The organism is Pseudomonas sp. B14-6 (assembly GCF_013260315.1).
GTDB lineage: Bacteria > Pseudomonadota > Gammaproteobacteria > Pseudomonadales > Pseudomonadaceae > Aquipseudomonas > Aquipseudomonas mandelii.
The window spans coordinates 6671776-6729446 of record NZ_CP053929.1; the positions used below are offsets into that span (position 1 = coordinate 6671776).

Annotated in this window: 27 protein-coding genes and 2 pseudogenes (2 of these 29 only partly in view); 15 read left to right on the forward strand and 14 right to left on the reverse strand. The window is 62.2% G+C overall.

The annotated features are described in order from the left end of the window. The 3 genes from HP062_RS30465 to HP062_RS30475 all read left to right on the forward strand — a co-directional run. A protein-coding gene (locus tag HP062_RS30465; RefSeq protein ID WP_172792488.1) for a non-ribosomal peptide synthetase crosses the window boundary here: on the forward strand, positions 1-6137 show its 3' portion. The gene continues 4831 nt to the left of window position 1, outside the view; the window shows 6137 of its 10968 coding nt (coding positions 4832-10968); its start codon lies off the left edge, out of view; it ends in the stop codon at positions 6135-6137. Further along, positions 6137-17899 (forward strand): non-ribosomal peptide synthase/polyketide synthase, encoded by an 11763-nt coding sequence (locus tag HP062_RS30470; protein WP_172792489.1) that lies wholly within the window; start codon positions 6137-6139, stop codon positions 17897-17899. Before HP062_RS30465 ends, HP062_RS30470 begins: the two co-directional genes overlap by 1 nt. A gap of 128 nt (positions 17900-18027) precedes the next feature. Further along, complete coding sequence (locus tag HP062_RS30475; RefSeq protein ID WP_172792490.1) at positions 18028-18984, forward strand: alpha/beta hydrolase; 957 nt, start codon at positions 18028-18030, stop codon at positions 18982-18984. Between the two features lie 256 nt (positions 18985-19240). Here the strand turns inward: HP062_RS30475 and HP062_RS30480 are convergent, their stop codons facing one another. The 5 genes from HP062_RS30480 to pvdM form a co-directional block, all read right to left on the reverse strand. Beyond that, positions 19241-21706, reverse strand: coding sequence for a TonB-dependent siderophore receptor (locus HP062_RS30480; protein ID WP_172792491.1), 2466 nt, complete (start codon positions 21704-21706; stop codon positions 19241-19243). A gap of 260 nt (positions 21707-21966) precedes the next feature. Further along, entirely contained in the window at positions 21967-23616 is a 1650-nt protein-coding gene (locus tag HP062_RS30485) for a cyclic peptide export ABC transporter (protein ID WP_172792492.1), read from the reverse strand. A 234-nt stretch (positions 23617-23850) separates the two neighbouring features. Continuing rightward, a complete protein-coding gene (locus HP062_RS30490) occupies positions 23851-24729 on the reverse strand; it encodes a formylglycine-generating enzyme family protein (protein ID WP_145308907.1) in 879 nt (292 codons plus the stop codon). A gap of 136 nt (positions 24730-24865) precedes the next feature. Next, entirely contained in the window at positions 24866-26146 is a 1281-nt protein-coding gene (locus HP062_RS30495) for an aminotransferase class V-fold PLP-dependent enzyme (protein WP_172792493.1), read from the reverse strand. Positions 26147-26176: 30 nt separating this feature from the next. Then, positions 26177-27526: a pyoverdine-tailoring dipeptidase-like protein PvdM gene (gene pvdM, locus HP062_RS30500; RefSeq protein ID WP_172792494.1), complete on the reverse strand. Its 1350-nt coding sequence runs from the start codon at positions 27524-27526 to the stop codon at positions 26177-26179. A 242-nt stretch (positions 27527-27768) separates the two neighbouring features. Here pvdM and HP062_RS30505 point away from each other — a divergent pair, with 242 nt between their 5' ends. Continuing rightward, on the forward strand, positions 27769-29397 hold the full coding sequence (locus HP062_RS30505) for a PvdJ/PvdD/PvdP-like protein (RefSeq protein WP_172792495.1): 1629 nt from the start codon (positions 27769-27771) through the stop codon (positions 29395-29397). Positions 29398-29502: 105 nt separating this feature from the next. Here the strand turns inward: HP062_RS30505 and HP062_RS30510 are convergent, their stop codons facing one another. From HP062_RS30510 to HP062_RS30520, 3 genes are read right to left on the reverse strand one after another with little or no spacing between them, the layout of a single operon-like run. After that, the gene (locus tag HP062_RS30510) at positions 29503-30897 is read right to left on the reverse strand and encodes an efflux transporter outer membrane subunit (protein ID WP_172792496.1); all 1395 of its coding nucleotides are present in this window, start codon (positions 30895-30897) and stop codon (positions 29503-29505) included. Between the two features lie 7 nt (positions 30898-30904). Beyond that, a complete protein-coding gene (locus HP062_RS30515; protein WP_169857413.1) occupies positions 30905-32878 on the reverse strand; it encodes a MacB family efflux pump subunit in 1974 nt (657 codons plus the stop codon). Further along, positions 32879-34051 (reverse strand): efflux RND transporter periplasmic adaptor subunit, encoded by a 1173-nt coding sequence (locus HP062_RS30520; protein WP_172792497.1) that lies wholly within the window; start codon positions 34049-34051, stop codon positions 32879-32881. A 320-nt stretch (positions 34052-34371) separates the two neighbouring features. On the opposite strand from HP062_RS30520, the gene HP062_RS30525 reads away from it, so the two are divergent. The 6 genes and pseudogenes from HP062_RS30525 to HP062_RS30550 all read left to right on the forward strand — a co-directional run bounded on the left by HP062_RS30525 (position 34372) and on the right by HP062_RS30550 (position 41524). Then, positions 34372-34854: a sigma-70 family RNA polymerase sigma factor gene (locus tag HP062_RS30525; RefSeq protein ID WP_042932216.1), complete on the forward strand. Its 483-nt coding sequence runs from the start codon at positions 34372-34374 to the stop codon at positions 34852-34854. A 122-nt stretch (positions 34855-34976) separates the two neighbouring features. Beyond that, positions 34977-36314 carry a lysine N(6)-hydroxylase/L-ornithine N(5)-oxygenase family protein gene (locus tag HP062_RS30530; RefSeq protein WP_077748894.1) on the forward strand — a complete coding sequence of 446 codons (1338 nt, stop codon included), beginning with the start codon at positions 34977-34979 and terminating at the stop codon, positions 36312-36314. A 378-nt stretch (positions 36315-36692) separates the two neighbouring features. Further along, positions 36693-37028, forward strand: a pseudogene (locus tag HP062_RS30535) (cation transporting ATPase C-terminal domain-containing protein); the annotation flags it as partial. Between the two features lie 103 nt (positions 37029-37131). Then, the gene (locus tag HP062_RS30540) at positions 37132-37542 is read left to right on the forward strand and encodes a response regulator (protein WP_172792498.1); all 411 of its coding nucleotides are present in this window, start codon (positions 37132-37134) and stop codon (positions 37540-37542) included. Between the two features lie 142 nt (positions 37543-37684). Beyond that, complete coding sequence (locus HP062_RS30545) at positions 37685-38305, forward strand: response regulator transcription factor (protein ID WP_042932214.1); 621 nt, start codon at positions 37685-37687, stop codon at positions 38303-38305. 36 nt (positions 38306-38341) lie between these two features. Continuing rightward, a complete protein-coding gene (locus HP062_RS30550; protein ID WP_256666051.1) occupies positions 38342-41524 on the forward strand; it encodes a transporter substrate-binding domain-containing protein in 3183 nt (1060 codons plus the stop codon). A 3-nt stretch (positions 41525-41527) separates the two neighbouring features. On the opposite strand, the gene dkgB is transcribed toward HP062_RS30550, so the two are convergent. Both dkgB and HP062_RS30560 read right to left on the reverse strand, forming a co-directional pair. After that, a complete protein-coding gene (gene dkgB, locus HP062_RS30555) occupies positions 41528-42331 on the reverse strand; it encodes a 2,5-didehydrogluconate reductase DkgB (RefSeq protein ID WP_083374642.1) in 804 nt (267 codons plus the stop codon). A 234-nt stretch (positions 42332-42565) separates the two neighbouring features. Then, positions 42566-43105, reverse strand: a complete 540-nt coding sequence (locus tag HP062_RS30560; protein WP_077748889.1) for a PaaI family thioesterase — start codon at positions 43103-43105, stop codon at positions 42566-42568. A gap of 262 nt (positions 43106-43367) precedes the next feature. Here HP062_RS30560 and HP062_RS30565 point away from each other — a divergent pair, with 262 nt between their 5' ends. The 3 genes from HP062_RS30565 (at position 43368) to HP062_RS30575 (ending at position 46406) form a co-directional block, all read left to right on the forward strand. Further along, complete coding sequence (locus HP062_RS30565; protein WP_010458472.1) at positions 43368-44234, forward strand: pirin family protein; 867 nt, start codon at positions 43368-43370, stop codon at positions 44232-44234. A gap of 115 nt (positions 44235-44349) precedes the next feature. Continuing rightward, entirely contained in the window at positions 44350-45792 is a 1443-nt protein-coding gene (locus HP062_RS30570; RefSeq protein WP_172792500.1) for a mechanosensitive ion channel domain-containing protein, read from the forward strand. A gap of 173 nt (positions 45793-45965) precedes the next feature. Continuing rightward, positions 45966-46406, forward strand: coding sequence for a carboxymuconolactone decarboxylase family protein (locus HP062_RS30575; RefSeq protein WP_077748887.1), 441 nt, complete (start codon positions 45966-45968; stop codon positions 46404-46406). Here the strand turns inward: HP062_RS30575 and HP062_RS30580 are convergent. Together HP062_RS30580 and HP062_RS30585 are read right to left on the reverse strand one after the other, a co-directional pair. Beyond that, positions 46407-47998 (reverse strand): annotated as a pseudogene (locus HP062_RS30580) (DHA2 family efflux MFS transporter permease subunit). Continuing rightward, the gene (locus tag HP062_RS30585; RefSeq protein WP_172792501.1) at positions 47995-49116 is read right to left on the reverse strand and encodes an HlyD family secretion protein; all 1122 of its coding nucleotides are present in this window, start codon (positions 49114-49116) and stop codon (positions 47995-47997) included. Before HP062_RS30585 ends, HP062_RS30580 begins: the two are co-directional and overlap by 4 nt. Before the next feature lie 252 nt (positions 49117-49368). On the opposite strand from HP062_RS30585, the gene HP062_RS30590 reads away from it, so the two are divergent. Both HP062_RS30590 and HP062_RS30595 read left to right on the forward strand, forming a co-directional pair. Continuing rightward, complete coding sequence (locus HP062_RS30590) at positions 49369-51096, forward strand: ShlB/FhaC/HecB family hemolysin secretion/activation protein (RefSeq protein WP_172792502.1); 1728 nt, start codon at positions 49369-49371, stop codon at positions 51094-51096. Positions 51097-51201: 105 nt separating this feature from the next. Next, entirely contained in the window at positions 51202-55713 is a 4512-nt protein-coding gene (locus HP062_RS30595) for a hemagglutinin repeat-containing protein (RefSeq protein WP_172792503.1), read from the forward strand. A 125-nt stretch (positions 55714-55838) separates the two neighbouring features. Here HP062_RS30595 and HP062_RS30600 read toward each other — a convergent pair whose 3' ends face one another. Next, positions 55839-57020 (reverse strand): acetyl-CoA C-acyltransferase family protein, encoded by a 1182-nt coding sequence (locus HP062_RS30600; RefSeq protein ID WP_172792504.1) that lies wholly within the window; start codon positions 57018-57020, stop codon positions 55839-55841. Continuing rightward, positions 57017-57671, reverse strand: partial view of an enoyl-CoA hydratase gene (locus HP062_RS30605; protein ID WP_172792505.1) — the 3' portion only. The gene runs 128 nt beyond the window's last position; the window shows 655 of its 783 coding nt (coding positions 129-783); the start codon falls outside the window, past its right edge; the stop codon is at positions 57017-57019. The genes HP062_RS30600 and HP062_RS30605 overlap by 4 nt, the downstream gene beginning before the upstream one ends.

Sequence of the window (57671 nt, forward strand, 5' to 3'; positions counted from 1 at the left end):
TCCACTGGCAAGGCCTCGACACCGCGCATCAGGCGATTGTCCGCCACGTCGCGTTGCCGCTTGAAGTGCTGGACGCCACCGACACCGATACGCTGGCCGACGCCGAACGTGCCCAAGGTTTTGAATTGGGCAGTGCGCCGCTGTTTCGCTTGAAGCTGGTGCGCATGGGCGCCAATGACTGGCACCTGATCTACACCAGCCACCATATTTTGATGGACGGCTGGAGCAACGCGCAGTTGCTCGCCGAAGTGATCCAGCATTACGCCACTGGCAAGGCGCTGCCGGCACCGACCGGGCAATACCGTGATTATCTGGGCTGGTTGCAGCAGCAATCGGCTGCCGAAGGCGAGCAGTTCTGGAAAGCCGTTTTGGCACCGCTGGAAGCGCCGACGTTGCTGGCCGAAGCCTTGCGCCCGCCAGTGGGCGCCGAGGGCAGCGAGGAATACCGCGTCGCCCTTGATAGCCGCGCCACCCAGCGTCTGATCGAGTTCGCCCGCCGGCAGAAAGTCACGCTCAACACCGTGCTGCAAGGGGCGTGGAGCCTGTTGCTGCATCGTTGCACTGGCCAGGATTGCGTGGTGTTTGGGGCCACGGTTGCCGGGCGTTCGGCGCCGTTGCCGGGGATCGAAGCGCAACTCGGGTTGTTCATCAATACGTTGCCGCTGGTCTGTGCGATGAAGCCGGATTGCACGGTCAGCCAATGGCTGGGCGAGCTGCAAGGGCTGAACCTGGCCATGCGCGAGTTCGAGCACGTGCCGCTTTACGACATTCAGGGCTGGGCGGGGCAGCAGGGTTCGGCGTTGTTCGACAGCCTGCTGGTGTTCGAAAACTTCCCGGTGGCCGAAGCGTTGAAACAGGGCGCACCGGCCGGGTTGTCGTTCGGCAATTTGCACAATCACGAGCGCACCCACTATCCGCTGACGTTGGGCATCGAGCTGGGGGAAGGCCTGAGCCTGGACTTCAGCTACGACGCAGCGCGTTTCAGCGCGGCGCAAGTTGCCGGGTTGTCGGCCAATTTGCAGCACCTGCTCATGCAACTTGTCACCCAGCCGGACGCCGCACTTGGCGCGCTGGAACTGCTCGACGTCGACGGCAAAAACGCGCTGCTCGCGATCAGCCAACCGCCGACAATCGAGTTGTCCACAACACTTCTGGCCCACGAGCAGATCGCCGCGCAGGCCGCCGCGACCCCGGACGCGCTGGCGTTGCAGGTTGACGGCCAGTCCCTGAGCTACGCGCAATTGAACACCCTGGCCAACCGTCTGGCCCATCGTCTGATGGCCAACGGTGCCGGTCCGGGCAAGCGTGTCGGCCTGGCGCTGCACCGTGGTCCGCAGCTGATCGTCAGCCTGCTGGCGGTGCTCAAAAGTGGCGCCGCCTACGTGCCGCTCGATCCGAAATACCCGAACGAACGCCTGGCCTACATGATCGACGACAGCCGTCTCGACGTGCTGCTGTGCGAATCCGGTCTGCTGGAGGAGGTACCGGGCGTGCGCCGTCTCAGCCTTGAGGACGGCACCGACTACCCCGACAGCAATCCGCACAACCACGCGGTCGCCGGCGATCTGGCCTACATCATCTATACCTCCGGCTCCACCGGCCAACCCAAAGGCGTGGCCATCGCCCATGCCGCGTTGCGCGAGTTCTGCCAGAGCGCCGCCGACTATTCGGTGCTGTCGGCGTCGGATCGGGTGTTGCAATTCGCGACCTTCAGCTTCGACGGTTTCGTCGAGCAATGTTTCCCGGCGTTGTGCGTCGGCGCGGCGTTGATCATGCGCGGCGATGACGTGTGGGACGCCGGTCGCCTCGCCGCCGAAATCGTCCAGCACGGCGTGACCGTGGCGGACTTGCCGGCCGCTTACTGGTACTTGCTCGCTCGCGAATGCGCGAGCGGCGTGGTCAGCGGTCTCGGTGCTTTGCGCCAGGTCCACGTCGGTGGCGAAGCGATGTCGGTCGAAGGTTTGCGCCTGTGGCATCAGGCCGGATTGAGCCACATGCGACTGCTCAACACCTACGGCCCGACCGAAGCGACCGTGGTGTCCAGCGTGCATGAGTGCAGTCTCGACGATGCCAGCGATGCGTTTGGCATTCCGATTGGTCGTGCCATCGCCGGCCGTGCGCTGTATGTGCTGGATGCGGCGGGTCAGTTGCTGCCGTCCGGCGGTGTCGGCGAACTGTGCATCGGCGCTCCGGCCTGCCTCGCGCAAAGCTACTTCAATCGTCCGGCGCTGACCGCTGAACGTTTCCTGCCGGACCCGTTTGCCCGTGAACCGGGCGCGCGTCTATACCGCAGCGGCGATCTGGCGCGCTACAACGCCCAAGGGCAGCTGGAATACGTCGGCCGCATCGACCATCAAGTGAAGATCCGCGGTTTCCGCATCGAAATGGGCGAGATCGAAGCCTGCCTGCAAGCCCGTGAAGACGTGCGTGAAGCGGCGGTCATCGCCCAGGACGGCATGCTACTGGTGGCGTACATCGTGGCCGGCGATTCGCTGTCGTCCGAAGTTGATTATCTGGAAGGCCTGAAAGCCGCTCTGCATCAGTCGCTGCCGGAATACATGGTGCCGAATCACTTGGTCCTGCTGCCGAAGTTGCCGCTCAACAACAACGGCAAACTGGATCGCAAAGCCTTGCCACGCGCCGAGGCCAGCGATGCACAGCGTGACTTCGTGGTCCCGGTCGAAGGGCTGGAAACGCAACTCGCGCTGATCTGGCAGGACGTGTTGCAGGTCGGGCAAGTTGGCCGCAACGACAACTTCTTCGCGCTCGGCGGGCACTCGTTGCTGGTGCTTCAGGTGATCTCGCGGGTGCGGCAGCAGTTGCAGCTCGAACTGTCGGTGAGCAGCTTGTTCTCCGCTGCGAACCTGGCGGAATTTGCCGGGCGTGCCGCGCTGGCAAATATCAGCGGTCAACCTTTGCTACAACGTGCCGTGATCGATCAGCCGCAGGTTTTGTCTTATGCCCAACAGCGCCAATGGATTCTCTGGCAACTGGACCCGCAAAGCCCGGCCTACAACATTCCTGCCGCACTGCGCCTCATAGGCCCGCTGAACCGCGAAGCCCTGCGCGAAGCCTTCGCCCGGTTGCAGGACCGTCACCAAACCCTGCGCACGACCTTCGAACAAGATGGTCTGCAGGCACGTGCGGTGCTGCACGACAATCTGGCGTTGCAACTGGAGGAACGCACACTCGATCAGGTGTCGGTCGACACGGCCGTGGCCGAAGAAATCGCGCGTCCGTTCGACCTGCGCAACGGTCCGCTATGGCGCATGTTGCTGCTGCAAGTGAACACCGACGAACACGTGCTGGTCCTCATCGTCCATCACATCGCTGCCGACGGCTGGTCGATGCAGGTCATGGTCGATGAGTTCAGCTCCTTGTATCAGGCGGCCGCCAGCGGTCGCGCCGCCGGTTTGGCTGACCTGCCGGTGAACTACAGCGACTACGCCCGCTGGCAGCGCGACTGGCTGGAAGCGGGCGAGGGTGCACGTCAACTGACGTGGTGGCGTGAGCAACTGGCCGGCAGCCAGGCGCCGCTGGAATTGCCCAGCGAACTGACCCATCCGGCCCGCCGCAGCGAGCGCGGTGCCAGCCTGATGCTCAACGTGGATCGCGAGTTGCTCGCCGGTTTACGTCAACGCGCCCAGGAACAGCAAGTGACGTTGTTCATGCTGTTGCTGGCGAGTTTCCAGACCTTGCTGCATCGCCAGAGCGGGCAGTCGCGCATCAACGTTGGCGTGCCGAGCGCCGGTCGTTCGCGTCTCGAAACCGAAGGCCTGATCGGCTTCTTCATCAACACCCAGGTGCTGCGTGCCGAGATCGATGGGCAGCAGCCGTTCAGCACCTTGTTGCAACAGGTCAAACAGGTTGCATTGGGCGCGCAAGCGAATCAGGACTTGCCATTCGAGCAGCTGGTCGACGCCTTGCAACCGGACCGCAGCCTCAATCACAGCCCGCTGTTCCAGGTGCTCTACAACCATCAGCAGCCGTTGGGCGCGAGTGTCGAACGCACGGTTGCCGACCTGAACGTCGAGCGTCTGCACTGGCAGCAACACACCACGCAGTTCGATCTGGTCCTCGATACTCAGGAGCAGGGCGAAGCACTGGATGCCAGCCTGACCTACGCCACGGATGTGTATGACGAAGCGTCGATGCAGCGCCTTGGCGAGCAGTGGCTGAACCTGCTGCGTGCGGTGGTCAGCGATCCGCAGCAACGCGTCGCCGAACTGCCCCTGATTGACGGGTCGCAGCAAGAGGCTTTGGTGCAGCACTGGAACCCCGCATTCCAGGCGCAACCGACGTCGCCGACCTTGCATCAGTTGTTCGAAGCGCAAGTCGCACAACGGCCGAATGCCGTCGCGCTGGTCTACGAAGGCGAGCACCTGACCTACGCCGCACTCAACGCCCAGGCCAACCGCTTGGCGCGCACACTGCGCGAGCAGGGCGTCGGGCCTGAAGTGCGCGTGGGCATCGCCACCGAGCGGGCCATGCCATTGGTGATCGGCTTGCTGGCGATTCTCAAGGCCGGCGGCGCCTACGTGCCCCTCGACCCGCATTACCCGGCCGAACGCCTGAGCTACATGATCGAAGACAGCGGCATCACGCTGCTACTGACCCAGCAACACTTGATCGACAGTCTGCCGGCCCGAGACGGCGTGCAGGTGCTGAGCCTGGAATCGTTGCAGCTGGATGGGGTCAGTGACGCCAACCTGCCAGCGCTGGCGACCCCGGACAACCTCGCCTACGTGATCTACACCTCCGGTTCCACCGGTCGTCCTAAAGGCGCATTGCTCAGCCATGGCAACGTCGGGCGTCTGCTCACGGCCACGGCTGGCGAGTTTGGCTTCGGTCCGGACGATGTCTGGACGCTGTTCCATTCCTACGCCTTCGACTTCTCGGTGTGGGAGCTGTTTGGTTCGCTGTGCACCGGCGGGCGTCTGGTGATCGTGCCGTATGACATCAGCCGCGAGCCGCAGCAATTCCATCGCTTGCTCTGTGATGAGGGCGTGACGGTGTTGAACCAGACGCCGAGCGCGTTCCGCCAGTTGTTGCCGATTGCCTGTGCCAGCCCACGAAGCATGGCGTTGCGTCAGGTGATTTTCGGTGGCGAAGCCCTTGAAGTCGCGAGCCTGCGTCCGTGGTTCGAACGCTTCGGCGACCAACAGCCAACCCTGGTCAACATGTACGGCATCACCGAAACCACGGTGCACGTGACCTACCGTGCGATCCGCCTGGCCGACCTCGACGGCAAGGCCCAAAGCCCGATTGGCCTGCCGATCCGCGACCTGCGCTGGTACTTGCTCGACAGTCAGCTGCATCCGGTGCCGGTGGGTGTGGCGGGCGAGTTATACATCGCCGGCGCCGGTCTGGCGCGGGGTTATCACGGCCGTTTCGGCCTGACCGCCGAGCGTTTTGTGCCGAGCCCGTTCGAGGCTTCGCAGCGTCTTTATCGCAGCGGCGACCTGGCGCGTCAGCGTGCCGATGGCAGCATCGACTACCTCGGCCGGATCGACCAGCAAGTAAAAATCCGCGGTTTCCGCATCGAATTGGGCGAAATCGAAGCCGCGCTGCTGGCCCAACCGGGCGTGCGCCAAGCGGTGTTGAGCGTGCATGCCGGCGACGGCGGGCCGCAGCTGTGCGCCTACGTCGTGGCCGAGCAAACCCCGCATGACCCGATCGCCTGGCGCGACAACCTGCGCACCGCGCTCAAGGTGGATCTGCCGGACTACATGGTGCCGAGCCACTGGTTGCTGCTGGATGCCTTGCCATTGACCGGCAACGGCAAGCTCGACCGCAAGGCGCTGCCGGTGCCCGATGCCCAGGAATGGCAACGGCCGTTCGAAGCCCCCGAGGGCGACCTCGAACAGCAACTGGCCGCGATCTGGGCCGACGTGCTGGGCGTGGTGCAGATAGGCCGACGCGACAACTTCTTTGAATTGGGCGGGCATTCATTGCTCGCGGCCCAGGCCAGTGCCCGCGTGGAACTGGAACTGGGCATCGAGCTGCCGCTGCGCGCGCTGTTCGAATCCACCGACCTTCAGGCTTATGCCGCCATGGCCGGGCAACACGCCCCGGCTGACAACGATGCACGTCTTGATGCGCTTGAGTCGCTTCTCGACGAGATGGAGATCAACTGATGGAACACACCACTGCCCAGCGCATCGCCAGCCGCTTCGCCGGCCTGCCGGCTGATAAGCGCCGCGAGTTTCTGCAACGCATGCAAGAGCAGGGCGTGAGCTTCGGCCAGCTGCCGATTCCGCCGGCTGCCGAGCCGCAAGCAACGTTTGAATTGTCATACGCGCAGCAGCGCCAATGGTTCCTCTGGCAACTTGATCCACACAGTTCGGCGTACAACATTCCGGCCGCGCTGCGTTTGCACGGGCCGCTGAACGTTGCTGCGTTGCAGCAGAGTTTCGATGGGCTGCTGGAGCGGCATCAGAGTTTGCGCAGCCGGTTCGTCGAGGATGACGGGCAAGTGGTGCAGACGCTGGCCGAGTTCACCTCGCTGCCCATCGAGCAGATCGACCTGCGTGGCGAACCCCAGGATCAGCGCTTCGATCAGGCGATGAACAGCGTCGAACAGGACATCGCCCGGCCGTTCGATCTGCAACACGGCCCGCTGTTGCGGGTCAGCCTGTTGCAACTCGATGCCGAAGACCACGTGCTGTTGCTGACCCTGCACCACATCGTCACCGATGGCTGGTCGATGGGCGTGCTGGTGGAAGAGTTTTCCCGGCTCTACGCCGCGCATTGCCAAGGTCAGAACACGGTGCTGGAGGCACTGCCGATCCAGTATTCAGACTATGCGATGTGGCAACGCCGCTGGATGGAGGCGGGCGAGCTGGAACGTCAACTCAACTGGTGGCGCGACCGCCTGGGCAGCGAACAACCGCTGCTCGAATTACCGACCGACCGTCCGCGCCCGGCGCAACCGAGCCAGCGCGGTGCGCGTCTGGATTTCGCCCTCGATACCACGTTGGCCAGCGGTCTGATGAGCCTGGCCAAACAGCGCGGTGTCACGCCGTTCATGCTGTTACTGGCGAGCTTCCAGGCCTTGCTCTATCGCTACAGCGGCCAGGCCGACGTGCGTGTCGGTGTGCCGATTGCCAACCGTAATCGCGCGGAAATTCGTGGCTTGATTGGGTTCTTCGTCAACACCCAGGTGATGCGCGCGGAACTGGACGGACGTCTACCGTTCAGCCAATTGCTCGACCAGACCCGCGCCGCCTCGCTGGACGCCCAGGATTATCAGGACTTGCCGTTCGAGCGTCTGGTGCAGGCGCTGCAAGGTGAACGCAGTCTCAGTCACAGCCCGCTATTCCAGGTGATGTTCAACCACCAGCAAGCCACACCGGCGGCGGTCAGCGGCTTGCTCGCCGGCCTGCGCGTCGAGGCATTGAACGCCACGGCGCACACCACCCAGTTCGACCTGCAACTGGACACCCAGGAGGAGGGCGACAAGCTGTTCGCCAGCCTGACTTACGCCACCGATCTGTTCGACGCTGAACGTATCGAGCACCTCGCGCGGCACTGGCGCAATTTGTTGGCCGGTGTTCTGGCCAACCCGCAATGCCCGCTCGCCGAATTGCCGTTGCTGGACGCCGATGAGCGTCTGCGCATCCTCAATGAGCTCAATGACACCGCTCAGGCCTATCCGGGCGAAGTCTGCGTGCAGCGCCATTTCGAAGAACGCGTAGTTGAACACCCAGAGGCGACGGCGCTGGTGTTCCAGGAGCAGTCCCTGAGTTACGCCGAGCTGAACCGGCGCGCCAACCGTTTGGCCCACCACTTGCGTGCCCAGGGTGTCGGCCCGGACGTGCTGGTGGGGATTGCCTGCGACCGTTCGTTTGAAATGGTTGTCGGCCTGCTGGCGATTCTCAAGGCGGGCGGTGCGTACGTGCCGCTGGACCCGGAATACCCGGTTGATCGCTTGAGCTACATGATCGAAGACAGCGGCATTGCGTTGTTGCTGACCCAGGAATATCTGCTGGCGCAACTGCCGACCCCGGACAACGTGCGCACCTTGTGCCTGCACGCCGACGCCGATTGGCTGAACGACTTGCCGGGCACTGACCTGCCCAACCTTGCGGTCGCGGAAAACCTCGCTTATGTGATTTACACCTCCGGCTCCACCGGCAAACCCAAGGGCGCCGGTAACCGCCATGTGGCGCTGCATAACCGTCTGGCTTGGATGCAGCAAGCCTACAACTTGCAGCCGAGCGACCGCGTGCTGCAAAAGACGCCGTTCAGTTTCGACGTGTCGGTGTGGGAGTTTTTCTGGCCGCTGATGAAGGGCGCCACCCTGGTGCTCGCCGCGCCGGGCGAGCACCGTGATCCGCAACGCCTGGCCGCGTTGATCGTCGAGCAGGCGATCACCACGCTGCACTTCGTGCCGTCGATGCTCTCGGCGTTCATCGCTGCCGACGAAGCGCTGGCCTGCACCTCGTTGCAGCGGATCATTTGCAGCGGTGAAGCGCTGCCGATGGAACTGCAACGCCAGACCTTGCGCAGCCTGCCGCAAGCCAATCTCTACAACCTCTATGGTCCGACCGAAGCGGCCATCGACGTGACCCACTGGACCTGCGTGGAAGAAGGGCGTGACAGCGTGCCGATTGGCCGGCCGATTGCCAACTTGCGCACCTGCATCCTCGACAGCGAACTGCAACCGTTGCCACTGGGCGCGGTGGGCGAGTTGTACCTGGGCGGCGTCGGCCTGGCGCGCGGTTACCACCGTCGTGGCGCGCTGACCGCCGAGCGTTTCGTGGTCGACCCATTTGGCAGCGGCGAGCGTCTGTACCGCACCGGTGACCTGGCGCGCTATCGCGCTGACGGTGCCATCGACTACTGCGGGCGCATCGACCACCAAGTGAAGATTCGCGGTTTGCGCATCGAGCTCGGCGAAATCGAGGCGCGCCTGCAAGAACATGCGGACGTGCAGGAAGCCGTAGTGTTGGCCCTCGATGGCCCGGGCGGCAAGCAGTTGGTCGCGTACATCGTGCCGCAGGATCGAGCCTTGGTCAGCGCCGATGCCGAGCAACAAGGCGCGTGGCGTGAAACCCTGAAAAGCCATTTGCTGGCGAGCCTGCCGGATTACATGGTGCCGGCGCAGACCGTGCTGATCGAGCAAATGCCCCTGAGCCCCAACGGCAAACTCGAGCGCAAACGCCTGCCCGCGCCGACCGCACAGGTCAGCCAACGCGCCTTCGAAGCGCCACGCAACGAACATGAACAGGTGCTGGCGCAGATCTGGCAGGACGTGCTGGGCGTGGAGCAGGTCGGGCGTCAGGACAATTTCTTTGAACTGGGCGGCGACTCGATCATTTCGATCCAGGTGGTCAGCCGTGCGCGCCGCGCCGGCCTGAGCCTGCAACCCCGCGACCTGTTCCAGCAGCAAACCTTGCAAGCCCTGGCCGCCGTGGTCAAGGAACAGGCCGCCCCGCTGGCGCAGCAAGGGCCGGTGGAAGGTGTGCAAACCCTCACGCCGATCCAGCGCTGGTTCTTCGACGAGCCGATCCCGCAACGCGCGCACTGGAACCAGGCGGTGCTGCTGACGCCACGCGAAACCCTTGAATTGCCACGCCTGCAAGCCGCGCTGCAACGTTTGCTCAAGCAGCATGATGCCCTGCGTCTGCGCTTCAGTCAGGTCGATGGCCAATGGTCGGCGCGTTATGTCGGGGCTGACAGCTGCGATGTGATCGACATGCTCTGGACCGCCCGCGTGGCCAACGATGCTTCGCTGGAATCGGTGTGCAACGAGGCGCAGCGCAGCCTCAGTCTGCAAGACGGTCCGCTGCTGCGCATCGCGTTGATCGCTCAGGCGGATGGTTCGCAACGGTTGCTGTTGGTGATCCATCACCTGGCGGTGGACGGGGTGTCGTGGCGGGTGTTGCTGGAAGATTTGCAAGCCGCTTATCAAGGGCAAGACCTGCCACCGAAGACCAGCGCTTTCCAGGCCTGGGCCGACAAACTTGACGCCTACGCCCGCTCCGAAGCCGCTGCCAGCGAACTGGACTGGTGGCAAGCGCAGCTGAGCGTCGCCAATGATTCGCTGCCCGCCGCCAATGCCCAAGCCAGTCAGGCCGGGCATCTGCGCCAAGGCGTGAGCATCGGCCTGGACCGCGATCAAACCACCAGGCTGCTGCAACAGGCGCCAGCCATTTACCGCACACAGGTCAACGACCTGCTGCTGACCGCGCTGGCCCGAACCCTCAGCCGCTGGACCGGTGACGCTTCGGCGCTGATTCAACTCGAAGGCCATGGTCGCGAAGAGCTGTTCGACGACATCGACCTGACCCGCACCGTCGGCTGGTTCTCCAGTCTGTTTCCGGTGCGCCTGACGCCGACCGCCGACCTGGGGGGCTCGATCAAGGCCATCAAGCAGCAACTGCGCGAAATCCCCGGAAAAGGCCTGGGCTACGGCCTGCTGCGCTACCTGGGCGATGCCTCGACCCAAGCGGCGTTGGCCGGTTTGCCGCAAGCACGCGTGACGTTCAACTACCTCGGGCAGTTCGACCAGAGCTTCGCCGAAGACGCCCTGTTCACCCCGGCCAAGGAATCCAGCGGCGCCGCGCAATCGGCGGACGCACCGTTGCCGAACTGGCTGTCGGTGGACGGCCAGGTGTATGGCGGCGAACTGAAACTCGACTGGACCTTCAGCCGCGAATGCTTCGACACACGTGAAATCGAAGCGCTGGCAGCCGATTACCAACGTGAATTGCTGGCGCTGATCGCCCATTGCCTGAGCGACGGTGCGGGTGGCGTGACCCCGGCGGACTTCCCGCTGGCGCGCCTGACCCAGGCGCAACTCGATGGCTTGCCGGTGCCGCCGGCGCAGATCGAAGACCTGTATCCGCTGTCGCCGATGCAGGCCGGTCTGTTGTTCCACAGCCTCTATGAATCGGCGTCTGGCGCCTACGTCAATCAGCTCAGCGTCCAAGCCCGTGGCCTCGACGCCGAGCGTCTTGGCCGCGCCTGGCAAGCGGTGCTCGACACCCATCCGATCCTGCGCAGCAGCTTCCACTTCCCCGACGGTTTCGAAGCGCCGGTGCAAGTGGTCCATCGTCATTTGCAACTGCCGATGACGTGTCTGGACTGGCGTGGCCGCAGCGATCAGGCCGACGCATTGATTGAACTGATCGACAACGAGCGCCTGCAACTCGATTCGACCCGGGCGCCATTGATGCGCCTGACCCTGGTGCGGCTGGACGATGAGCGTCAGCAACTGATCTACACCCACCATCACCTGTTGCTGGATGGCTGGAGTAATTCGCTGCTGCTGAGCGAAGTCTTGCAGCGTTATGCCGGGCAGGATGTGCAGGCGCCGACTGGGCGTTTCGCCGATTACATCGGCTGGCTGCAACGTCAGGATGCCCACGCCGACGAGGTCTTCTGGCGCGAGCAGCTGGCGACCCTCGACAACCCGACGTTACTGGCGCAGAGCCTGGCCCATGGCGACGGTAAAAATCAGTTGGCCGTAGAATTTGCCGACCATCGCCAGACCTTCGATGTCGCCACCAGCCAGCGTTTCAGCGAGTTTGCCCGCCAGCAAAAAGTCACCCTCAACACCTTGGTGCAAGGCGCCTGGGCACTGTTGCTGCAACGCTACAGCGGCCAGCGCAGTGTCGCGTTCGGCGCGACTGTGGCGGGGCGGCCGTTGGATTTGCCGGGTGCCGAAAGCCAGCTGGGCCTGTTCATTAACACGTTGCCGGTGATCAGCAGCCCGGACGCGGTGGAAAGCGTCGGCCAGTGGCTGACCCGTTTGCAGGCACAAAACCTCGAACTGCGTGAGCATGAATTCACCGCATTGGGGGACATTCAGCGCTGGGCCGGGCGTGCCGGTGAGCCGCTGTTCGACAGCCTGCTGGTGTTCGAAAACTTCCCGGTGGCCGAAGCGCTGCAACAAGGCGCGCCGGCCGGTTTGAGCTTCTCGGTTCCGCAGAACCATGAACGCACTAACTTCCCGCTGACCCTGGCGGCCACCGCCGAAAGCCAATTGAGCCTGAACTGGAGTTACCAGTGCGCCCATTTCAGCGGCGAAGCGATTGTTCGGATGAGCGAGCATCTGGCCGCGCTGCTGGCGGCGATGGTCGCCGCGCCAAACGCGGCATTGAGTGAACTGGACCTGCTGACCGCGCCGGAACGCGCGCAACAGTTGGTCGAATGGAACCCGGCATTCACGGCCGCGCAAAACCCGCTCTGTGTGCATCAGTTGATCGAGGCCCAAGCGGTCATTCGCCCGGACGCCACCGCGCTGATCTTCAACGATCTGCAATTGAGCTTCGATCAGCTCAACCGTCGCGCCAACCAATTGGCCCATCGTCTTCGCGCACTGGGCATTGGTCCGGAAGTGCGGGTTGGCCTGGCGATGCAGCGCTCACCGGAAATGATCGTCGGTCTGCTGGCGATCCTCAAGGCCGGCGGCGCCTACGTGCCGCTGGACCCGGCTTACCCGACGGAACGCCTGCGTTACCTGATGGAAGACAGCGGCATTTCGCTGATGATCAGCCAGTCGTGGCTGCGGGAAAAACTGCCGTTGCCCGAAGGCCTGCCGGTGCTGGAAATCGACCGCGAGCCGCTGGCGTCCATGGCGGACACCAACCCGGTCAACCTGACCTGCGGCGAAAATCTCGCGTACCTGATCTACACCTCAGGCTCCACCGGGCGGCCCAAAGGCGTCAGTGTGGCCCACGGTCCGCTGGCCATGCATTGCCTGTCGATCGGCGAGTTGTACGGCATGACCCCGGACGACCGCGAGTTGCAATTCGCCTCGATCAGTTTCGACGGCGCCCACGAACGCTGGCTGACGCCGCTGGTGTTCGGTTCGGCAGTCATGCCCCGCGATGACGAGTTGTGGAGCGTGGAGCGCACCTGCGCCGAGATCGAAAAACACGGCATCACCATTGCCTGTTTTACCCCGACCTATCTGTCGCAGATCGCCGACTTCATGGGCGAAGCGGGGCGTGATTTGCCGATCCGCTCCTACACCCCGTGCGGCGAAGGCATGGCCAAGCACGCGTTCGATGAAGTCCAGCAAGTGCTGCAACCCAAGCGTTTGATCAACGGTTACGGTCCGACCGAAACGGTGATCACGCCGCTGATCTGGCTGGCGTACCCGGATACCGGGTTCGACTCGGCGTTCATGCCGATTGGCCGGCCGGTGGGCAACCGCAGCGCCTACATTCTGGATGGCGGCTTGCAACCGCTGCCGGTTGGCGTCGCGGGCGAGTTGTACCTGGGCGGCGAGGGCGTCGCCCGGGGTTACCATCAACGTCCGGACCTGACCGCTGAACGCTTCGTGCCGGATCCATTCGTGCCGGGTGCGCGTTTGTACCGCAGCGGCGACCTCGCACGGTTCCGCGCCGATGGCGTCGTTGAATACCTCGGCCGTATCGACCAGCAAGTGAAGATTCGCGGGTTCCGTATCGAACTCGGCGAAATCGAAGCCTGCCTGCTGGAACACGAAGGCGTGCGTGAATCGTTCGTGATCGACCGTGAAGGTCCGGTGAGCCGCCAGTTGGTCGGTTACGTGGTGCCCCGCGATCCGCTTGCCGATGAGCAGGCTCTGCGTGAAGCGCTGACGGCTCATCTGCGCAGCCGATTGCCGGCGCACATGTTGCCGGCACACTTGATGTGCCTGGCCGCGTTGCCGCTGACGCCGAACGGTAAGCTTGATCGCCAAGGCCTGCCGGCGCCGGAAGCCACTCGGCAGAACCACGATCACGTGGCCGCCGCAACACCGGCCGAAGTGTTGCTGGTTGAGATCTGGCAGGAACTGCTGGGGCTGGAGTCGGTGGGCGTCACCGAGAACTTCTTTGAGCTGGGCGGTGATTCGATCATTTCGCTGCAAGCGGTGAGCCGTGCCGGGCAGCGTGGGCTGGTGTTCAGTCCGAAGCAGCTGTTCGAGCAGCAGACCATTCGTGCTTTGGCCTCCGTGGCCAGCAGCCGTGAAGCAACATTGATCGAAGCGCCAAACGTCGAAGCTTTCTCACTGGTGCCGCACATCGACATCGCTGCCCGTGAAGGTCTGCAAGACTTGTATCCGCTGTCGCCGATGCAGCAAGGCATGCTGTTCCATTGCCTGGATTCACCGGAGCTCAACCCCTACGTCAACCAGTTGAGCGTGGCGGTCGACGGCTTGCAGGTGCCGCGTTTCCGCGCGGCCTGGCAGACGCTGGTCGAGCGGCATGAAGTGCTGCGCGCCGCGTTCCGCTGGCGCGATGGCTTGGCCGATCCGCTGCAAGCGGTGTTCGCCGACGTCGAGTTGCCGATCGAAGAACTCGACTGGCGCGACCGCTCCGACACCGAGCAGGCGCTGGGCGAACTGGCCGCAGCGGAACAGGCCAAGGGCTTCGACCTGAGCTGCCCGCCGTTGATGCGTTTCATCCTGGTGCGCCTGGGTGATGACCGTTACCAGATGATCTGGATCTACCATCACCTCTTGCTCGACGGCTGGAGCGCTTCGCGTCTGTTGGGCGACATGCTGCGCCTGTACCACAACGACAGCCTGCCGACCCTGACCGGGCGCTACGCCGACTACATCGCCTGGCTGCAACGCCAGGACGGCGCGCAAGCCGAAGGCTTCTGGCGTGAGCGCCTGGCGCTGCTCGAAGAACCGACCATTCTGGCCAAAGCTTCCGGTGCCGCAGGTTCCGGTCACGGCGTGATGTACAGCCACCTCGACGCCGAGGCGACGCGCAAACTGCACAGCTTCGCCAAGCGTCAACGCGTGACACTGAACACGCTGGTGCAAGGCGCGTGGCTGTTGCTGCTGCAACGCCACAGCGGCCAGCGCAGTGTCGCGTTCGGCGCCACGGTGGCGGGGCGCCCGACCGGGTTGGCCGGTGCGCAGGACATGCTCGGTCTGTTCATCAACACCTTGCCGGTGATTCAGACCCTTGATCCGCAACAGCCGGTGGGCGAGTGGCTGCGCGACTTGCAGGATTACAACCTGATGGTGCGTGACTACGAACACACGCCGTTGTCGGACATTCAGCGCTGGGCCGGGCAGGGTGGCCAGGGTTTGTTCGACAGCATCATCGTGTTCGAAAACCATCCGGTGGACCGCGCCTTGAAAGGCGGCGAGGAAGGCGAGCTGCGCTTTGCCGAAGTCGGCAGTGGCGGGGTGACCAACTTCCCGATGGACTTGATGGTCAGCGCCAACGAAGAAGGCCTGGAAGTTGAGTACCTGTTCCTGCGTGATCGCTTCAGTGACGTGGAAGTCGAGCGGATTCGTGCGCAGTTGGAAGGATTGCTGCGTGCGTTGCCGGAGGATGCTACGCGTCTGCTTGGCAATATTGGCTTGCCTGAGGCGCGTTTGAGTCTGCCGCAGGTGTCAGATGACACCGCTGATTTGCTTCACGCGTTTAATCAACACGTCAAAGCGCAACCGCAGAAAATCGCCTTGATTTGTGAAGATCGGCACGTCAGTTATGCACAGCTTGAGGCGCAGGCCAATGGGTTGGCGCAGCAACTGATCGGCTGCGGCATCGGCCCGGAAAGTCTGGTGGCGGTGGCGTTGCCGCGTTCCGAACGCACCATCGTTGCGTTCCTCGCGGTGCTTAAAGCAGGGGCGGCGTATCTGCCTTTGGACCTCGCGTACCCGGCCGAGCGGCTGGCTTATATGTTGAGCGATTCGGCGGCCAGCCTGTTGCTCTGTGACAGCAATCTGGGGGATCGACTGACCCTGGCCGACAGCCCGCCACGTCTGCTGCTCGACCAGTTGAGCGTTACAGATCACGCTGAATGCCCGGTTTCCAATCCGTTGCCGGGGCACTTGGCGTATTTGATTTACACCTCCGGTTCCACGGGCCAGCCCAAAGGCGTGGCGGTGGCACGTGGGCCGATTGCCCGGCATTGCCGCGGCATCATCGAGCTCTACGAACTGGCACCGCGCAGCCGTGAGCTGCACTTCATGTCGTTCGCCTTCGACGGTGCGCAGGAGCGTTGGCTGAGTGTGATGCTGGCCGGTGGCAGCCTGGTGATCCGCGAGGACAGTTTATGGACCCCGGAGCAAACCCTCGAAGTGATGCAGCGCCATGGCGTCACCGTCGCCTGCTTCCCGCCGGCCTACTTGCAACAGATGGCCGAAGTGGCCGAACGCCTTGGCAATCCACCGGCGGTCGAGGTGTATTGCTTTGGCGGTGATGCGGTGCCGGAGGCGAGCTTCGAGCAGGTCAAGCGCGCCTTGCGTCCGCAGCGTCTGGTCAACGGTTATGGTCCGACCGAAACCGTGGTCACGCCGCTGCTGTGGCGTGCCGAGGCCAGCGAAACCTGCGACGCGGCGTATGCGCCGATTGGGCGTGGCGTGGCCGGGCGGGGTTTGTATGTGCTGGACGCCGACCTCAATCCGTTGCCGGCCGGTGTCAGCGGCGAGTTGTACCTGGGCGGCGAATGCCTGGCGCGCGGTTACCACCAGCATCCCGGCATGAGCGCCGAGCGTTTCATCCCCGATCCGTTCGAGGCCGGTGGCCGCATGTACCGCACCGGCGACCTGGTGCGCCAGCGCGAGTGCGGGTTGATCGACTATCTGGGGCGTCTTGACCAGCAAGTGAAGATCCGTGGTTTCCGCATCGAGCCGGGCGAGATCGAAGCGCGTCTGCGCGAATGCGTTGGGGTGCAGGATGCCGCCGTGGTGGTACACGACACGCCGACCGGCAAGCAATTGGTCGGTTATGTGGTGGCGGCCGGTGCTGTAGGGCTGGATCGTCGCTTGAAATCTGAGCTGCAAGCGCAACTGCCTGACTACATGGTGCCGCCACGGATCCTGGTGCTGGAACGCTTTCCGCTGTCGGCCAACGGCAAGCTCGACCGTCGCGCACTGCCAATGCCTGAATGGGCGCTCGGTGGTTATCGCGCGCCACGCAACGATCTGGAAAAGGCGCTGACCGCGATCTGGCAAGAGGTGCTCGGCGTGCCGCAAGTGGGCATCGACGACAACTTCTTCGAACTGGGCGGCGACTCGTTGCAGGTGCTCAAAGTCATCTCGCGGGTGCGCAGTCAGCCGCAACTGGGCTTCGAGTTGAAGCTGCGGGATCTGATGCAGAAACCGTGCATTGCCGAACTCAGTGGTTATCAGGTGACCGAACCCACGTCTGCGCCGGACCCTTTGCTGGCGCTGAATGCGCGGATCCCCAATGTGCCGGCGCTGTTCTGCCTGCACGCCGGTTTCGGCACGGTGTTCGACTACGAACCGTTGGCCCGGCGTCTGGAAGGACGACGCACGGTGTACGGCGTGCAATGCCGCATGCTGCTTGACCCGCACTGGCAGGACGAATCGCTGCTCGCCATGGCGCAAGCCTATGCGCAGCGGATTCGCAGTCAACAGGCCATAGGACCGTATTACTTGCTGGGCTGGTCGTTGGGCGGCGCGTTGACGCAGTTGGTTGCGCATGAACTGGAAACGCAAGGTGAGACCGTGACGTTTGCCGGGTTGGTCGACAGCTACGTGGCCGGCACCGCCGAGGCGGGGGACTGGCGCGAGGACCTCGGTGATTTCCTGAAGTTTGTGCTCGGTTTGCCCGCCGATGAGGCTCAGGCGTTGATTGCGCGCAAAGCCGCTGGCTTGAGTGAACGCGAGGGCTCCACCGCCGTGATTGAAGCCGCCTTGCACGGTTCCAATGAACAGGCCGCATTGGGCGCGGGGGAGCTCACGCAGATCTTTGCCACCGGCTCACGCCTCAAGCAACTGGCGCTGGCGCATCGGCAACTGCCGACGATCAAGGCCTCGGCCCATCGTTGGTGGGTGGCCGGGCGCGACGACGAACGTCGGGTGTTCGAGGCCCAGGTCGGCAGTCATGGCGTTGATCGCCTGTTGGCCGGCGGGCACTACGAGCTGTTGCGTGGTGATGAGTTGCTTGATGAGCTTGAGGACTTACTGGAACGCCGTTTGGCCATTGCGTAACTCATTTTTGTAGGAGCGAGGCTTGCCCGCGAAGGCGTCCTTGAGATCGCCTTCGCGGGCAAGCCTCGCTCCTACAGATCACGGTTTTTCTCGCATTTTTGTACTTGTTTATTTAAAGGATTCGTCCCATGGCCGTATTGCCAGAACTTGAAGCATTTCTCGAACTCGCCGAGTTGGGCCGGATGACCGGCAAGAGTCGCGCGATGCATGAACAGACTCCGCAACAGGCACGGATCGATTTTGAAGCCTCCTCGGGGTTTCTCGATGTGCCGCTGGACAGCGTGGCCTGCGAGGACTTCACCATTGCCGCGCGGGATGGCCACAGTCTGTCGGCAAGGGTGTATCGCGATGGGCAAGCGGTCGACGGCTTGCAGCCGGTGTTGCTGTATTTTCATGGTGGCGGCTATGTGGTCGGCAGCCTCGATTCCCATGATGCGCTGTGCCGGCGACTGGCCTCGCAAGGCGGGTTTGCGTTGTTGACCGTGGATTACCGACTGGCGCCGCAATGGCGTTTCCCGACGCCGGTGCAGGACGCTTGCGATGCGGGCAACTGGCTGGTGCGCGAGGGCGCTGCGCGTGGGCTGGATGCGAACCGGGTGGCGCTGGTCGGTGACAGCGTGGGTGCAACATTGGCCACGGTGTTGTCGATCATGGCAGTGCGTGAACCTGAGGAACTGGCGTTGAAACCCAAGGCCCAGGTGTTGCTGTATCCGGTGACGGATGCGACGACGAAACGCGCCTCGCACCGGGATTTTGCCGAGGGCTATTTGCTGGAGACGCCGACGCTGGACTGGTTCTACGCGCATTACGGGCGCACGCCGGACGACCTGGCGGATTGGCGTTGCTCGCCGTTGCTGGCGGCGGATTTATCAGGCTTGGCACCGGCGCTGGTGTACTTGGCCGGGCACGATCCGCTGCATGATGAAGGGCTGGCGTATGCCGAGCGGTTGCGTGCGGCGGGGAATGAAGTGACATTGCTGGAACAGCCGGGGATGACCCATGACTTCATGCGCATGGCGGGGTTGCTGGGGGAAGTGGAAGGGATTCACTCGGAAGTGGCGGGGTGGGTGCGTTCGCGGATCTGAATTGCCATGAAAAAAACCGCCATGCCTGGATCAGGGATGGCGGTTTTTTTGTGTCCGGTCCAGGGGATTTCTGGTGGGCGACAATTGCCTTCGCGGGCAAGCCTCGCTCCTACAGGTTGGCGTCGAGTTGTGGCATGGTGCCAACCTGTAGGAGCGAGGCTTGCCCGCGAAGGCGGACTCCCATTCACCACAAAATCCCTGGCCAAAAAAATGCCCGCATCTGACGACACGGGCATTTTTCATTTCAGCTCACGACTCAGAAATCATACTTCGCGGTGACCTGCACGTTACGCGGCTCGCCGTAGAACGTGGTGTCGAAGTTGCCCAGGCCCGTCAGGTAGTTCTTGTCGAATACGTTGTTGGCATTGACGGTGAAGCTCAGATGGTCGTCGTACTGGTAACGGGTCATCAGGTCCACGAGGGTGTAGCCACCTTGCTTGATCTGGGTGTAGTCGCCCGCGCTGGCGCTGTAGATCTTGCCGTAGAACGCGCTCTGCCAGCTCACGCCGCCACCGACGGTGAACTGGTTCATCACGCCCGGCAGACGGTAGGTGGTGAAGGTACGAACGACGTGTTCAGGGCGCGTGGTGGACAGCGGGTAGCCGAAGATCCGTTGCTCGTCCTGGTCACGGGTCCGGGCGTAGGTGTAGCCCGCGGACAGGTTCCAGCCCTCGGCCAGTTCACCGGCCAGTTCCAGTTCCACACCTTTGGTGGTCGCGCCGTCGATGGCTTTGTAAATACCTTCGTTGGTGACCGGGTTGGTGCCGATCGATTCAGCGACGTTGTCCTGTTCGATGCGGAAGAAGGCCAGGCTGGCGTTCAGCTTGCCTTCGAAGTAGGCCGCTTTCAGACCGGTCTCGTAGGCGTTGCCTTCAACCGGCTGCAGGGTCGAGCCGTTGGCGTCCTTGTAGATTTGCGGCTGGTAGATATTGGTGTAGCTGGCGTACGCGGAGTACGTGTCGTTGAGGTCGTAAACCACACCGGCATACGGGGTGACGACGCCGTGTTCCTTGTAGCTGGCGTGGGTGTCGGTCTGGTTGGCGCCCGGGTTGTAGTTGTAGTCTTCGTTGTACTTGAAGGTGCTCAGGCGGGTGCCGAGGATGAACGACAGGTCATCGGTCGGGCGCAGGCGCGTGGCCAGGTAAACGCCGTTCTGGCTCTGGGTACGTTCGTATTTGCCGTTTTTCGGGAATTCCTGTTTCGGCAGTTCGCCGTTCCAGTCATAGATGCTGCCGGGCACTTGGGAGAACGCACTGGTGTCGTAAGTCGAACCGGTCTGGCGCGAGTGGGACGCCATGACACCGGCGACCAGTTCGTGCTCGCGACCGCCCAGGCTGAAGGGGCCGGAGACGTTCACGTCAGCGGTGTTCTGCACGCGATGACCTTCCCAGCGACCCCAGTAAAGGAACATGCCTTCACCGGTGGCGCGGTCCGGGTTGCCGCCGCTGGCCGAGGCCAGTTGGGTGTCATGATCGGTGGTTTTCTGGTCCAGGCTGACTTTGAGTTTCCAGTCATTGGCCAGCGCTTGCTCCAGCGATGCAAAGTAGGTGGTGCTGTCGAAATCACGACGGCTCCAGTCGGCCGCCGGGTTGAAGTGACGCGGGAACTCGGTACGGCCGCCATCGGCGAAATATGTCGGGTTACCGGTCCACGACGAACCGCGCGGGGTGGCGCTGGATTTGTCGATGCCGAAGGTCAGCAGGGTGTCGTCGGTCAGGTCGGCTTCGAGTACGCCGTAAAACAGGTCTTTCTTCTGGCTGTAGTGATCCAGGTAGGAGTTGGCGTCCTGGTATGTGGTGACGAAGCGACCGCGGACGTTGCCGGAATCAGTCAGCGAACCGGAAATATCACCTTCAGCACGGTACTTGTCCCAGCGGCCGGCGGTGGCGCTGACTGAGGCTTTGAATTCCTTGGTCGGCTTCTTGCGGATCAGGTTGACCGTGGCGGACGGATCGCCGGTGCCGGTCATCAGGCCGGTAGCGCCTTTGATGACTTCGATGTGGTCGAGGCTGGCCGAGTCGTCGCTGTTGTTCGGGTTTTCACCGTACACACCGTCGTAGATGGTGTTGACGCCATCGTACTGGAAGTTGGTGATGGCCTGGCCACGGGCGGAAAACTCGGTACGGTCACTGTCGTACTTCTGCGACGTGATGCCGGGGGTGTTGCGCAGTGCGTCGGCAACGCTGGTGACGCCGCGATCGTCCATCTGCTGGCGGGTGACCACGGTTACCGATTGCGGTGTTTCGCGAAGGGTCAGCGGCAGCTTGGTCGCGGTGGTGGTGGCGCCGGTGGTATAGGAGTCGGTGTCTTCAGTGGTCAGGCCCAGGGCCTGGCCGGAAATCGTGGTCGCGCCCAGTTGCAGGCCCGAACCGCCGCCGGAGACCAGCGTGACGCTGTTGCCGTTGATCTGGAACGAAATGCCGGTGCCTTTGAGCAGGGCGCTCAGGGCTTCGGAGGGCTCCAGCGAACCTGACACTGCACGGGACTTGATACCCGCCACCTGATCCGGGCTGTAGAGGATCTGCAGGTTGGTTTGCATGCCCAGCTCGGTCAGCGCGTTGGAAAGCGGCTGGACGGCAATGTTCACTTTTACAGGTGCAGCATTGGCCATCGAGCTCCCCAGCAAGGTGGCGGTCAGCAGCACGCTGGTAAACAGGGTGCGATGCAATGTCGGGCGCTGTACGGCCTGCGCGAGAGGTGTGCGGCGTGGTAGAGGTCGCATTACTTACCTGAGCTCCTGAAAAGTGGGGTGCAGAGTTTTTGTTAATAAGAATGATTATTAGACGCGGCGCGAAGCAAAAACCGGAAAGAAAGACGTCAATTAATTTTCAGAAAGAAGAAACCGTGGCGAGGGGTTCGCCCAAATGTCGGCCCGTTAAGAGAAACAACGGTGGGGGCGAGCCTGCTCGCGATAGCGGTATTTCATTCACCATTGAAGGTGACTGATCCACCGCTATCGCGAGCAGCCCCGCTCCCACAGGCTCAGGCCGGTGCCAGCTCGGTGACGACCCGACCGCTCTCCATGCGCACCAACTGGTCGGCCACGTCGAAGTAACGGTCATCGTGGGAGATCACGATGATGGTTTTGCCCAGGCGCTTGAGGTCCGGCAGCAGCTCGGTGTAGAAAATCCGGCGGAAGGTCGGGTCCTGGTCGGCCGCCCATTCATCGAACACCAGCACCGGGCGTTCTTCGAGCCAGGCATTGACCAGCGCCAGGCGCTTGCGCTGGCCGGTGGAAAGGTCGGTGGTGGTGAAATTGCCGTCCTTGACGCTGACCTTGTGCGCGATTTCCAGGCGTTGCAGGTATTTGTTGGCGTCTTCGGGGATGTGCGTGTCGCCCTGGACCACGTCATCGAACAGGTAATAATCAGCGAAGATCGTGGTGAACAACTGGCGATAGTCATCACGATTTTGCGCATCAATCGCCTCGCCGTTGACCCGGATCTCGCCCTGTTGCGGCGTGTACAAACCCAGCAGTAACTTGATCAGCGTGGTCTTGCCGCAACCGTTCTCACCGACAATAAACGTGATGTCGCCTTGCTTGATCGTCAGGTTGACCGGGCCCAACTGGAAGGGTGCAGCGCCTTCGACAGCCGGAAAGGCGAAACGCACATCGGCCAGTTTCAGTTCGTGCACGGCTTGCTTGACGTTGCCCTGATCGCTGAGCAGCAAGTGCGGCTCAGGGGTGGAAAACTGCTCGGACAACTCGGCGATCCGGCGGAAGGCGATCTGCGCACGGCTGACAATCGGTAACGTGCTGATCAAATGCTCCAGCGGGCCTTTCATATACAACAGCACCAGCACGAAGCCGCTCATCACGGTCTTGTCGGCGCTTGGCCAGAAGGATTGCAGCGCCAGCACCAGGCCGATGACCACGAAGAACAGCATCGAGCCGAAGGTCTTGGCGATCACGAAGGTGTTGACCGAGCGCACCTGGGTCTTGCAGATGAAATCGGCTGTCGCCTTGATCCCCGACACGAACATGCGTTGGCGACGCGGGCGGTGGATTCGCAGTTCCTTGGCGCCATCGGCAATCGCGTTGTAGTGCTTTTGCAGCTCGTCTTCAGCGTCACGGGCGGCCATGAAACCCTGCACACCCTTGCTCTGGGCGTAAGCCTGGATCGCGGTGCTGATCAGGATCGCGGCGACCATGATCAGGAACATCGGCCACGACAGGATGGCCAGGTAACCCATGCAACCGAGGGTCACGGTGAGGGAAATCGCCAGGGGGGCGAAGGCGAAGGCGAAGTCGCTGATGGTATCGACGTCGTGGGTCAGGACCGGAATCAAGCGGTGGCTGCGATAGCGTTCGATCTGCTCGATGGGGGCCGACAGGACTTTTTCACCGAGCTGTTTGCGCAGCCTGGCAATGATGTGCTGGCCGACGTAGTTGGTGCCGATGTCCGAGCAGATCGAGCTCAGCAGCGCCAGCAGGCACAGGCCGGCAAACAAGGCGACTACGCCTTGGGTCAGGCCGGTGTCCGAATGCAGGGCGTTGTTGATGGTTGCCAGCAGTACCGTGACGCTCAAGCCGCCGACCATGCCCAGGAAAATGGACGCGGCGACGATGAGTCGAAACGGTTTCAACAGGGCGAACAACTCGCCGATGGCGCCACGGGGAGGCTGGGTCATGGAAGACAGTTCCTTGGGTATAAAGGCAGATACCCAGTAGAACGTCTGATCGAAGGGTTAATTTACAGGGTCGCCGACTGGCGGCGTTCGCCGGGCATAGCGAAAATACCTGACACCACACTAAACCTTGTGGGAGCGAGCCTGCTCGCGAAAGCGGTGAGTCAGCCGACATCCATGTCGACTGTTAAACAGCCTTCGCGAGCAGGCTCGCTCCCACAGGATCGGGATTATGGTTTAGAGATCACGCACGATACGGAAACCTATCCAGTCGCCACGCTCTTGCGGGTACTGGCTGTTGCGGTTGCCGGAGCGGGAGAACACTGGCGCTTCACCCCAGTCGTTGCCGCGAATGCGCACCGCTTCGCAGTTGGGTTCTACCCAGGCACTGCCATCGGTGGGCGCGCCGACGTAGTTGGGGTGTTCGCAGTCTTCGACCCATTCGTAGACATTGCCGTGCATGTCGTACAGGCCGAACGCATTCGGTGCATAGCTGCCGACCGGCGAGCTGTAGCTGTAACCGTCCGCCGGGCCGTAGGTGTTGGCGTGTTGGCTGATGCTGTATTCCTTGCCTTCATCGAACGGGAAGGGGAACGGACCCTTGGTGCCGCCGCGCGCGGCGTATTCGCGTTGAGCTTCGCTGACCATGTGGTACTTCTGCCCGGTCTTCTTCGAGAGCCAGGTGATGTAGTTCTTCACGTCATCGAAATTCATGCACACCGCCGGCTGACGCGGGCCTTGCGGGTAACGCGGTTTGCTGGCGACGCACTCGCGACCCGGCCGGGTATCGCCATTGGCGATGGTCACGCCACTCTCGCGCACGTAGCTGTCCCATTCACCGGCGGTGACCTGGAAGCGGCTCATGGCGAAGGGTTTGGCGAAGGTCACCTCGTGCATCGGGCTTTCGTCGGGCTCGCGACCGACTTCATCGTCCGGCGTACCCATGGTGAACGTACCGGCGGGCAGCACGACCATTTCCGGGCAATCGCGGCAGTCCTTGAATACTTTGCCGGGTTGCGGGGTGGTTGCCGCCTGGGCGGTGGTTGGCAGCAGACCGGCGAGGAGGGCGGACAAGGCGAGGGCCTTGAGAGGCACGGTTAATAGATCTCGGTTCATTTGTCGTCTCGATTCAAAGAAAACTGGCGTCTCTGTGGCGAGGGAGCTTGCTCCCGCTGGGCAGCGAAGTGGCCCCAAAGAAAGGGACTGCTGCGCAGTCCAGCGCGAGCAAGCTCCTTCGCCACAAGGGGCCGCATCAGACGGTTTTGCTCAGCAAGGCCATGACGCGGTCGATATGGTTTTCGGTGTTGAGCAGGCCGGGCGCGATGCGGATGACCGGGCCGACGTCGCGGTCCACCGAGTCGCAAACCACGCGGTTTTTCATCAACTGGACGGCGATTTTTTCGCAGTCGCGGTCCTTGACCCGGAAGAAGGTGAACCCGGCCGACAGGTCCGGGCTCCTGGGTGTGACCAATTCAATCTGCGGGTGTTCCAACAGCCGGTTTTTCGCATAGGTATTGAGGGCGTGAATGCGCGCCTGGACCTCGGCCTTGCCCAGTTCCAGGTGCAGCTTGAACGCCTCGTCCAGGGCCCAGCGATGTTCGAAGCTGTGATAACCGCCGGGGGTCATGATGGTCGAGAACGTGGTCGCTTCGGAGAAGGTCGGAATCGTCGGCGTCACATCCTTGAGCTCGGCTGAACGGGCGCAGATGATCCCGGTGCCGCGCGGGCCGAACATCCATTTGTGGGTGCCGGCGATGAAAAAGTCGCAGTGCATGTCTGGGAAGTCGAGCTCTTCGACGCCGAAACCGTGCACGCCATCGACCACATACAGGATGCGGTCCTTTTCCTCACGATTGCGATTGCGTTCCGCCACCAGCTTGCCGATCTCACCAATCGGCAGCTTCACGCCGCTGCCGGACTGCACCCAGGTCATTCCCAGCACGCGGGTCTCAGGGCGAATGCCTTTGGCGATCGAATCCAGCACCTCATCCGCCGACACGGTTTGGCTGTTCTCGAACAGCTTGAGCTTGCGCACCTTGACCCCGTCCTTTTGCTGGCGATAACCCAGGGCGTAGTGGGTGGCGTAGTGTTCGTGCTCGCTGGTGAGGATTTCCTGATCCGGGCGCACATGGATGCCGCCGTAGATCAGCGACAGGCCTTGCGTGGTGCTGCCGGTCAGTGCGATTTGCTCAGGCTTGGCCTTGAGGTAATGACCGGCCCAGACGCGCACCGCGTGCTCGCGTTTTTCGGTTTCGCCCAGGTCCCAATCCATTGCCAGCCCCGGGTTGCGGTCGAGGTTGGCGCGGTGGCGTTCAATCGCCTCACGCACCGGACGTGGGTGGGACGTCACCAGGAAATTGGCGAAGTGCAGGTAGTCCGGATCCTGGTCGAACAATGAACGCAATTGCGCCCATTTGTCCTTGGGCAGCGGCGGTGGATTGGCAGCCAGTGCCGGCAGATTCACGGCAGCACTCAGGGGCAGGCCAGCCGCGAGAATACCGGCCTGCTTGAGGAATGAACGGCGGTTAGTCATGAGCTCGGTTCGCTTTTGCAAAAGAAGACATCAGTTTTTTGCCACCGGTCTGGACGACTTCTGCACCTGGTCCCAGACCCGCAGGAAATTCCCGCCCCAAAGCTTGGCGATATCGGCCTCGCTGTAGCCGCGACTGATCAGCTCGGCCGTCACGTTGCGAGCTTCGCTGACATCCTTCCAGCCTTCCAGACCGCCGCCGTCGTTGAAATCGGAACTGATGCCGACGTGGTCGATACCGATTTTTTTCACCGCGTAATCAATCGCGTCGCCGTAGTCCTTTAGGGTGGCTTTCGGTTCTTCGTCGACGATGGCGTAGAGCTGGCTGGCGTACTCGCCGAAACGTTGTTCGGACCAGACGGTGATCACCGGGTCGCCCGGCATCAGCGCCATCTCCAGGCCTTGCAGCGGTTGCAGGTCGAAGCGAGCGCGCAGGGCGTTGAGTTTGTCTCGGGTGGCCTGGCTCAGCGGACGGATGTAGGTCGGGAAGCCGACAATCTGCACCACGCCGCCGCTGTTCTTGATCAGCTGCATTTCCTGGTCGCTGAGGTTGCGCGGGATGTCCACCAGGGCGCGCGGTGCCGAGTGCGAGGCGACCATCGGCGTGCGGCTCAACTGGGCGACTTGCTCCAGGGCTTTGGTCGACATCTGCGACACGTCGATGATCACGCCCAGATCGTTGAGACGATGCACCGCTTGTTTGCCGATCTCCGACAGGCCCCCAAGGGCGTCGCGCGAATCATTGAAGAACGGCAGCGGTCGGGACGAATCCGCCCAGGCGTTGTTGCCCACGTAACTGAAACCGAACATGCGCATGCCACGAGCGGCCCACGTGTCCAGCGCGGTCGGGTCGTTGCCCAGCGGGTAGGCGTTGAGCATGCTCATGAAGATCGCGAACTTGCCTTCGCCGTGCAGGCGACGGAAATCGTCCGGGGTGTAGGCAATGGCAACCTGGTTGGGGAAGTCGCGAACCATCGTGCTGATGATTTTGTAGCGGGTTTCCTGCTCGAACCGGGCTTCGTCGACGAAGCCGGCGGTGGGGCGATGCGGGGCGTTGGCGCCGTTCCAGATTTCCGGCCAGCCGAAAATCGTCAGGGCCGCGCCGGACAAGCGACCGCGGCCGGTCTTGACCAGGTCGAATTGCCCGGTGCCGTCCTTGTCCGCTTCATTGCCGGCGGTGCCGAAGTCCAGCGGTACGGTGACGTGGCTGTCGAACGAGAGGATGCGCTCTTGCAACTCATCGGCTTGTTTCATCACCTTGGCCGGGTAGCCTGGATTGTCCTTGAACCAGTAATCCCAGGCCGCATAGCCTGCCCCGGCACTGATCGCCAGGGCCAGCGGCAGGCCGATGTAGAGAGCCTTTTTCGAACGTGGTTTTGTCATTGCCATCTCAGTCAGGTTCGTCGCCCCGGTGCGGGCGCAGGGGCCTTTGCTATCTGGGAAGAACGAGTGGTCCGGTTGGAAATTTAGTGGGACTGATGGCCTCTTCGCGGGCAAGCCTCGCTCCTACGGGTTAATGCAGGACCTGTAGGAGCGAGGCTCGCCCGCGAAGCTTTTAAATTTTTGCAGGCAACAAACGTTCTAGCTTGGATAAAGCCTGCTTCATGGCTGACACAGGTAGGGCAATGACGATTTCTCGACGATGGTTCATGGCAGGCCTGGCGCTCACCGGCGCCGCCGTGCCTGCGGCTTTTTATGGGCATCGCGAATGGACGAAACCGGATCCGACGATCACCCCCGGCGAAGCTTCATTCGATGTGGCGGATGTCGCCGGCCAGCAATTGGCGAACACCTTGCGTGGCGTCTGGCAGATTCGTTTCGAAGGGCGTGACGCCGGTATCGAAGGCTTGCCACGGGATGGGCTGGAAGTGTTTCTCGACGTCGGCCACAAAGGTCGCGGCCTGATCGGATTCCTCGACACCGCCCAGCGTTTACGCTCCAGCGATGAGCCGCGCTACCGGGTGCTGGGCGATCTGGCAGAAGCCAAACCGGCCGAGCTGAGCTGGCGGCTGGTCAGTGCCACCGCCGCCAGTGGCACGCCAGATTACGAATTCAGCATGTCGCTGGACGAAGTCTGGGCCGGTTTCGGCAACGCAGGCAGCGGCACCCTCAGTGGCCGGGTGTTGAACCTCGATCGCCCGTTGATGATGACCGCACAAGACAATCGCTTCATCGCGGTCAAGCGGGTGTTTCCCGAAGCTCGCGAGCGAACCGGTCTCAACGCGCCGCTGCTGGCGTGGCTGGTGTCCGCCGAACATCGGCTGTTTCACCAGCTCTGGCATGCCTCCCGGGACAAGTGGCACACCCTCTCCGAAGACAAGCGCAACGCCCTGCGCGGTATCGGCTGGCAGCCCGGCCCGCGGGACAAGGAGCGTGATGCCCGTGGCGCGCGAAAGGATCGCAACGGTTCAGGCGTGGACTTTTTCTTCATGCACCGGCACATGCTGGGCACGGCGCGTTCGATGCAGGATTTGCCGTCATGGCAGCATTTTCCACTGCCGCAGCCGGAACTGGCCCGGGATCGCATCGGTTTCGCCAATTACTGCGACAACCATGACGGCACCGCGTTGCCACCGACCTGGCAGGCCGACGACGATGCCGAATATTCGCAATGGGTCAGCGACATCAAGACCGCTGAGACGTATCACAGCAACTTCCAGGTCTGGGAGTCGCGCTATCGGGATCCGCGTTATCTGTCGAAACTCACCCTTGGGCAGTTCGGTTCAGAGGTCGAGCTGGGGCTGCACGACTGGCTGCACATGCGCTGGGCGTCGGTGCCGCGTGATCCGTCCAATGGCCAGCCGGTGCCGTTCGCGAGGGATCCGGCGGACTTTTCCGCGCGCTGGTATGCGCCGGAAAACGACTTCCTCGGCGACCCGTTTTCATCCCACGTGAACCCGGTGTTCTGGCATTTTCACGGCTGGATCGACGATCGCCTGGAAGACTGGTTTCGCGCCCACGAGCGTTTTCATCCGGGGGAGGTGAGTCGGCTGGAGGTCAACGGTGTGGCGTGGTTTGCGCCGGGGCGCTGGGTCGAGGTGGCTGATCCGTGGCTGGGGCCGAGCACCCATGGTTGCAGCACGACGCCGGGGTTGCAGGTGGGCAAGTCGGTCGAGATGGACCCGGAAACCATGAAACTGGCGTTGCGCATCACCTTTGGTGAAGACGATAAAAAGCTGGCGGACCTGTTCCGCAAAGTGCCGCAGCGGCCTTGGTATGCGCGGCATTTGAAGGCCAGGCCGATTACCAGCTAAACCGATAGACCGGGTTATCGTTCTTCGCGGGCAAGCCTCGCTCCTACAAGGGCATCATGTAGGAGCGAGGCTTGCCCGCGAAGAGGCCCTCACTGGCAACTCAAATCACAGAACCTGCCACCCGCCACCCAACGCCTTGTACAGCGCAATACTCGCCTGCAACCGCGACAACCGCAGCTGCACATTCAGATCCTGCGCCGCATACAGCGTGCGCTGGGTCTCCAGCACGGTCAGCAAATCCTCGGCCCCGGCCTGATAACGGCTTTGCGCGATATTGAAGGCGGTCTGCGCCTGGCTCAGTTCCTCGCTTTGCCACTGTCGCTGTGCATCCAGTCCGCGAATGCTGTTGAGGGCTTTTTCCACGTCGGCGAAGCCGTTGATGATCGCCCCGCGATAAGTTTCCAGCAGTTCTTCCTGGCGGGCCGTGGCTTTGTCGCGCTCGGCGTCCAAGCGACCATTGTTGAAGATCGGCGCAAGTAATCCGGCGGTGAGGTTGTAGAAAGGACTGCGCAGAATATCTGTCGCCCGGTTCGCCCCCGACCCCAGTTCGGCACTCAACGTCACCTTCGGCAGCATCGCCGCGCGGGCGACGGTGACGTCGGCTTGTGCGGCGGCCAGTTGCGCTTCGGCGCGGGCGATGTCCGGGCGGCGGGTGAGCAATTCGCTGGGGGCGCCGGCCGCGATGGTCGGCCATGACAGCTGATCAAAGCGCTCCTGACCCAGCGCCAGTTGCTGAACCGGCCGGCCGAGCAGGGCGGCCAGACCGATCAGCGCGTCTTGAGCCTGTTGCTGCACCAGCGGCAACTGCCGTTGTTGCGCGGCCACCAGGCTCTTCTGCTGCGCCAGCTCAAGTGCCGTTGCGGACCCTGAATCGAATCGCGTCTGCACCAGTTTCAATACGTTCTGCGCGTTGGCCAGGTTCAGCTCGGCGATGCGGCTTTGCTCGCGCAGCGACAAGGCCTGCGCGTAGGTGTTGGCGACGCCGCTGAGCAGCGTCAATTCCACGGTGGCCTGATCAAACTCGCTGGCCTGCAAAGCGAATTGCGCGCTGTCACGGGAGGCCCGTTGACCGCCCCAGAAATCGATTTCGTAAGTGGCGCTGAGGCTGGCGTTGAAGTAATCGACGGCCTTGTTTTCGCTGTCGGCGTCGAGCTGGCTGTAACCGTTGCCGCGCAGCAGTTTTTGCCGATTGGCGTTGAGGCCAGCCTTGACCTCCGGCAGCAGCGAGCCACCGGCAACCACCGTCTCGGCCTGCGCCTGGCGCACCCGCGCGATGGCCGCGGCCAGGTCGTAACTGCCGACCCGCGCCTGTTCGATCAGTTGATCCAGCTGCGGGCTGCCAAACTGCGTCCACCATTGCAGGTTGTTGCGGGTGGCGTCTTGCGTGTGCGGCGATTGCCAGGCGTCGGGCGGCTGGAGGCCGCTGTCCGGGCGCTGGGCGGGCGTGCCGCAGGCGCCGAGCAACAGGCAGAGGGTCAGTAAACTCAGTTGCGGCTTCATGGAGAGATCATTCACTGGTAAGGGCCGTGACCGGGTCGAGTCGGGCAGCTTTGCGGGCCGGCATGAAGCCGAAGACAACACCGGTGACCAGGGCGCAGGCGAAGGCGCCGAGCACCGCTATCAAAGAGAACGCGACCGCGACTTCGCTGAGGATCAGCACGCCGCCGACGATCAGCGCCAGGGCAATCCCGGCGAGACCGCCGACCACCGAAAGCATCACCGCTTCCGTCAGGAACTGGCGCAGGATGTCGCGCTGACGGGCGCCGGTGGCCATGCGGATACCGATCTCCCGCGTGCGCTCGCGCACGGTCATCAGCATGATGTTCATCACCCCGATGCCGCCGACCAGCAGCGAGATGGCGGCAATCGAGCCCAGCATCAATGACAAGGTGTTTTGCGTGCGCGCTTCGGCCTGGATCATCGCGGCGTTGTTGGTCAGTTCGAAATCCTTCTTGCCGTTGTGCAGGCGCAGCATCAATTGCTCGATGGCGATTTCGGTCTCCTTGACCTTGCGTGCGTCGGCAGCGGCGATAGCCACGTATTCGGGATTATGCGTGCCGAACAGCCGCACACTGGCGGCGGAGTAGGGGATGGCGATGCGGTCGTCGCTGTCGGAGTCGCCGGAGCTGGCGCCTTTTTCGGCGAGCACGCCGACCACCTGGAACGGCACGTTTTCGATCAGGATGTACTGGCCGATCGGGTTGGCCACGTCCTTGAGCAACTTGGTCCGCACCTTGTGGCCAATCACTGCCACCGCGGCGGCGTTACGTTCATCGTCCTGGGTGAAATAGCTGCCTTGCACCACCGGCCAGTTGAAGATGGCCGGGAAATTGGTGTCGTTGCCGCCGACGTAGCTCAAGTGGTCGAGGTTGCCGAAACGCACCCCGGCTTCCTGGCCATTGACCGGCATGATCCGCGTCACCTGCGGCAGGCTTCCCACCGCCGCGACGTCATCCAGGGTGACGATGCCTCGCGGTGTTCGCGGGTTGGGTGATGAGCCACTGAGGTAAATGATGTTTGAGCCGAAGGCGCCCATTTGCGCCATGACCTGGCGTTTGCTGCCTTCGCCGACGGCCAGCATGACCACCACCGACGCCACGCCGATGATGATGCCGAGCAGCGTCAGCGCGGTGCGAAAGCGGTTGATCCACATCACCCGCCACGCCGCTTGTACGGCGTCGATCAGTTCGCCTTTCCAGGCCCCGGTCGCTTCGGCGCCTTCGGTCAGGCGCTTGCGCAGATCCACCGCTTGCAGCGCACCGGGGTTGGCCGAGGTTTGTGCTTGAGGGTTGTCCACCGCGCTGTCGCTGATGATCAGCCCGTCGCGGATTTCGATGATGCGCTTGGCCCGGGCCGCGACTTCACGGTCGTGGGTGATGAGGATGACCACGTGGCCCTGGCTCGCCAGTTCGTCGAGCAGGGTCATGACCTCGGCGCCGCTGTGGCTGTCGAGGGCGCCGGTGGGTTCGTCGGCGAGGATGATGTGGCCGCCGTTCATCAAGGCGCGGGCAATCGACACCCGTTGTTGCTGGCCGCCGGAGAGCTGGTGCGGGCGGTTGCCGGTGCGCGACGCCAGGCCGAGGCGGTCGAGCAGGGCGGCGGCGCGGGCATGGCGTTCGGCGGCGGGCAGGCCTGCGTAGATGGCCGGCATCTCGACGTTTTCCTGGGCCGAGCCGGACGGGATCAGGTGATAACCCTGGAACACAAAGCCAAAGGCTTCGCGGCGCAGCCAGGCCAGCTCGTCGCTGTCGAGGGCGGCGACGTTTTGCCCGGCGAACCGGTATTCGCCCGAGGTCGGGCGGTCGAGGCAACCGAGGATGTTCATCAGCGTCGATTTGCCGGAGCCGGACGCGCCGACAATCGCCACGAATTCCCCGGCATGAATCGACAGGTCGATGCCGCGCAACACGTGAACTTGCGGTGAATCGCCGCCGCCGTAGGCTTTGCGGATGTCCTGCAGGTCGATCAGAGGCGTCTGCATTCAGCCGCCACTCCCGTCGGCCGTGCCGATCAGCAGGTGATCGCCTTCCTGCAAACCGTCGAGGATCTGCACCCGAAGACGATCGCTGATGCCGGTGCGCACGTCGCGCTGCTGGATACTGCCGTTTTCAGCGACGACCTGGGCAATTTGCCTATTCGCTTCGGTGCCGGCCTGCAGCGCCGCGACCGGCGCGGTCAGGGTGTTTTTTGCCTGATCCGAAACGAAGAACACCTGGGTGGTCATTTCCGCCATCAGCGCGTTGTCGGCGTTATCGACGTCCAGCAACACCGTATACAGCACCACGCGCGCGCTGCCGCTTTTGCTCGAACTGGCCGGGCTGCCGCCGCCCTGGCTAGTCTGGTCCAGTGGCTTGGGCGGCACCGGCAGAATCTGCCGCACGGTGCTGCTCCAACGCCGGTTGCCGCTGCTGAGGGTGGTGAACCAGGCGATCATGCCGGGTTTGACGTGGCCGATGTCGGCTTCCGAAACTTCGGCCCACACCGTCATGGGCGACAACTTGGCGATGCGCAGAATCAAGGGTGTTTGCTGCTGGGCGTTGAGGGTCTGGCCGACCCGGGCGTCGAGGGCGACCACGGTGCCGGCCATCGGTGCGTAAATCCGCGTGTAACCGAGTTCGGCCTGATCGCTGCGCAGGCTGGCTTGGGCCTGACGGATCTGCGCCTGGAACATGTCGATGCGCGCCTGGGTGGCACGCAGTTCGGCCTGGGCGGTTTGCACGTCTTCCTCGCGGGTCGCGCCGCCGGCCTTGAGGTTCTGCTGGCGCTGGAATTTCTGCCGGGCCAGTTCATGCTGGGCTCGTTGTTCCTGGAGCTGCGCCTTGAGGTTCTCGATGGAGAACCGGCCGGCGTCGAGCTTGGCCTGCTGGGTGGACGGATCGATCTCCACCAGCAGCTGGCCTTCCTTGACCACGTCGCCGACCTCCACATGAATCTTCTGGATCTGCCCGGACGCCTGCGCACCCACGTCGACATAACGCCGGGGCTGCAGGGTGCCCAACGCGGTGACGCTGCTTTCAATGTCGCCACGACTGACTTGCACGGTGGCGAATTTATCCCGGCCCGGTGGGATCACTTGCCAGGCGGCGATGGCAATAACGGGGATCAGACAAAGTGCTACAAGCAGGGCGCGTCGGGTCTGTCGGGGACGTTTCATGCAGGGTTCCGGCCAATGGGTATCGGCCCGTCGTTCATCCTGCGCACGAAAAGCGGCGGCAGGCGAACGCTGTCGGGGGCCGACAGACACGGGGAGCTGTCCTGTAAACGAGGAATGTCGCGGGGAATTTAGGTGCTGACACATACCGTTACAGGTGTAGCGCATGACTATTTATCAGGTAAGTCAAAGCAACACTTTAAATCTATATGAGAATTACTATAAATTACGCGACTCGAACTGCCACCATCTTGCCATTGCCCATTTGTGCGGTCGCGGAAGTGGCTCAAGGATAGAAACCGCACCCTGTGCGGCCGGGAGTCATGTTGGAAAACTACTATCGCGAGCTGGTGTGTTTCCTGAACGCCAGGCTAGGCAACCGTCAGGTGGCCGAAGATGTGGTGCATGACGCTTATCTGCGGGTGCTGGAGCGTTCCAGTGACACACCGATCGAGCAGCCCCGGGCCTTCCTTTATCGCACCGCGCTGAACCTGGTGATCGACGATCATCGCCGCAACGCCTTGCGCCAGGTTGAATCACTGGACGTGCTCGACAACGAAGAGCGCTACTTCACCCCATCCCCGCACAACTGCCTCGATCATGGCCAGCGCCTGGAAATGCTCCAGCGTGCCCTGGCGGAATTGCCGCGGCTGTGTCGCGAAAGTTTTCTGCTGCGCAAGATCGACGGCCTGTCGCACCCGGAAATTGCAGAGCACCTCGGTATCTCGCGCGCGCTGGTGGAGAAGCACATCGTCAATGCCATGAAGCATTGCCGCGTGCGGATGCGACAGTGGGACGCCCATTGATCCCTTCTCTCTAAATTTTTTTTCATTGTCCTCGTTCCTACTCAACAGACGACCTGCTGTCCTGCATCAGGTCACTTAGGCTTATTCCCCTTGTTGAGGGGTTCATCCAGAGGACACTGGAAATGACACAGGCAATTGCATCGCCCATCGTTCACGACCTGATCGGCGTCGGTTTCGGCCCTTCGAACCTGGCGCTGGCCATCGCTCTGCAAGAGCGCGGGCCGAGCCAGGGCGAGCTGGATGTTCTGTTTCTCGACAAGCAGGCGGACTATCGCTGGCACGGCAACACCCTGGTGACCCAGAGCGAGTTGCAGATCTCCTTCCTCAAGGACCTGGTGACCCTGCGCAACCCGACCAGCCCGTATTCGTTCGTTAACTACCTTAAGCATCACGGACGTCTGGTGGACTTCATCAACCTCGGCACCTTCTACCCGTGCCGCATGGAGTACAACGACTACCTGCGCTGGGTCGCCGGCCAGTTTGAAGCCCAGAGCCGCTATGGCGAAGAAGTGCTGACCATCGAGCCGGTGCTGCACAACCAGCAGGTCGAGGCGCTGCGGGTGATCTCTCGCGATACCCAAGGGCAGCAACACGTGCGCACCACCCGTTCGGTGGTGGTCAGTGCCGGCGGTACGCCGCGCATTCCCGAAGCGTTCAAGGCGCTCAAGGATGACGGCCGCGTGTTCCACCACTCGCAGTACCTGGCGCAGATGGCCAAACAGCCTTGCGTGAACAATCAGCCGATGAGCATCGCAATCATCGGCGGCGGCCAGAGCGCGGCGGAAGCCTTCATCGATTTGAACGACAGCTTCCCGTCGGTGCAGGTCGACATGATCCTGCGTGGCTCGGCGCTGAAGCCGGCGGATGACAGCCCGTTCGTCAACGAAGTGTTCTCGCCGGAGTTCACCGACCTGGTGTTCCAGCAGGCGAGCAGCGAGCGTGAGCGACTGGTCAACGAGTACCACAACACCAACTATTCGGTGGTGGACATTGACCTGATCGAACGCATCTACGGCATCTTCTATCGCCAGAAAGTCTCGGGTATCGCGCGTCATACCTTCCGTACGCTGACCACCATCGAAAAAGCCACCGCCACCGAGCGCGGCATCGAGCTGGCGGTGCGCAACAATGCCACCGGTGAAGTCTCGGTTCGTCTGTACGATGCCGTGGTATTGGCCACCGGTTACGAGCGCCAGATGCACCGCAAACTGCTGGCGCCGCTGGAGCAATACCTGGGTGATTTCGAGGTGGATCGCAACTACAAGCTGATCACCGACGAGCGCTGCAAGGCCGGCATCTATATGCAGGGCTTCTGCCAGGCGAGCCACGGTTTGAGCGACACGCTGTTGTCGATCCTGCCGATACGCGCGGATGAGATTGCCGGGTCGTTGTATGACCATGGCAAGCATCGTGGGCATAGCCGGTCGGTGGTGGATTTGTTGTTGGCCACTGCCAGTTAAATTTTCTGTGTCTGTTGACCCGTCATCGCGAGCAGGCTCGCTCCCACAATGGACCTGTGTCTGCAGGCCTGATGCGGGAGCGAGCCTGCTCGCGATGGGCCCTGAAGAACACCACAAATACTGAAAGCTGAACCCTTCCTGAAGAACCCCGCAATTCCCCCACCCGCCGCCGTTCCTTCGTTTACTCTCCAGAAATCGGGGCGTAAGCTTCGCGCGTTTTCATCAATAGCGGAGACCCTCAGTGGGTACTTGTTCGAGTGACAGTAGTCGGCCGGTTTCGATAACCGGCACCTTCCCGGCAAGATAACGCGCAGCCTGTTGCCGCTGTCTCGCCGATAAGCGAGCAGCGGAAATCCCGATCGCGGCCAGCCCTGGACCTGGTACGTGCTCGACGCCAATACCCCGGACCATCAAACGCTCTTCCAGTCCGGCTGGTTCGTGGTCGGGCTGCTGACTCAGACCTTGATCGTGCACATGATCCGCACGCCGAAAATCCCGTTCCTGCAAAGCCGCGCAGCCATGCCGTTGATGGTCATGACCGGGATCATCATGGCCGTGGGGATATTCCTGCCGATGGGGCCGTTGGCGCACTACTTCAAACTTCAGGCGTTGCCGTCGCTGTATTTCGTGTTCCTGCCGCTGATTCTGCTGGCGTACATGGGGCTGACTCAGGCGGTGAAGGGGTTCTACATTCGGCGGTTTGGATGGCAGTAATGGCCGGAAACTGCGGTTTTTTAGGAAAAGTCCTACAGAAACATCTGTGCGCCTCCCGTAGCCTCGCCGCTTCAAAAATCAGCTATTCACACATGAGGCTACGATGCCGAATAAAGCCTTGCGCATCTTGATCGCCGACGAGCAACACTTTCACCGGATGCTGATCGAGCGGCTGTTCAATCAGCTCGATTATTACCGCGTGGCGCCGGTGCAGGACCTTGCTTCAATGCTGACCCTGGTCGAGTACGGTTGCGAGCCGTTCGACCTGGTGATCGTCAATGCCGCGCTGGCGGCAGGCGAACTGGATTTGCTCAGCTATTTTCTCGATAACCGGCAGGTTCGCCACGCACTGATTTTCGACGGCCAACGGGCACAGTTACCGACGATCCCGGCCCACTCGCAACCCAGGGTTCAGGTGAGTCACGCGGCGCTGCCTGATCTGCGCTGTATTCAGACGTTGCTGGCGATCATTGATCCATCGTCGCAGGAGCGTAATCAGCGGTACGCCGGGTGATTGCCGCATACCGTTCGTCGGTACTGTCATTTCTGACAGGTAGATTCTGCCTTTCTCCCATGCAACAGTCCTGGCGCAGCCGTTGCGTCTGCCCCGGCGTCATCCGACGGGCATTCGTTGAGTTTTTGCACAGGGAGTTGCCATGAAGAGAGCGATGATTGTGGACGATCATCCGGTGGTTCGCGCCGCAGTGAAACTTGTACTTGGGCGGGAAGGCTTCAAGCAGATTCATGAGGCGGCCAGCGTTGGGGAAGCGTTGACCACACTCCGTGAGCAACAAGTGGATCTGCTGATCCTGGATCTGGTGATGCCCGGCGGCAACGGCCTGGACCTGCTGGAGCGAATCAAGGCCTGCGACTGGAAATGCGTAGTGCTGGTGTTCACCTCCCTCGATCCACTGTTTTTCCAGGAGCGATGCATGCGCGGCGGCGCGTTGGCGTATGTCTCAAAAAACAACAGCCTGGAGCAATTGCAAAAGGCTGTGCACGCGTTGATGGCGGGCTACACCTACTTTTCGCAGTTGCTGTCCAGACCGATGAACCCGCTGCAACACAGCGAAAAAAAGTTGATCGATACACTGTCCAACCGCGAGTTGACCATCTTGCAATACCTTGCCCGAGGCTTTTCCAACAAAGCGATCGCCGAAGCCATGAACCTGAGCCACAAAACCGTGAGCACCTACAAAACGCGCTTGGTCATAAAACTGGGGGTTGTGGCGGCAGTGCATCTGCGGGACTTCGCCATACGCAATAACCTGATCTGAGTGCGCCTGACCGTGCGTGTATGGCTGCTGCGCCTCATGTTATGTCTCGTGCCGGCGGTATCGGCTATCGCCGGCGAGCCTGAGCGCTTGCAGTTGCTGGGGCGTTCCACGGTGGAGGGCTACGCGGTCGATCTGGATGAACAAGACCGGCAATGGCTGCGCAACAAGCGTGTGTTGCGCCTCGGGGTGAGCGGACCGGACTACCCGCCGTTCGAAGTGACGCGCAATCACGACGAGCTGGAAGGCATCACCGCCGATTACGCCATACTCGTTGCGCAACTGCTGAACGTACAGATCGAAGTGCTGCGTTATGTCACCCGAGAAGCGGCCATGGAGGCGCTTAGATTCGGTGAACTGGATCTGCTGGGCACTTCGAACAACTTTGAACTGGCCGACCCCGAGCTGATCCTGTCCAGCGCTTATGCTGAAGACCAGCCGATGCTGGTCACCCGACGGGACGAGCACATGCCCGTGGATCTGGCGGGTAAGCGCATTGCCATGGCCGATGATTACCTGCCGGCGCAGACCGTTGAATCGTTCTATCCCCAGGCCAGCCTGCAACGTTATCCTTCGACGCTCGATGCGCTCGGGGCGGTGGCGTATGGGCAGGTTGACGTATCCCTCGTAGACATCTTCAGCGCCAATTACCTGATCAACAATAACTACCTCAATGACGTTCAACTGATGGGGCCGGCCAGCCTCGACGCTAACCCGTTCGGCTTCGCGCTGGCTCGGGACAACCTGGCGCTGAAGGACCTCATCGACAAGGCGCTGGTGGCGATCCCCATGGAGCAGCGCTCTATCATCGAGCAGCGCTGGAGCGCCGGCAGGGCGAAAGTGGCGGGACAGCAACGCGTGGATCTGAGTGAGAGTGAACAGCGCTGGCTGGATCAGCATCCGACGGTCAATGTGGGGGTTGTGGAGAATTTTGCGCCGTTGACGTTCTACGATCCCGAGGGCCGATTCAGCGGGTTGGCGGCGCAAATGCTGACGCTCATCAGCCAGCGCAGCGGTTTGAATTTCAACGTGTTGCGAGGCCAATCCCTGGACCAGCAGATCCAGCGACTCAAGGCCGGCGAGATTGACATCTTGCCCGCCATCATTCCCACGACCGAAGGCGTATCCGGGCTGCACTTTACCCGGTCCTATGCAGTCAATCCCTACACGCTGGTCAGTGCGACCACCTCCGGTAGTCCACAGACGCTGGGCGATCTGGCCGGTAAACGCCTGGCGATTTATCCCCGTCACCCCATGCGCGCGTTCATTCAGGCGCGGTCACCGCAGGTGCAGATGGTGGACGTACAAAACCCGGCCGAAGGTCTGGAGTCGGTGGCGAAGGGACAGGCCGATGCCGCGCTCAGTTCATTGTTCATGACCCGTTACCTGATTGCCCGGTATTACCAGGGACGTTTACGCATCAGCAGTACCGTGGGCGATGAACCGGCGCGCATCTCGATGGCAACCGGCCGTGATGAATCGGTGTTGAACTCGATTTTGAACAAGGCCTTGCTGAGCATTTCGCCCGAGGAAATGGACGATCTGGTCGCCCGCTGGAGCAGTGATGCGGTGGTCGATGACAGTTATTGGCTGCGCCATCGGCAAGCTATTTTGCAGGGGTTTGCGGCGGCCGGGGCGTTGTTGTTGCTGGCCTTGGGATGGATCGCCTGGCAGCGTCGGCAAATTCGCCAACGCCAGCAGTGGCTGCAGCAGTTGCAGCAGGCCAAGGACGTTGCGGACGATGCCAACCGTGCCAAAACCACTTTTTTGGCAACCATGAGCCATGAAATCCGCACACCGATGAGTGCCCTGATCGGGTTTCTGGAAATGGCCTGGAAGCGGGCTGAAGAGGGCGTTGCCGATCGCCGATCCCTTGAGGTCGCCGCTACGGCTGCTCAGCAGTTGCTGGCGTTGATCGGCGACATTCTGGATATCGCGCGCATTGAGTCAGGGCGTTTATCGCTGACGCCCGAACGTGCCAATCTGCGTGATCTGGTGGCGTCGATCTGTCGGGTCTTTGAAGGACTTGCCCGGGAAAGGCACTTGGCGTGGCGCGTCGATCTGGACCCGCGCAGCGACCGTGAGGTGCTGATCGACCCCACGCGCTTCAAGCAGGTGCTGTCCAACCTGTTGAGCAACGCGATCAAGTTCACCCGTGAGGGTGAGGTGAGTTTGACGTTAAGTGTGGTGTCCGGACTGTCAGGGCATCTGGCGATCAATGTGCGCATTGAAGACACCGGCATCGGCATCAGCGCAGCTGACCAGAAACGCTTGTTCAGTCCGTTCGTTCAGGCCGGCAACAGCCAGCAATCCGCGAGCATGGGGTCCGGGCTGGGGTTGGTGATCAGTCAGGCGTTGTGCGAAATGATGGGGGGGCGGCTGGTGCTGCGCAGCGTCCTCGGCCAAGGCTCGCAAGTCGACATCAGCCTTTCGCTGATGGCGTTGAAGCCGTTACCACCCTGTGCATCAGTCGACAGCGGATCACCGATACCCACGCGGCCACTGACCATTCTGGTGGTTGACGATTACCCGGCCAATCGCCTGTTGCTCTCAAGCCAGCTGAGCTACCTGGGGCATCGAGTGATGGAGGCCGAAGAGGGCGAGCGAGGGCTGGAACTGTGGCGTACACACGAGTTTGATGTGGTCATCACTGACTGCAATATGCCGAAGCTCAGCGGTTATGAATTGACCGGTGAGATACGCGATGAAGAGCGCGCATATGGCCTGCTGCCGACGCTGATCCTGGGTTTTACCGCCAATGCGCAGCCTGAGGAAAAGGTCCGGTGCCTGGAAGCGGGCATGGACGATTGTCTGTTCAAGCCGATTCGGCTGGCGGATCTGAGTAGTTGGTTGGCCGACCGGTTTGCAGAGACGACGAACGAACAACCCCCATCATCCGAGATCGACTTGAGCGAGCTGGAGCAATACGTCGGGGAAGACCGGACGTTGATCAATCAATTGCTGCGTGAACTGGCAATAACCAATCGCAACGACCGCGAACATCTGCTTCAAGCACACGCCGACAACAATCTCCCGGGTCTGCGAGACCTGGCGCACCGTATCAAGGGCGGTGCGCGCATGGTCCGTGCCCAACGGTTGATCGAAAGGTGCAAGGCGCTGGAACGTGCCTGCGCCGAAGGTCGTGCGACATCGATCGACGAAGCCGTCGATCAATTGCAGGACGCCATGCGAAGTCTCGATCAGAGCCTTGAGACGGGCTGACACTTAATCCCAGTGCGGCGCGATACCTTTGGGGCTGGTCAATCGATGGCCGCGATCCAGGCTGGCGATCAACGCCATGTCGGCTTCGCTCAACTGCAGGTCACAGGCTTTCAGATTGCTTTGCAGGTTGGCGCGTTTGGTGGAAGAGGGGATAACCGCGTACCCCGACTGCATGGCCCAGGCCAGCGTGACTTGGGCCGGGGTAGCCTGAAGACGAGCGGCGATTTGCTGGATGACCGGGTCTTTCAACACTTCGCCGTAGGCCAGGGTCATGTAGGACGTGATCTGGATGCCCTGGCGGCGGGCAAACTCAACGACCTTGCGGTTCTGCAGGTACGGGTGCAGCTCGATCTGGTTGGTCGCGATGTTCTCGGCACCGACCGCTGCAATCGCTTTTTGCATCAGCTCGACGGTGAAGTTGGAGACGCCGATCTGCCGGGTCAGGCCCAGTCGCTTGGCTTCGAGCAAGGCGCCCATGAACTCTTCGACCGGCACTTGATCGTCCGGGGACGGCCAGTGGATCAGCGTCAGGTCCAGGTAATCGGTCTGCAGTTTGCGCAGGCTTTCTTTGAGGCTGTCGATCAACCGGTCTTTGGCGAAATTGGCGATCCAGATTTTACTGGTGATGAACAATTCTTCACGGGCGATACCGCTGGCGGCGATGGCCTCGCCGACCTCGGCTTCGTTTTCGTAGATTTGCGCGGTGTCGATCACTCGGTAACCCAGCGCGAGGCCGGTGCTCACCGAATCGATGACCACTTGGCCTTGCAAACGAAAGGTACCAAGACCGAATGCGGGAATAGACATCAATGACTCCAAGGGTTGCAGTGGGAATGGACAGGAGTATCCCCGGCTGCCTCCCTGGGAAAAACCGCTGGACGGGCAAAGCAATGTTTACCGCAAGTCATGAATCGGGGGGCCGCCTGGAGGATTGAGGGTGTCTGGTCTGTCGTCTTCGCGGGCAAGCCTCGCTCTTACAGGGGCGGCGTTGCGTTTGTAGGCGCGAGCCTGCTCGCGATGGCCACAACTCGGTCTCGGAACTTACCCCCGAGCCTCAAGAATCATGCAAGTCGTCGACCCCGTCGCATACAACCGCCCATCCACATCATAAATCCGCCCCTCGGCCAGCGCGGTGGAGCGGCCCAGATGCACAATTTTCCCTTCGGCCCGGACTGGTCCGCTGGCGCCGGTCAACGCCCGGACGTAGCTGATGCGCAAGTCCAGCGTCGTATACCCCTGGCCCTTCTTGAGCTGTGTATGAATCGCACAGCCCATGCACGAATCCAGCAAGGTCGCCGCGTAGCCGCCATGCACGCTGCCCAGCGGGTTGTAGTGCCGCGAATCCGGCGTGCCCTGGAAAATGAACAGCCCGGCCGACCATTCGATGGGGATGAAATCCATCAAGGCGCCGATGGGCGGTGAAGGCAGTGCGCCGTCGCCGATACCCTGGAAAAACTCGGCGGGTGACAGCGCGCTGACCTCAGCCATGGACAGGCTGCCCGGTCCGGCCAGACGCGAGCGCATGGCCTGTTCCTGGGCGATCCATTGGGCGAGGGTGGCGTCGCGGGTGGGGCTTTGCATGATGAGTTCCTCGAACGAGAGCGGATATTATGGTTGTAATCCCGATCGATATTATGTCCGAAATAAAAACTCCGCCAGCCCCGCGTGTCGAGTCGTCACACGCTATCGCCCTGGCGCAATTCCTCGCCGATTACCAGCCCTGTCGAAACCTTTGCCATCGTTCTCCAGGTAGAACGCTCAGGCTGATTTTTGCCGTCTAGTGCATTGAAGCGTTCGGTCTTAAGCTGAGTCCATTGCGTCAAACAACGAATTTGGAGGCAGGATGAAAAACATCATCGGTATTTACACCAGCCCGCGCACCCACTGGGTCGGCGACGGTTTCCCGGTTCGCACACTGTTTTCCTATGACAACCTGGCCAAACACATCAGCCCGTTTTTGCTGCTCGATCATGCTGGCCCCGCCGAATTCACCCCGACCACCGAGCGTCGTGGCGTGGGTCAGCATCCGCACCGCGGTTTCGAAACCGTGACCATCGTTTACAAGGGCGAAGTGGAGCACCGCGACTCCACCGGCAGCGGCGGCAGGATTGGCCCCGGCGATGTGCAATGGATGACCGCGGCGTCGGGGATTCTCCACGAGGAATTTCACTCCGAAGAGTTCGCCAGGACCGGCGGCACCCTGGAAATGGTGCAGCTGTGGGTCAACCTGCCGGCCAGGGACAAAATGGCCGATGCCGGTTACCAGACGATTCTCGATGGCGACATCCCGAACCTCCCGCTCAAGGACAAGGCTGGCAGCTTGCGCTTGATCGCGGGCGAGTTTGAGGGGCACACCGGTCCGGCGCGCACGTTCACGCCGATCGACGTCTGGGACCTGCGCCTCAACGGCGGCAAGTTGTTGACCCTCGACCTGCATGAAGGCCGTAACACCGCGCTGGTGGTGTTGCGCGGCACGGTTGAGGTCAACGGCCTGGAACTTATGCGCGAAGGGCAGTTGGCGTTGTTCGAACGCGATGGCCATCAGCTCAGCCTGGAAGCCAATGATGACGCCGTGGTGTTGCTGCTCAGCGGCGAGCCGATCGACGAACCGATTGTCGGTCACGGCCCGTTCGTGATGAACAGCGAGCAAGAGATTCATCAGGCCTTTGCTGACTTCCAGTCGGGCCGTTTCGGCCAGATGAGCGGTTGAGCTCATTGTCTTGACGCTGGGCTGTGCCAACACTCATCCCGCAGTTTTTTGAGGTGTTATCAGATCCGCATTTACTCCTACACTGTGCCCATCCGTACATGGCTGGAGTTGTTTGATGCTGTCACTGCTTACCAATCACCCCTTGATCAGCGCGCTGGTCCTGATCCTGATTGATCTCGGCTTGTGGCGCTTGATCAGTGCCAACGGCAGCAACTGGAAACTGGTCGTGCGGCTGGTGATTTTTGCGCTGTTCAGTGTCTTGTTGTTCAACGAAGGCATGAACCCGCTGGAGCCGGCACCCTGGGCCGATAACGTACCGCTGCACCTGGCGGCCACGGGGTTGCAGATCGGCTGGTGGCTGTTCGGCGCGCGCACCCTGACGGTGTTGATCGGTGCAGTGATGATGCAACGGGTCGGGCACACGGGGCGGTTGCTGCAGGATCTGCTCGGTGCGGTGATCTTTCTGATCGCCGTCATCGCCGCCCTGGCCTATGTGCTCGAACTGCCGGTCAAAGGCGTGCTCGCGACCTCCGGTGCGTTGGCGATCATCGTCGGCCTGGCCTTGCAAAGCACCCTCAGCGATGTGTTCTCCGGGATCGTCCTCAACACCACCAAACCCTATCAACTGGATGACTGGATCTCCATCGACGGCACCGAAGGCCGGGTCACCGACATCGATTGGCGCGCCACGCGCCTGCAAACGTCCCAGGGCAGCATGGTGGTGATTCCCAACTCGCTGGCGGCCAAGGCCAAGATCATCAATTTCAGCCGGCCGAGCGATATGTTCGGCGTCTCGATCAGCCTGCAACTGAGCCCGCACGCGCGCCCGCAAACGGTGCTCGACGCGTTGGAGCGGGCGATGCAGGGTTGCCGTTATCTGCTGAGCAAACCGGCGCCAAGTGTGGCGTTGAAAGGCTCCAGTGCCAGTGGCGTGGAGTACGAAATCAGTGGCTTCGTGGTCTCCATGGATCAGAAACGCATGGTCCGCAATCTGCTGTTCGACCTGGCGTACCGGCACTTGCAGGCGTCTGGTGTCAGCCTGTTGTCGAGCGTCGAATCCAACGCGCCTGCCGTCCTGTCACGGCCACGGGCGTTGCTGGACAGTTCGAACATTTTCTCGACCCTGCGTCAGGAAGAGAAAGACACCTTCAGCCAGAACATGATCCTGCAAACCTTCCGCGCCGGTGACATGATCCTGCCGGCGGGTGAGGTCAGCGATCACCTGTTCATCATCGAATCGGGTGTGGTCTCGGTGCAGTTGAGCCGGGGCGGGGTCAAGTTCGAATCCGGGCGCATGGGCCCGGGCGAGGTGATCGGCGAGGGCGGGATTTTGTCCGATACCGCGCTGCCGGCGGAGTTCAGCGCCAAGACCGCCTGCAGCTTGTATCGCATCGAGAAGGACTACCTCAAACCGTGCCTGGATGCGCGTCATGACATCAGCGAAGCGATGACGGCGTTGCTGGATTTCCGCTTGCACAAGGCGCAGGCCCTGACCCAGGAAGTGCCGAAGGTGGTGGAGAAGAAAGGGTTTTTGCGCTGGTTGCGCAGTCGGGCGTAGGGATCTTCGGGGATGAGCACTGCGCGGTTCGTGAGCAGGCAAACCGCGTTTCAGCTCGCCAATCCATCATCGGCACATCCAATGGTCTCCTTGACTTTGGTGATATTGGTTATTTGTGAGAGGGGTGTGGGGGATTAACTTGGCTCCACCCCCATTTGGTATTGGAGTCCACCATGAAACCTCGCCTCGATTTCTACACCGCGTCCCCTGACGCACTCAAAGCCATGATCGCGCTGGAAGGCGCGGTTTCGAAGCTGCCGCTGGAAAAGACCCTGATCGAACTGGTCAAGCTGCGCACCTCGCAAATCAACGGCTGCGCCTTCTGCCTGGACATGCACAGCGCCGATGCGCGCAAGGGCGGTGAAGACGAGCGCCGTCTGTACACACTGTCGGCCTGGCGGGAAACGCCGTTCTTCACCCCGCGTGAACGTGCGGCGCTGGCGTGGACCGAGTCCCTGACGCTGCTGAGCCAGACTCACGCGCCGGATGAGGACTACGAACTGGCGGCGTCCGAGTTCAGCCCGAAGGAATTGGTCGACCTGACCGTGGCCATTACCACCATCAACGCCTGGAATCGCCTGGCGGTGGGTTTCCGCAAAATGCCTCAAGCCTGATCAGTGAGCGTCTGCTGACGGCGCGGCCGGTGGCTGCACCTTGCGCATCAAGGGCACCATCGCCGTGGCAATGATGAAGCACACCATAATCATCAGAAAGGCGTCGCCGTAGGTCTGGGTCTGGGCTTCGCGGTAGGTCAGCAGCCAGAGTTGATGCAGGCTGGCGGTGACGCCGGCGTCGCCGCTCTGGCCGAGGGCGGCGAAGTTATTGCCGACCTGGGACAGCCATTGGTTCAGCGCTTCGTTGGTGCTGTTGAGGTTTTCCGCCAACCGGGTGAAGTGCAGGTTGGTGCGGTCGTTGAGGATGGTCGCACACGCGGCAATGCCGATGGCGCCCCCAGGTTTCGCATCAGGTTGAACAGCCCCGAGGCATGTTTGAGCCGTGCCGGCGCCAGTCCGCCGAGGGTCAATGTCACCGCTGGCGGTACGGCCAGTTGCTGGGCGATTCCGCGCAAGGCTTGCGGCAGCATCAGTTCTTTGGCCCCCCAGTCATGGGTGATCGGGCTGAAATCCCACATCGACAGCGCGAACAGACCAAGGCCGCTCATCATGATCCAGCGCAGGTCGATGCGATTGGCCAGAAAGGCGTACAGCGGAATCGCCATGATCTGGAACACTCCGGTGGAGAAAACTGCCAGACCAATGTCCAGCGCACCGTAGCCGCGCACCCGGCCGAGGAACAGCGGCGTCAGGTAAATGGTGGCAAACAGGCCGATCCCGGTGACGAACGAGAAGAAACAACCGAGGGCGAAGTTGCGGTCCTTCAAGGCGCGCAAATCGACGATCGGGTTGGCCACATGCAAGGTTCGCCCGATGAAAGCCAGGCCGGCCAGGCCACTGATCCATGCCGTGGTCAAAATTGTGCTGTCGCTGAACCAGTTCCAGCGCGGACCTTCTTCGAGGGTGTATTCCAGGCAACCGAGAAACAGCGCCATGAACACCATGCTCAAGTAGTCGGCGCCCTTGAGCAGCGACAGTTCCGGCTGGTCGATTTTCACCAGCATCGGCACTGCCACCGCGACGAAAATCCCCGGCACCAGGTTGATGTAGAACAGCCAGTGCCAGGATGAAATGTCGGTGATCCAGCCACCAATCACCGGCCCCAGGGTCGGTGCCAGCGAAGCCACTGCGCCGATGGTCGCGGCCGCGATCACCCGTTGTTTGCCGGTGAAGAAAAAGAACGCGGTGGTGAATACCAGCGGGATCATCGAACCACCGAGAAAGCCTTGCAGGGCACGGAAGGCGATCATGCTCTGGATGTTCCAGGCCGCGCCGCAGAGCAGGCTGGCCAAGGTGAATCCCACCGCAGAAGCGCAAAACAGCCAGCGCGTCGAGAACACCCGCGACAGCCAGCCCGACAGCGGGATCACGATGATTTCGGCAATCAGGTAACTGGTTTGCACCCACGCCGTTTCATCGGTGCCGGCCGAGAGTCCGCCGCCGATGTCACGCAGCGAAGCGGAGACGATCTGGATATCCAGCAGCGCGATGAACATGCCGATACACATGGAGGCAAAGGCGAAAACCTTGGTCGCCGTCGCCATGTTCGCGGCATTGAACGGTTGCGCGGGGGCGGCGAGGGCGCGGCTCATGGCGCGCGGGCCACGGCCGGGGTTGCAGATTCCTTGCGAGTGTCCACTTCGGCGGTGACCGACAGGCCCGGACGCAGGTGGCCGAGCACGCCATCGGCCGGATCAAGCACGATGCGCACCGGCACCCGCTGAACGATTTTAGTGAAGTTGCCGGTGGCGTTTTCCGGCGGCAGCACGCTGAACTGTGAGCCACTGGCCGGCGCGAGGCTGTCCAGATGACCATGAAACGCCTGCCCGGAAAGCACGTCGGCATGAATGACCACCCGCTGCCCCGGATTCATGCGCGCCAGTTGATCTTCCTTGAAGTTGGCATCGACCCACAGACCACTGGACGGTACCACCGACAGCAGTTGCGAACCGGCCTGGGCATAAGCGCCGACCCGCGCCCGACGATTGCCGATTACGCCGTCCACTGGGGCCTTCAGTTCGGTGTAATCCACGTTCAGTTGCGCCAGATCACGTTCGGCGTGGGCCTGCATCAGCGCGGCACGGGCCTGCTGCTTTTGCGTTGCGATCACGTTGAGCTGCCGCTGCGCCGCCAGCAGTTCGGCCTGGGCCCTCGAACTGAGGGCCTGAGCCGTTTTGAACGTCGCGTCGGCGCGTTGGGCGCTTTCCACCGAGACCGCATTACTGCCAACCAGTTTTTTGTAGCGCGCATTGTCGTCCCGTGAGCGAGCGGTTTCGGCGCCGGCGGCATCGATGCCGGCGCGGGCCTGGCCGATCACCGCGTGTTGCAGTTGTTCGGTGGCGTCGAGGTTGGCCAGCAACGCTTCTTCGGCGGCCACCGCGCCGTCGGCCCTGGCCAGGTTGGCGCGGTAGTCACGGGCGTCGAGGCGGATCAGCACGTCGCCGGCCTTGACCTTCTGATTGTCGGTGACCAGCACTTCTTCGATGTACCGCGCGACTTTCGGGCCGATCACTGTCACGTCGCCGCCAATATAGGCATCGTCGGTTTCTTCAATGAAACGCCCGGTGGTCCACCAATGCGTCGCGTACAACCCGGCAAACACCAGGGCAGCGATGGCCGCCGTCAGCAAGATCAACCGTTTGAGCAGGGGAGACTTGGGTGTGCTCACCGGGACAGCGACGTCGGGTTCGAGGCTGGGCATGCTGGTCATTGAGTGAATACCTATGGGAAGCGGGTCTTTATTACGCGTGTAATATGACGTAGGTAATATTTTGTGGCAAATGATTTCTGTTGCCAGTCGTCAGGGCGATGACAGCGGGAACGAACAGGAACGACAAGGAAACCAATTGTTTAAGAAATGTAAGCGGTGTAGGACGCGTCTTGCATTTGCGTAGGAACGATCTGACTATCACTCGCATTGATGGGGTGGCATTAAGCCATTTGATGATGACAGGGATGTTGAGTGCCGTATTCGTTTCGCGTTGTGCCTCGCCGTTGTTGCTCGCCTTGCACGCTGTTGTTGGCTTCGTTGTTGAGCCTGAGTGCTTCTACACTCCAGGCGGCAGAGCCCTCCGCCCCAGGCCAGGAAGTGCTGCGCCAGCAACAACAGCAACAGCGCGATCTGCAACAGCTGCAACTGGAGCAGCGTCGCCGGCAACTGGAGCGCGGCAGCTTTGGTCCTGCGCCAGTCGCGCCGGCCGTCCCCGCCAGTGTGCCCGCCGATGAACGCTGCTGGCCCCTAAATGGCACGCGTGTCGGTGGCGTCACCCTGATCAGCAGCAAGACCCTCGACGAGCGGATCAAGCCGCAACTGTCGTCGTGCATGGGCGTCGGCCAGATCAACCATCTGCTGGCGACCATCACCGGCCTGTATGTGGACGCGGGGTACATCGCCAGTCGGCCGTACCTGCGCAGCGCTCCGGTCGCCGGGCAATCGCTGGATATCGTGGTCGATGAAGGTTACGTCGAGTCCATCGAACTGGCCGACCAGCGCCTGCCGGTGTCCCTCGGTGGCGCCTTCCCCGGAATGCTCGGCAAGCCGCTGTACCTGCGCGATCTTGAGCAAGGCCTGGATCAGTTGAACCGCTTGCGTTCGCTTGACCTGACGGCCGATATAGCCCCCGGCTCGCAGCCCGGCGCCTCGCGGATCATCCTGCGTTCGCGCAGCAGCGGCCAGTCTCGCTGGGCGTTGGGCCTGGGCGTCGACAACCTCGGCAGCGCCAGCACCGGGCGTGATCGCGACACCCTGAGCCTGAGCCTCGACAGTCCGCTGGAGCTCAATGACGCCCTCAACGTGAGTGCCAGTGACACCCTCAATCGGGGCGATCGCTACAGCCGCAACGCCAGCGTTTACTACGCCATTCCCTACGGTTACTGGACCTACAGCGTATTCGCCAGCCATGCCGAATACCGCGCGCCGTTCAAGCTCAGTACCCTGAAATTCCACAGCAGCGGCATCACCGACCAGCTCAGCGTGCGCGCCGACGGGGTGTTGTGGCGCGATCAGAGCCATCAGTTCAGCGCCAACCTGCAACTGGCCCACAAGGACGTCGACAGTTATCTGGAGAACATTCGCCTCGGTATCCAGAGCCCGACCCTGACCGTGGCCGAAGCCGGTTTGAGCCTGTTCTGGCTCAACAGCGCCGTGTGGAACCTGGACGTCAATTACGCCCAGGGCCTGCGCTGGTTCGGTGCCGATGACGATGCCCAGCGCCAGGTCAACGACCTGCCCAAGGCGCAGTTTCGCAAGTACCGCGCCGGTCTCAGCCAATGGCGAAACGGCCAGTTTGGTCAGCAGACATGGCAGTGGCAAAGCCAGTTGAACATTCAGTACAGCCCCGATCCGCTGCCGGCCATCGAACAACTGCTCGGCACCGATGATTCCGCCGTGCGCGGTTACCGGGTCAACAGTGCGTCCGGTGCCAGCGGCGCGATCTGGCGCAACACCTTGCGCCTGCCGTTGCGCAGCGATTGGCCGGTGCAAGTCACTCCGCGCCTGGGGCTGGACAACGGCTGGATCAAGGCCGACCACGGCTCCCAGGGGCAACGCCTGAGCGGGGCCAGCGCCGGGGTCAACCTGAGCTGGAAAAACCTGCAAGTGGACGTCGATTACCAACGCAGCCTCAACACCCCCAGCGGTTTAAGGCATGAGCCAGAAACCTGGCTGATGCGCGTGGGGTTGCAGATATGACCACCGACTCACCCGACACACATTCAGCCGTCGGACCTGTGCGCGACAGCCTCGGCAATCATCCCAACGCGCAACGTGATGCCGCACTTTTATTGAGAGGTTCCTATGCCTGAACAAACATTTGCGTTCCATCTTTCCCCTCGGGGAAAACTGCGCTGGGCGATTGCCAGCCTGTTCCTGTTTGCCCATCTGCCAAACGCCCTCGCGGGTGGCGTGGTGGTCGCACCGGGCCCCGGCGGCACCGCACAACTGCAAACCCAGGGCGGCGTGCCGATCGTCAATATCGTTGCACCCAACGGCTCGGGCCTGTCGCATAACCAGTTCCTCGATTACAACGTCGATCGACAGGGCCTGGTGTTGAACAACGCCTTGCAGGCCGGGCAATCCCAACTCGCCGGGCAACTGGCCGCCAACCCGCAGCTCCAGGGCCAGGCCGCGAGCGTGATCCTCAACGAAGTGGTCAGCCGCAACGCCTCGGCCATCAACGGTGCCCAGGAAATCTTCGGCCGCGCCGCCGATTATGTGTTGGCCAACCCCAACGGCATCTCGGTGAACGGCGGCAGTTTCATCAACACACCGAACGCCAATCTGGTGGTCGGCCGTCCCGAATTGAACGACGGCAAGCTGCAAGCCCTGAGCACCCGTGAGGCCACCGGGACGTTGCAGATTCAGGGCGCGGGCCTGCAAAACCGTGAGGGCTCGATCAACCTGATCGCCCCGCGCATCGACAGCCAGGGCAACGTCAACGCTCGGGATCAACTGAACCTCACCGTCGGCCGAAATCAGGTGGATTACGCCTCGGGCCAGGTGAAAACCGTGGACCCGGCCGGCAACACCACCGACCACCGCATCGACGCCAGCCTGTTTGGCGCCATGCAAGCGGGGCGCATCAACATCGTCAGCACCGCTGAGGGCGCCGGCGTGCGGGTCGGGCCGGTGCAGGTCGCGGGTCGCGAGGGCGTGCAGATTCGCTCGGCAGGGGATTTGAGCATCAGCGGCCAAGCCGTCCCCGACAGCCTTGAGGTAATCCGGGCAGGCGTTCGCAGCAGCCAGGGTGACGTCCGCTTGCACAGCAGCAAGGACCTGACCCTGGCCGCCGCCGACGTCAGTGGCCGCGACGTCAAACTCGACGCCGGACGCAACTTGACCTTGAGCACCGTCGAAAGCCGCCGTCTCCAGGAGACGCGCGAAAACTGGAACAACAGCACCATCGGCATCACCTGGGAAACCTACGACCGCACGCAGACCGACAGCGATTCACGCCAGCACGGCAGCCAGATTCTCGCCAGCCGCGACGCGCAATTGTCGTCCGCGGGTGACACTGAACTGAAAGCGGCCAAGGTCAAAGCGGCGAACAATCTGAGCGTGCAAAGCGGCGGCGATCTACGCCTGAGCGCCGCCACCGAAAGCCACACCCAGACCGATCAGGGCAACCACCGCAAACACTTGTGGAAAGCCGATTGGAACACCAGCAGCGAAGAGCAGCGCAGCATCACCAGCCACTTGGAGGGCGGCAACATCGCCCTGCAGACCGCCGCGTTATTGCGTTCCGAAGGGGCTGAGTTGAGCAGCGCCGCTGACATCCACCTCGCGGGCAAACAGGTGGAAATCACCAGTGCCAGCCGCACTCAGCGCACCAGCGACAACCGTTACTCGGGCGATCTGGTGGGCGGCGGTTTCTTTGGCAAGACCGGCGACGCCGATCAGGGCAAGACCCAGAACCAGGGCAGCAAAATCAACGCGGCCGGCAAGTTGATCGTCAAGGCGGACGACGTGCGGATCAGCGGCAGCCAGGTGCGCGGCGGCACCGAATCGAGCGTCATCAGCGACAAGGGTTCGCTGGTGATCGATGGCGTACAGGACACTTCTCACACCAACAGCCACGACAAGGACAGCAAGTTCTTCGGCATCACCAAGGACGAAACCCGGCAGAACGCCAAGGACAGCAGCACGGTGCGCAGCGAGCTGACCTCGGACAGCAACCTTAGGCTCAAGAGCGCCAAGGACATTGAGGTGGCCGGTTCCACGGTCAAGGCTGGCGGCAACCTGAGTGCAGACGCGGCGGGGGATGTGAAGGTGCATTCCGCGCAAGACACTCGCGACAGCAGCACAACCACCGAGACGCGTGGCTTCGATGCCTACGCCAGGGAAAACAGCCCGGACGCCGGGCAGTATCGTGCCGGTGTGCATTACGAAGACAAGCAGAGAACCGTGACCGGCAACGACATCAAGCAGCAGGGCTCAAGCCTCAGCGGCGGCACTGTGCAACTGGCGGCGGGCGGCGACCTGACGCTCAAAGGCGCCGAGGTCAACGCCACACACGGCGACGCGACGCTGACCGGCAAGAACGTCTCGCTGCTGGCCGAGCAGAACAGCCACAGCACCTCGACCGATAAAACCAGCACCAGCGGCGGCTTCTACTACACCGGCGGCCTCGACCGCGCCGGCAGTGGCATCGATTTCGCGCACACCTCCTCGCAAGACACCACTGGCACAACCACCGCGCAAACCAGCAGCGTGCAGAGCAGCGGCAACCTGAACATCAACACCGGCAAACTGACCACCGAAGGCACGCGTCTGGATGCCGGCAAAGGCCTGAATGTCGCTGCCGTCGAGGTGGACAATCGCGCTGCGCACAACACCGACAGCAGCACCCACAAAGACAGCAACTGGTCAGCGGACATCGGCGCCAACGTCGAGTACAAGGACATCGCCCGGCCGATCGCCGGAGCGGTCAAGGATGTGCTGGCCGGCAAGGTGCCGGACAAGGATGCGCTGGCCAACCTCGGTCAACCCAACGTCGGCATCGACGTTGCGATCGGTCATCAGAGCGCCAGCCATACCGAGCAAGCCAGCACCGCCGTGGTCAGCCAGTTCAAGGGCGGCACCGTGGACATGAACGTGGCCGGGACGTTGCAGGATCAGGGCGCTCAGTACCAGGCGAGCGCGGGCAAGGTCAATATCAACGCCGATACCTTGGTGGCGACCGCCGCGAATAACACCCGCCGCAGCACCGATCAGGCGCTGGACGCCAAGGCTGACGTGCGGGTCTATACCAAGACCGGTGAGGACGTGAACGTCGCCGGCAGCGGTGCGGGTGGCAGCAGCCAGACGCGCAAGGACACGTCCACCGCTGTCGTCGGCAGCTATGCCGGCAGCACAGGGGTGACCATCAACCTGCGTGGCGATGGTCAGTTCGAAGGCAGCCATTTCGATGGCGGGCAGGGCGGTGTCTCGATCAAGACCGGCGGTGACCTGGCGCTGAATCAGGCCACTGACCGCCAGAGCAACGACACCACCAGCCTACGCGGCAACGGCTCGTTGAACGTCGGCACTGCGCCGGGCACCAACGGCACCAATGTCGATCTGGGTGCGGGTTTCCAGCTCGATCACACCGGCAAACAAACCCGGGACAGCCAGGCGCAGGTGTCGAGTATTCAGGGTAAAGGTCCGGTGCTGTTGAGCAGCGGTGGCGATCAGATCCTGCAAGGGACGAAGGTCGACACGCGGGGCGGCATTGACCTGAAGGCTGGCGGCCAACTCGACCTGCAAGCGGCAACCGACACCCACACCGCGACCGGCAGCAACCTCGGCGGCGGCCTCAAGGTGGGCGGCAGCAAAACCAGCACGGAGATAAGTGCTGACCAGGGCGGCAACGTGAGCGGCAATTTCAACATCGGTCGGGTCAACGAAACGACACGGACTTTGACCGGTGGACAGCTCAACAGCCAGGGCAACATCGCCCTCGGTGGTGACGCGATCCACCTGCAAGGCACCCAGGTCAGCGCCCCGAGCGTCAGCCTCGATGCGCAGAGCGGCGGCATCCTCCAGGCGTCGGCCGAGTCCACACAGAACCGCACAAACTGGAATGTGGCACTGAATGCCGGCGGCAACCTGAGCAACAGCACACCGGTCGTCGCGGATGAAAAGCACGTCGCCACAAGTGATCACGGCTTCAATGCCGGGGCCAAGGTCGGCGTGGATTACCTGCAAGGCACGATCCAGCAGAACAGCCAGATCAAGGCTGACAACGTGGTGTTGAACAGCGTGGGTGATACTCGTCTGGCGGGTGCGCGGATTGATGCGACGACCGTCAGCGGCAAGGTCGGCGGTGACCTGAGCGTGGAAAGTCGCCAGGACAGCCAGACTAGCGCCAAGGTTGATATTGACCTCGGCCTGACAGGCAAGAAGGCTGCACCAGCCGACAAGGACAAAGTGGCCGAGAACACCAAACCGGGCGGGACTGACTACAAGCCGACACTGAAATTAGATGGCGGTTACGCGCATAAGGACAGCGTCGGCCAGGCTTCCGGTATCAGTGGCAGCCAGGGTGTGAATCTGAAGGTGGGCGGCGCCACGCAACTGAGCGGTGCACGGATTGCATCGACTGACGGCCGCGTGGGTCTCGGTGGTTCCAAAGTCACCACTGCCACCGTGAGCAACCGTGATTACGGGGTCAACGCCGGTCTGGATTTGCCTGAAAAGGCAGAAGGTGAAGCCGGTAAACCGGTCGTTACAAACCCGGGTGAGCACAGCATCAAACTCGGTCCTGTTACCCTGGGCGGTCATTACGACAGCCAATCGTTACAAGCTGGGATCGACGAGAAAAACATCTGAAACGCAAGACCTTGTGGGAGCGATTCTGCTCGCGATAGCGGCGATACAGTCGAGAACATTCTCGCCTGATACACCGCATTCGCGAGCAGGCTCGCTCCCACATTCAATCACCGTCGTTCTAACACTCAAACTCGCTCAAAAATCGCCGCAATTCCCTGACCACCGCCAATGCACATGGTCACCAGCGCATATCGCCCGTTGATGCGCTGCAGTTCGTGAATGGCTTTGGTGGCAATCATTGCGCCGGTCGCGCCCACTGGGTGACCGAGGGAAATACCCGAGCCATTCGGGTTGACCTTGGCCGGGTCTAGGTCCAGTTCCTGGCTGACCGCACAGGCCTGGGCGGCGAAGGCGATGTTGGCTTCGATCACGTCCATATCAGCCACGGTCAGGCCTGCGCGTTTGAGTGCCAGGCGCGTGGCGGGAATCGGGCCCAGGCCCATCAGTTCTGGCTCAACACCGGCTTGGGCATAGCTGACCAGGCGAGCGAGCGGGCGAAGATTGTTGACCTGCACCGCGCTGCCAGTGGCCATGACCAGTGCCGCAGCGCCGTCGTTCAGGCCCGAGGCATTGCCGGCCGTGACTGAACCGTCCTTCTTGAACGCCGGCTTCATCTGCGCGAGTTGTTCCAGGGAAGTGGAACGCGGGTGCTCGTCGATGCTGAACAGCGTCGTTTCCTTGCGGCCACGGATTTCGACCGCTGCGATCTGCTCACTGAAGTAGCCATTGGCGATGGCGAACGCCGCGCGTTTTTGATCTTCCAGGGCTAGGGCGTCTTGCATGTCGCGGGTGATGCCGTTGCGCTCGGCGATGTTTTCGGCGGTGATGCCCATATGGATGCCATGGAACGGGTCGTGCAGGATGCCCAGCATGTAGTCGATGGCCTGGACGTTGCCCATGCGCGCGCCCCAACGAGCGGACGGCATCAGGTACGGGCCACGGCTCATGGACTCGGCACCGGCGCCGATGGCAATCTCGGCGTCGCCCAGCAGCAAGGTCTGGGCCGCGCTGATGATGGCTTGCAGGCCGGAACCGCAGAGGCGGTTGACGTTGTAGGCGGGGGTTTCCTTGGGGATACCGGCGTTCATCGCGGCGACCCGGGAAATGTACGCGTCTCGGGTCTCGGTCGGGATCACGTTGCCCATCACCAGATGGCCGATTTGCGCCGGGTCCACGCCGGAGCGCTCGAGGGCGGCCTTGACGGCCGTGGTCGCCAGATCGGCCAGCGGGACATCTTTGAGCGAGCCACCAAAGGAGCCGATGGCGGTGCGTGCGGCGCTGACAACAAATACGTCTGGGGTGTTCATGAAGGCTTTCCTGTAGATGGGTTCTTTTCAGTGCTGCGATTAACCAGTGCGTTCAACGCTGCCTGCGCTTCAGGGGTGGTCAGGCGCTTGATGAACAGCAAGTTCTCCTGGCGAATGGTGGCTTGCAGTTCCAGCATGGACGTCTGCTTGAGCAGTTGCCGGGTCTGACGCAGGGATTCCTGGGGGAACGCCAGCAGGCGACGAGCCATGCGCTCGGCGGCCGCCAGGCACTGTGGCCCGTCGTCGAACAGTTCGTTGGCCAATCCACACGCGACGGCGGCGGTACCGTCCAGGCTGTCGCCCCACAGCAGCAAGCGCGCCGCCCGGGCATGACCGAGCAGGCGCGGCAGCAGCAGACTGGCGCCGAACTCCGGGCACAGGCCCAGGTTCACGAACGGCATGCGCAACCGGGCATTGCGCGTGACCAGCACCTGATCGCAATGCAGCAGCAGGGTGGTGCCGATGCCGATGGCCGCTCCGCAGACCGCCGCGATCAACGGTTTTTGCAGGTGGATCACCACGCGCATCAGGCGAAACGCCGGGCTATCCAGATCGGTCGGCGGATGCTGGAGAAAGTCCGTCAGGTCGTTGCCACTGGTAAAGCAGGTGTCGCCACCGGTGACAATGATCACGCCGATTTCAGCGTCTTCA

Bases quoted from the DNA above. Each gene is read 5' to 3' on its own strand.
- HP062_RS30470 (WP_172792489.1), top strand. From the start codon at position 6,137: ATGGAACACACCACTGCCCAGCGCATCGCCAGCCGCTTCGCCGGCCTG.
- HP062_RS30475 (WP_172792490.1), top strand. From the start codon at position 18,028: ATGGCCGTATTGCCAGAACTTGAAGCATTTCTCGAACTCGCCGAGTTG.
- HP062_RS30480 (WP_172792491.1), bottom strand. From the start codon at position 21,706: ATGCGACCTCTACCACGCCGCACACCTCTCGCGCAGGCCGTACAGCGC.
- HP062_RS30485 (WP_172792492.1), bottom strand. From the start codon at position 23,616: ATGACCCAGCCTCCCCGTGGCGCCATCGGCGAGTTGTTCGCCCTGTTG.
- HP062_RS30490 (WP_145308907.1), bottom strand. From the start codon at position 24,729: ATGAACCGAGATCTATTAACCGTGCCTCTCAAGGCCCTCGCCTTGTCC.
- HP062_RS30495 (WP_172792493.1), bottom strand. From the start codon at position 26,146: ATGACTAACCGCCGTTCATTCCTCAAGCAGGCCGGTATTCTCGCGGCT.
- pvdM (WP_172792494.1), bottom strand. From the start codon at position 27,526: ATGACAAAACCACGTTCGAAAAAGGCTCTCTACATCGGCCTGCCGCTG.
- HP062_RS30505 (WP_172792495.1), top strand. From the start codon at position 27,769: ATGACGATTTCTCGACGATGGTTCATGGCAGGCCTGGCGCTCACCGGC.
- HP062_RS30510 (WP_172792496.1), bottom strand. From the start codon at position 30,897: ATGAAGCCGCAACTGAGTTTACTGACCCTCTGCCTGTTGCTCGGCGCC.
- HP062_RS30515 (WP_169857413.1), bottom strand. From the start codon at position 32,878: ATGCAGACGCCTCTGATCGACCTGCAGGACATCCGCAAAGCCTACGGC.
- HP062_RS30520 (WP_172792497.1), bottom strand. From the start codon at position 34,051: ATGAAACGTCCCCGACAGACCCGACGCGCCCTGCTTGTAGCACTTTGT.
- HP062_RS30525 (WP_042932216.1), top strand. From the start codon at position 34,372: ATGTTGGAAAACTACTATCGCGAGCTGGTGTGTTTCCTGAACGCCAGG.
- HP062_RS30530 (WP_077748894.1), top strand. From the start codon at position 34,977: ATGACACAGGCAATTGCATCGCCCATCGTTCACGACCTGATCGGCGTC.
- HP062_RS30540 (WP_172792498.1), top strand. From the start codon at position 37,132: ATGCCGAATAAAGCCTTGCGCATCTTGATCGCCGACGAGCAACACTTT.
- HP062_RS30545 (WP_042932214.1), top strand. From the start codon at position 37,685: ATGAAGAGAGCGATGATTGTGGACGATCATCCGGTGGTTCGCGCCGCA.
- HP062_RS30550 (WP_256666051.1), top strand. From the start codon at position 38,342: ATGTTATGTCTCGTGCCGGCGGTATCGGCTATCGCCGGCGAGCCTGAG.
- dkgB (WP_083374642.1), bottom strand. From the start codon at position 42,331: ATGTCTATTCCCGCATTCGGTCTTGGTACCTTTCGTTTGCAAGGCCAA.
- HP062_RS30560 (WP_077748889.1), bottom strand. From the start codon at position 43,105: ATGCAAAGCCCCACCCGCGACGCCACCCTCGCCCAATGGATCGCCCAG.
- HP062_RS30565 (WP_010458472.1), top strand. From the start codon at position 43,368: ATGAAAAACATCATCGGTATTTACACCAGCCCGCGCACCCACTGGGTC.
- HP062_RS30570 (WP_172792500.1), top strand. From the start codon at position 44,350: ATGCTGTCACTGCTTACCAATCACCCCTTGATCAGCGCGCTGGTCCTG.
- HP062_RS30575 (WP_077748887.1), top strand. From the start codon at position 45,966: ATGAAACCTCGCCTCGATTTCTACACCGCGTCCCCTGACGCACTCAAA.
- HP062_RS30585 (WP_172792501.1), bottom strand. From the start codon at position 49,116: ATGACCAGCATGCCCAGCCTCGAACCCGACGTCGCTGTCCCGGTGAGC.
- HP062_RS30595 (WP_172792503.1), top strand. From the start codon at position 51,202: ATGCCTGAACAAACATTTGCGTTCCATCTTTCCCCTCGGGGAAAACTG.
- HP062_RS30600 (WP_172792504.1), bottom strand. From the start codon at position 57,020: ATGAACACCCCAGACGTATTTGTTGTCAGCGCCGCACGCACCGCCATC.